The sequence below is a fragment of the Roseovarius autotrophicus genome (assembly GCF_018069895.1).
Taxonomy (GTDB): Bacteria; Pseudomonadota; Alphaproteobacteria; order Rhodobacterales; family Rhodobacteraceae; genus Roseovarius; species Roseovarius autotrophicus.
In genome coordinates this window covers 1-56400 of the sequence record NZ_JAGQDH010000001.1, presented here as the reverse complement: position 1 = coordinate 56400, position 56400 = coordinate 1, and the positions used below count along the sequence as shown (strand labels likewise).

Genomic DNA, 56400 nt, shown 5'->3' with positions numbered 1-56400 from the left:
CGGCCCCGGCAAGGCAAAGGGTCAGGATCACCTCGAACATGGCGCGCTCCGCTGTCGCACGGGCCTATCCTTGGCCTGCACGCAGAGTTGATCCATGCCAACTTTGGTCGGGCTTCTTGGAAAGGGCAATCCGTGCTATGAAGCACCCGCCATCACGAGGAGGCATCACCCATGTCCCGCAGCCTGATCTGCGCCACCGCCATTGCGCTCGCGCTCGGGCTTGCCGTTCAGGCCCAGGAGGCGCCCAATCCCCTGACCGAAAGCACCCAGTGGGAGATGCTGCGCGAGGATATCATCGGCACGGCGCCAATCGGTGACGGTGCGGACCTGCTCAGCCTTGATGCGCCCTATCGCGCCCATGACGCGGCTACGGTTCCGATCGTGCTGCGCCAGACCGATCCGAGCGCAGCGATCCGCAAGGCCACCGTGGTGATCGACGAGAACCCCGCCCCCGTCGCCGCCGAACTGGGCTTTGGCGCGGCGATGGCGCCGCTCGATTTCGAATTGCGTGTGCGGGTGAACCAGTATTCCAACGTCCGCGTGATCGCCGAGACCGATGCGGGCCTTTTCATGACCGGCCGTTTCGTCAAGGCGTCGGGTGGCTGTTCGGCCCCTGCCTCGCGCGCGCCTGAAGAGGCGCTGGCCAACATGGGGCAGATGAAGCTGCGCAGCTTCCTTGCCGGCGCAGCTGCGCCGCAGATCTCGCCCGCCCGCCGCGAAGCGCAGATCATGGTGCGCCACCCAAACTACTCGGGCCTGCAACGCGACCAGATCACCCATCTCTTCATCCCGGCCCATTTCATCGACCATCTGGAGGTATGGCAAGGCGAGGCGTTGCTCTTTACCATGGATGGCGGCATTTCGATCTCGGAAAACCCGGTGTTCCGGTTCTCGTATTCCGACAATGGCGCGCCCGCGCTGCGGGTTCTGGCGACCGATACCGAGGGCAACCGCTTCGAGCAGGTTCTGCCGAAGGGCGTGGGCAGTTAGGCGCTACTCCGCCGCCTTGGCCCCTGCCGCCTCGATCTCGGCGGCCCGGCGCTCGATCTGTTCGACGATGTGCTCGATCATGCGGTCGTTGTCCATCCGGTGGCTCTGCTTGCCGGCAAGGTAAACCATCCCGTTGCCCGCCCCGCCGCCGGTAAAGCCTACATCGGTCATCAGCGCCTCGCCGGGGCCGTTCACCACGCAACCGATGATCGAGAGACTCATCGGCGTCTTGATATGCGCAAGCCGTTCTTCGAGGCGCTCCACCGTCCGGATCACGTCGAACCCCTGCCGAGCGCAGCTTGGGCAGGAAATGATGTTCACCCCGCGATGCCTCAGCCCGAGCGCCTTGAGGATCTCATAGCCGACCTTCACCTCCTCGACCGGATCGGCCGAAAGGCTTACCCGGATCGTGTCGCCAATCCCGGACCAGAGCAGGTTGCCCAGCCCGATCGCGCTCTTGATCGTGCCAGTCCTCAGCCCACCCGCTTCGGTGATCCCGAGATGGATGGGGGCATCGGTCGCCTCGGCCAGTTGGCTGTAGGCGGCGGCGGCCATGAACACATCCGACGCCTTCACGCTGATCTTGAACGCGTGGAAATCGTTGTCCTGAAGAATGCGGATATGATCGAGGCCGGATTCCACCATCGCCTCGGGGCATGGCTCGCCGTATTTGTCCAGAAGATGCTTTTCGAGACTGCCAGCATTGACACCGATGCGCATGGAACAGCCGTGATCCCGCGCCGCCTGAATCACCTCGCGGACGCGCTCGGGGCTACCGATATTGCCGGGGTTGATGCGCAGGCAGGCCGCACCCGCCTCGGCGGCCTCGATTCCGCGCCGGTAATGGAAATGGATGTCCGCCACGATCGGCACCGGGCTTTCGCGCACGATCTCGCGCAGCGCCTTCGCGCTTGCCTCGTCGGGCACCGAGACGCGCACGATATCGGCCCCCGCCTCGGCGGCGGCCTGCACCTGCGCCACGGTCGCAGCCACGTCGGTGGTCAGCGTGTTGGTCATGGTCTGCACGGTGATCGGCGCGCCGCCCCCAACCGGGACCGGCCCCACCATGATCTGACGCGACTTGCGGCGCTCGATATTGCGCCAGGGACGGATGGTATTATGCGACATGGCGTTGCCCCGCTTGATTGGGATGCGATCGCCTACAGATAGACCGCAGCGGTGTGCGAGACAATCACGCTCAGTCGCGCGCGCCCTGCGAAAGTTCCGCGACATGGCGCTGAAGATCGCGGTCGGCTTCGGGATTGGCCAAGGCAAAACGCGCCGTGAGATCGTCCGCAGACAGCGCTACATTCGAGGTCACCGCCCCGCGTTGCCCCACAGGGCCGTAAAGCGCGCCGTTCAGCGCGAAATAGACCGCGCCAGATTCGCCCACACGCAGCACCGGCGGCTCTTCGGTGGCGGGCACGTCATAAGTCTGGCCCGCGTTCATGATGCCTTCGAAAATGACCGACCCATCGGCAGAGTTCACCCGAACCCAGGACGGACGCACCGCGACGACCTGCACATCGGCGCGGTCATTGGCGACGACCTGCGGTGAAAAAGGCGCCTCTGGCGTCATGTCAGGCGCGCCCTCCTGCGCCTCGCGCAGGGCAAGCGCGATGGCACTTTCGCGGTCGGCTTGCGGCGCGGCGGGGCTGAGCGTGCCCACCTCGCGCGGATCAAGCGTCGAGATCGGCGCATCGCGCGCCACCATCACCGGCACGTCAAGCGCCTTGGGACGGTAGAGACGGCTCAGCCGGTCCTCGCGCGGTGCCTGAAACACGCCCGCTCCTTCGATGCTGTCGCCCTTTCTCACCTGCGTCAGCGGGTCGAGATCCGCGAGCACCACCGGCGTGTTTTCGACCGGGGCCAGTTGCACCTGCTGCACCTGCCGCAACACGCTCCAGCCGCCATAGCCGATCGCCCCGATCAGCGCGACCAGAACAAGCGCGGATCCGACCGCTGCCGGTTCGATCCGCGCCAAATAGCTTTCGGTTGCCGGGACAAAGGGGGTGCCGTTGCCAAGAAGCGGGTCCTGGACGCGCGGGCGCGCGATCACGGTGCGATCCGCCGCGCGCCGGGACGAGGCCTCGTCTGACATGCCATGAGCGATGGAAAAGCCCGATTCGGCGCAAAAGGCGGCAAACGCATCGTCCGGGTCCATGCCGAGATAGCGGGCGTAGGACCGCACATATCCGGGGATGAAGCCGGGCGTGTCGAACACGGACGGATCGGCGTTTTCTATGGCGGCGACATAATTGGCGCGGATGCGCAATTCGCGCTCCACATCAAGAAGAGACTTGCCGAGCGTCGCCCGCTCGCCACGCATGATGTCACCCAGCCGAAGTTCGTAGGCGTCAAAGCCACGTCTATCAGCTTCCTCGGCTTCCGCCTTGCGCGTGCTACGCCGCCCGATCATGCGCCCTGTGCCTCTTCCGTGTCCCGTGGCTTGGGGCCGAGATGCTCGATTCGGCCCCTGCCCTGTTGTTCACACGAGATTAACACAACGCAATCACGATTGCATCAGCTCCGGCGTCACCCCGCCAATTCTGCGCGGTTGAGCGCGCAATGTGACCAAAGTTCATCCATCGCTCTGACCAGCCGGTCCATCTCCTCGGGTCCGTGCACCGGCGAGGGGGTAAAGCGCAGGCGCTCGGTGCCGCGCGGCACGGTCGGGAAATTGATCGGCTGCACATAGATGCCGTAGCCCTCCAGCAGCATGTCCGACAGCTTCTTGGTGTGCACCGGATCGCCCACGATCACCGGCACGATATGAGAGCCGTGATCGATGAGCGGCAGGCCCAGCCCCTTGAGCCGGGTCTTGAGGATCTTCGCCTGCGTCTGATGCCGCTCGCGCAGCTTTTGCCCTTCAGAGGTCTTGAGAAACGCGACCGAGGCCGTGGCCCCCGCCGCCAGCGTCGGCGCGAGAGAGGTCGAAAAGATGAAACCCGGCGCGTAACTGCGAACTGCATCGCACATTTTTGCGCTCGCCGCGATATAGCCACCCATCACGCCATAGGCCTTGGCCAGCGTGCCGTTGATGATGTCGATGCGGTGCATGAGCCGGTCGCGTTCGCAGATTCCCGCGCCGCGCGGGCCATACATGCCGACCGCGTGCACCTCGTCGATATAGGTCAGTGCGCCGAACTCGTCCGCCAGATCGCAGATCGCCTCGATCGGTCCGAAATCGCCATCCATAGAATAGATCGATTCAAAGGCGATAAGCTTGGGCGCGCCCGGCTCGTCGGCCGCGAGCAATTCGCGCAGATGCGCCACGTCATTGTGGCGGAAAATCCGCTTGGCCCCGCCATTGCGCCGCACGCCTTCGATCATCGAGGCATGGTTCAATTCGTCCGAATAGATGATCAGGCCGGGAAACAGCTTGGGCAGGGTCGAGAGCGTGGCGTCATTGGCGATATAGGCGGAGGTGAACAAAAGCGCCGCCTCCTTGCCATGCAGATCGGCCAGCTCCGCCTCCAGCCGTTTATGATAGACCGTGGTACCCGAGATGTTCCGCGTCCCACCCGAACCTGCGCCGGTGGCATCAATCGCCTCGTGCATCGCGCGCAGCACCTCTGTGTGCTGCCCCATGCCCAGATAATCGTTGCCGCACCAGACGGTTATGGGTTTTTCCGTCCCGTCAGGCCGCCGCCAGACCGCATGAGGGAAATTGCCATTCTTGCGCTCGATGTCGATAAAGGTGCGATAGCGCCCCTCTTCGTGCAGACGATTGATCGCTTGGTCGAGCCTGGCCGCGTAGTTCACTGGCGTCTTCCTTCCCTTTGAACCGGCTCCTGTCACCGGTCTCCTGCGTATTCGGCGTCACATATTCAACTTGTTGAACATATGTATACCGTTTCTCATTGATGACGCCAGATTACAAATTGCCGCTCCCGCCGCCTTGACCTCGGTCAAGCTCTGGACAGTGGCGCCGCGCCTGATACCCTTTCCCGAACCATACCCCAAGCGCAAAGGCCAGTCATGTCCCTTACCGCCACCCTTTCCCGCATCGACGACACCTTGCCCGAGGCGCTTGAGCGGCTCATGGGCCTCTTGCGAATCCCGTCGATTTCCACCGACCCGGCTTATGCCGCCGATTGCGACGCGGCCGCCGACTGGCTTGTGGCCGACCTGCAAAGCCTTGGCGCCAGGGCGGAAAAGCGGGCAACACCGGGCCGCCCGATGGTGGTGGGACATGTCGAGGGGAATGGGCCGCATCTTCTGTTCTATGGCCACTACGACGTGCAGCCCGTGGATCCGCTCGACCTGTGGCACACCGATCCCTTCGTGCCAGAACTTCAGGACACGCCTCACGCCAAGGTGATCCGCGCACGCGGCGCCTCAGATGACAAGGGCCAACTCATGACCTTCATCGAGGCTTGCCGCGCCTGGAAAGCGGTTCACGGCACCCTGCCCTGCGCCATCACGTTCTTCTTCGAGGGCGAAGAGGAATCCGGCTCGCCCTCGCTCATCCCCTTCATGCGCGCCAATGCCGCCGAGCTTTCCGCCGATCTTGCCCTCATCTGCGATACCTCCATGGTCGCCCCCGGCGTGCCCTCCATCGCCTCGCAACTGCGCGGCATGCTCAAGGACGAGTTTACCATCACCGGCCCGCGCATCGACCTGCATTCCGGCCATTACGGCGGCCCCGCGCTCAACCCCTTGCGCGAAATCTCCCGCCTCATCGCCTCTTTCCACGACGAGACGGGGCGCGTCGCGGTCGAGGGCTTCTATGAGGGCGTCCACGAGGTGCCCGCCGATCTTCTGCGCCAATGGGAAAACTGCGGCTTTGACGAGCACGACTACCTCTCCTCCGTGGGCATGACGCGGGCGCATGGCGAGGCGGGATATTCCACCCTTGTCCAGCAATGGGCGCGCCCCACGCTGGAAATCAACGGCCTGTGGGGCGGCTATCAGGGGGCCGGCACAAAAACGGTGATCCCGTCAGAGGCCCATTGCAAATTGACCTGCCGCCTTGTCGGCGACATGGACCCGGACGCATTGCGCCGGAGAATCCGCAACCATGTCGAGGATCGCCTCTCGCCCGATGCCAGGATCAGCTGGGACCAGAACCTTGACGGTTCCCCTGCTGCGGTGATGAACATCAACCGCCCTGAATTCGAGGCCGCGCGCCGTGCGCTCTCCGACGAATGGGGGCGCGAGGCGGTCTTTACCGGCATGGGCGGCTCCATCCCCATCGCGGGGTTCTTCAAGGAAATCCTCGGGCTGGATGCGATGCTCATCGGCTTTGCCCAAGAGGATGACGCCATCCACTCCCCCAATGAGAAATACAATGTCGAGAGCTTCCACAAGGGGATCCGAAGCTGGGCGCGCGTGCTTGACGCCCTGACAGAAGGGCATCCGGCGAAATGATCCCCGGCTTCACCAATCACCACACCGGCCCCCTCGCCTATAGCAGCGGCGGCGATGGCCCACCGCTGCTGCTGCTGCACGGCTTTCCGCAGAGCCGCGCCATGTGGGCGCATATCGCCCCCGCCTTGGCGCAGACACATACCGTGATCTGCCCCGACCTGCCCGGCTATGGCGCCTCGGCCAAGCCACGGGATCTCGCCGCCTACAGCTTTCGCGCCATGGCGCGCGCCATGACCACCCTCATGGACCAGCTCGGTCACACGACTTTTGCCCTCGTCGGCCACGACCGGGGTGCGCGGGTGGCGCATCGCCTGACGCTGGATGCGCCCGACCGGGTGCAGCACCTCGCGCTCATGGACATCATCCCCACCCACACGCTGCTCAGCGATCTGCCCTGGCCCGTGGCGCAGGCCTATTACCACTGGTTCTTCCTCGCCCAGCCTGAACCATTCCCCGACCGCATGATCGCCGCCGATCCAGACAGCTATTACGAGTCCTGCCTGCTCGGATGGGGCGGCGCGCAGCTGACGGATTTCGACAGCGCCCAACTGGCGCAGTATCGCGCCGCCTGGCACGACCCCGACACCATCCGCGGCATGTGCAACGATTACCGCGCCACGCTCGCCCTCGACATGGATCATGACAGCGCCGACGCGAACGCGCGCCTCGCATGCCCTACGCTTATCCTATACGGGGCGACGGGAGCCATGGCCAAACATTACGACGTGCCCGCCACATGGGCCCCGAAATGCGCGGACATCCGGGCCCGCGCCATTCCCGGCGGACATTTCTTCCCCGACACCGCACCCGACGAAACCGCCGCCGCGTTGCTCGATTTTTTCACCCCCTGAGCTTCACTGTTCCCCAAATACTCAAATCCCACCGCGCCACAGGTGCGCAGACACAGGATTGAAGATAAAGGAAAATGGCGCGGTTGACGGGGCTCGAACCCGCGACCCCCGGCGTGACAGGCCGGTACTCTAACCAACTGAGCTACAACCGCGCAATCGCGTCTCGGGATCATCTGGGCAGTGGTGGCGCGGTTGACGGGGCTCGAACCCGCGACCCCCGGCGTGACAGGCCGGTACTCTAACCAACTGAGCTACAACCGCTCACTGCCCGCCCGATCCCTCGGGCGTGTGGCGCTTCTAAGCGCAGCCCGCGCCCTCGTCAAGCGCCGCGCGCGCGTTTTGCGTATTTTCCATCAGGCCCCCGCCGCCGGACTCAGAGCGCACGAAAGCGCGCCTCCTGGCGCGCATTCCAGCGCACGGTCAGATCAAACCCGGCCTCGCCCTGGCGCTCTTCCTCGACCAGATCGCGCTCGAACAGCCAGGCACGCTTGCGCCCCTCGTCAAAGCGCAGATGCAGCACGCTCCGATGCGTGACCTCCGCCAGCGCCGCGCCCATTGCCACGACGAGCGCGCCGATCCCCTCGCCTGTCACCGCCGAGACCGGCAACACCCCGTCACTGCGCGCCGCCTGCGTCAGCACCATGGCGCGCGCCGCCTCGTCAAGCCGGTCGATCTTGTTCCAGACCTCAAGCCGGGGCGTTTCGTCCGCGACCCCGAGGCTTTCGAGAATCGCCGCCACGTCGCCTGCCTGCGCCTGCGTCTCGGGATGCGAGATGTCACGCACATGCACGATCAGATCGGCCGCAAGCACCTCCTCCAACGTGGCGCGAAAGGCCGCCACCAGTTCGGTCGGCAGATCGCTGATGAACCCCACCGTGTCGCTCAGGATCACCTCGGGGCCGCCATCGGGCAGCGCCACGCGCCGCATGGTCGGATCGAGCGTGGCAAAGAGCATGTCCTTGGCCATCACCTCGGCCCCGGTCAGCAGGTTGAACAGCGTCGATTTGCCTGCGTTCGTATAGCCTACCAGCGCCACGATCGGGAACGGCACCTTGGCGCGCGCGGCACGGTGAAGGGTGCGGGTCCTGACCACCTTTTCCAGTTGCCGCCGCAAGCGCACAAGCTGCTCGTCGATGGCGCGCCGGTCGGCCTCGATCTGCGTCTCGCCGGGGCCGCCGACGAATCCCAGCCCGCCGCGCTGCCGCTCAAGGTGGGTCCAGGCCCGCACCAGCCGCGTGCGCTGATACGACAGCGCCGCCATCTCCACCTGCAAGACGCCCTCGCGCGTGGCCGCCCGATCGCTGAATATCTCCAGGATAAGGCCCGTCCGGTCGAGGATCTTCACGTCCCAGAGCTTTTCAAGGTTTCGCTGCTGCACCGGGCTGAGGGGGCCATCGACCAGTACCAGTTCGACCTCCGCCGCCTCGATCGCGGCGTGCAACTCCTCGCGCTTGCCCTTGCCGAACAGCCTGCCAGCGTCGGGCTTGCGCAACCGGACGGCCATGGCGCCCACGACCTCCAGATCGGGCAGCGCGCGCGCCAGCGATACCGCCTCCTCCAGCGCAAGATCAGGGTCGCGAAGCCGCTCGGCCCCGACAATCTCTGGATGGATGACAAAGGCCCGTGTGATCGGGCGCGCGTGTTCCCTCAATTCTCGCCGTCGCCTTCATAGAGCGAAACAGGCTGCGACGGCATGATGGTCGAGACCGCGTGCTTGTAGACAAGCTGCGATTGTCCGTCGCGGCGCAGCAATATGCAGAAATTGTCGAACCAGGTAATGACGCCCTGCAATTTCACGCCGTTGATGAGAAAGATCGTGACCGGAATCTTGGTCTTGCGCACATGGTTGAGAAAAGCATCCTGCAAATTCTGTCGATCCGAAGCCATTACTTACCCCTGCCCTTTTTCTTGCGCGCGCCGCCTGCCGACGCGGAAATCCACCGCTGGTGATGCGAGTATGTCTTGCAACGGGCCGGGTTTCCAGCCCGAATTGCAATGCCCTGTCACTCGCGCCAGGCGGCTGGATTGAGAAGCGCGATGAGGGCCAGCGTCTCGACCCGCCCCAGCACCATCGCGCCGGCATAGATGATCTTGGCCCCCGGCCCTAGTTCCACAAGGCGGATGGGCACCTCGGCGGCGCTGTGAATCAACGGTCCGGTCGAGGACAGGCCCGACAGCGCGAGAATGAGCGCGGTCTCGAAATTCAGCCCCGCAAGCGACAGCGCCACCGTCATCCCGGTAAGCGACAACGCGAACAGCATGAAGAAGATCCACGCCACATAGGCCCCTCGTCGGCGGATCCGCCGCCCGGTATCCGAAGCGCGCCCGACCGAGGAGGGGTGCACCAGTCGCTCCATCTCGCGTTGCGCGTGCAGGTAAAGCGCATAGACGCGCAACAGCTTGACGCCGCCCGCTGTGGTGGCCACACCGCCCCCCACCATCGCCAGACCGATCAGGATCAGCCCCGGCGTGCCCAGCCCCGACCAGGCGCGCGCGGCCTGCCAGTCTGCACTTTCGAACCCTGCGGTCGAGAGGAAGGACAGCACCGTGAACACCGATCCCCAGAGCGCGCGCAGAGCCTCGGTGACGGTCGCGCGCTCGTCGATGTCGATCGCGCCGATCCAGTGGCGCAGGAACAGGATCAACGGCACCACCGCCACGATCAGCACGCCAAGCCGAAACTCGGGATCGTTCAACAGGCCCGGTCGCGCCGTCGGCACAGTATCCGACGAGAAGGTCAACCGAGACAGCGCGAAGACAAGAAAGAAAAACACGACAAGCTCGCCCCCAAACCCCGCCGCGCCATTCTGAAAGCCGCCGATGGGGGAAATCCCGCTTGTCGCCAGCGTGGACATGGCATGGATCAACGCCACAAAGGAGCGCTCTCCCGCCGCCATCAGCGCAATCCACAGAACCAGCGTCAGCCCGGCATAGATGGGCGCCAGGCTGCGGGCCGCCAGAGCCAGCCGCCGCGCCGGGCGTGCACGCTGAAACCGGCCCAGCACCGCGTCATCCTGCCCCGGCTCGGCGCGCACCGTCACCTCGAAGCCGCCAAGGCTCATGGGCGCGAGCACCGCGAAGGCGGAAATCCAGATCAGCAGCCCCCCGGCCCAGCCCACCAGCCCGCGCCACAGGTGCAGGCTCTCCTTGATCCGGCCCGGCGCGTCAAACATGCTTGCGCCCGTGGTGGTCAGGCTCGACACCATCTCCAGCCAGGCATTCAGAAAGGTGGTGTTGCGCACCCCCAGATAGAAGGGCAGAGCCAGATAGAGCGGCAGCAGCAAATAGGCCAGCAGCAGCGATGCGAGGTTCTGCACATCGGTGGGCTCGCGCGCGGCCACCCGGTTCGAGATCGCCAGCCCCAGACAGGTCACCGCCGCCAGCCCAAGTCCGCCGGAATAGAGAAACGCGCGGCCGACCTGCGAATTGCCCCGCATCGTCGCGTCGATGGCCGGCAGGAACATCAACAGCGCCGCCAGCCCCGCAAGGATCAGGATCAGGGGGAATCGGAGGATCCGCGCGGTCATGGCGTCAGAAATAATCGACCGAGACCTGCAACAGCCGCTCGACCGCCGCCACGTCCGCTGCCAGCGCGAAGATCACGACCACATCGCCCGCGTCGATCCTGAGCCCGCCCGAAGGCTTGTGGATCACCGCGCCCTTGCGCACGCCGCCCACCAGAACACCCTCTGGAAAGTCGATGTCGCGCAGCGCCGCGCCGGCGATCGACGAGGTCGAGAGCACTTCGGCCTCGAGCACCTCACCCTCGGCATCGCCGATGGAATAGACCCCGCGCACCCGCCCGTGCCGGATATGGCGCAGGATCGAACTGACGGTGGTGGCGCGCGGGTTGATATAGGCGTCGATCCCCAAGGGCTCCAGCAGCGGCACCAGCGTCGGGTCATTGATCAGCGAGATGGCAAAGGGGCAGCCCTCGGCCTTGGCGCGCACAGCGGCAAGCATGTTGGTCTTGTCGTCGTCGGTGACGGCGAGAACCGCGTCGGCGCGCGCGATCCCCGCCTCGGCAAGGATCGCGGCGTTCAGCCCGTCGCCGTTGAGAACGATGGTCTTCTCCAGTGCATCCGCCGCCCGCTCGGCGTGGGCGCGGTTCAGTTCGATCAGCTTGGCGCGGATGCGCCCGCCTTGCCGCTTCTCCAGCGATTGCGCCACCGACAGGCCAATATTTCCGCCGCCGATGATCACCACGCGCTCCTGTTTCTTCTGTGACTTGCCGAACACCTCGAGCGTGCGCGGCACATCCTCGATCGGCGCAAAAAGATAGACCTCGTCGCCCTCAAAGAGCTGATCCCCCGCCTCGGGTGCAAACAGCCGCCCTTCGCGGCGCACCGCCAGCACCACCACCCGCAAGGTCGAGAACAGATCGTTGAGCTGCTTCAGCGGCGTGTGGAGAACCGGGCAATCCTCCTCGAGCCGAAGCCCCATGAGCTGCGCCGCGCTGTCCATGAACAGTTCGGTGTCGAAGGCCGCCGGCACCGAAAGCCGCCGCAACGCCGCCTGCGCCACCTCACGCTCGGGGCTGATCATCACGTCGATGGGCATGTGATCGCGGCGGTAAAGATCGGAATAGGCCGGGTCGAGATAGGTCTGGCTTCGCAGCCGTGCGATCTTGCGCCTGATGCCGAAGACCGAATGCGCCACCTGACAGGTCACCATGTTGACTTCGTCGGAATAGGTGGCGGCGATGATCATTTCCGCGTCGCGCGCGCCCGCCTGATCCAACACGTCGGGATACGAGGCAAAGCCAATAATCCCGGCCACATCCAGCGTGTCGGTCGCGCGGCGCACCAGATCGGGGTTGCTGTCCACAACCGTCACATCGTTGTTTTCGCCCGAGAGGTGGCGCGCGATCTGCCAGCCCACTTGACCGGCCCCGCAGATGATGACCTTCATGCCATTTGCCCCATCCTGACTGAGGCCGTTCCATGACAGAAGGCACCAAACCGGTCAATCGCTTTGTCCCCGCCCACGCGGCCTGATAGGATGACTTCATGAAACGCGCCGCCCCCGTTCTGCTTCTGGCGGGCCTTGTCGCCTGTGCGCCACCGCCGCTCTATCACAAGGCGGGGGCCGATCCGGCGCAGCTTGAGGCCCTGCGCACGCGCTGCGAGGTGGCGGCGCTGCGGGACGTGCCGCGCGACATCCGCACCACCTATGTGCCGCCGCGCTATGTGCCGCGGGCCTATTACGGGCTGCACGGGCGCCATCACGGCGGGGTTGTCCTGATCGAACCGGGCCGCACCGAGTCATACGACGCCAATGCTGATCTGCGCGCCCGCGTGGTCGATCAATGCGTGGCCGAGGCGGGATTCCGACCCGTGCGACTGCCGGCCTGCGCCGATGGCACCCCCGCGCCCGAGGTGGGCAGCCCGATCCCGCCGCTGGAACGGACCAGCTGCGCGCGGCGCATGCCGGGGGGCGGCTGGCAAATTGTGACACCGGGCTGACCCCCTATCCGAAGGGGCAGGTGGTCCACGGAAGAAGACGAACGTAAACCTGAGTCTGAGAAGCGGGATAGTCCCTGCCGTATCTTTCCGGTATCATCTCCGAGGCCCTGCCGAGAGCGACGCTAGCTTGCCATCAACCCCCTTGATTTCGGCGCGCGCCCCCTCATCTGCGTGTGAATTTGCCTAACTGCCGCGCCCTGCGGCAAGGCACAACAAGAACCGAGAAGGAAGATCTTCGCCTTGTCCACCTCTCGCCCGAAAGTTTCTTACGCCCGTCTCTTCGACGATCTGCGGGTGACGCTCGCGGTGCATCGCTGCGGCTCGATGACCCGCGCGGCGGTCGAACTGGATACGACCACATCGACCGTGTCGCGTCAGATTTCCCGGTTGCGCGGGACGCTTGGCCTTTCGCCCTTCATCAAGTCCGAAGGCGACTGGCTGCTCAACCCGCGTATGGCAGCCCTGCTTAACGCGGTAGAACACGCCAATGGCATGATCGAGTCGGAACTTGGCCGTCTGATCGAGGCCGCCCCCGAAGAACCGCGCGAAATCCGCATCGGGGCGCTGCCCTCGGTCATTTCGCACATTCTCATTCCTGCGCTCGGCGAGTTGCGGACCGGTGCGCGCAATCTGCGCCCCATCTTCGAGAACCGCGTCCACGAGGTCGGCCTCGGCATGAGCGACGTGGCACTGGTCTTTTCGCTGCCAGAAGGCGGGCGGATCAAGGCGCGACGCTGTGGCGACCTTGCCTTCGCGCTTTATGCACCGCCCTGCTGGACACGGGGGCACGGCTGGGTCAGCCTGACCGATCGCTATGCCGCGCGCTATGCCGAGGCCCGGCGCGCGTGGTTCGGTTGCAATCCCACCCTCAAGGTCGACAGCTTTGCCCAGGCGGTCGCGGCGATGCGCGCACTTGGGCTGGCAGGAATCCTGCCCGTGGTTGTCGGCGGCCCCGAGCCCGACTTTGTCCACATTCCCGGCAGCGGGCTTGACCTGACGCGCGATCTGCATCTCATCTATCACGAGAGCCGCAGCGAGGATGCTGACCTGCGCTGCGTGATCGACTGGATCTGCCAGCAGATTTCCCGCACCCCCTCGGAATCACCGTTATCGTTGCGGAAATCGAAAAACCAGACTTGCGCAAGCAGCGGTTGACTGATCTCACGGATTACACCACTATGTCGACAGGCAAGGCCCAACTTGCGCTGGCACATGAGGCATTAGATGCAACAGGCTCTGATCCAGACCACCGGGCTCATCTGCCGGCTCTGGCTGGCAGCATTCTTCATGTTCCACGTCGCGGCATACATAGCCCCCGGTACGACGGCCGGCCTGTTCGGGCTGTCCAACCAAAAGATGACAAGCGGCACGGTTCTGCTTGACGCAGGGGTTATCGGCATTCTGGCGCTGATAGCGATCTGGCTCCTGTTCGGGATCTACAGTCGTGTCGTGGCGCTGGTCGGTATCGTGATCTGCACGGCCTCTGCGGCGCTTTATGCCGGATCGGTTTTCACACCCGAGCGTGGCGCGGCACTGGTGGCGGTTGCAATCCTCGCCTTTACCGGTGGTGGGCGGCTGCGCCTTCATCCCGGCGGCTGGCGGGTGCGCGACACGCTCTGAGTATCCGGGGGCGACGGATCATTCCGCCGCCTCGTTTTCCCGGGCGCTGCCCACCACTCCCAACGACTTGAGCTTGCGGTGCAGCGCGCTGCGCTCCATGCCGACGAATTCCGCAGTGCGGCTGATATTGCCGCCAAAACGGTTGATCTGCGTCATCAGGTATTCGCGCTCGAACGCCTCGCGTGCTTCGCGCAGCGGCAGCGCCGCGATCGTGCCCGAGATCACCACGCGACCCTGCTCGACCGGTGCGGAACTCTCGCCGGGAAGTTCCGATGCGGCAATCGGCCCGCCTCCCTCGCCAAGGATCAGCACCCGCTCGATCACGTTGCGCAACTGCCGCACGTTGCCAGGCCACGTCATCGTCTGCAAGAGCGCCGCCGCCTCGTCCGAAAGCGCGCGCTGCGGCAAGCCCTGCGTGGCGTGCAGCAGGGCGATGAAATACTCGGCCAGACGCGGAATGTCCTCGCGCCGCTCGTCCAGCCCCGGCACGCGCACCGGCACGACGTTGAGCCGATGATACAACTCGCGCCGGAAGCGGCCGACGGCAATCTCGGCCTCAAGATCGCGGCTTGTCGAAGAAATTACCCGCAGATCGACCTTGACCTTGGCGCTGCCCCCCAACCGCAGAAAGGTCTGATCGACCAGAACGCGCAAGAGTTTGGATTGCGTGCCCTCGGGCAGGTCGGCCACCTCGTCGAGATAGATCACCCCGCCATTGGCCTCTTCCATCAGACCGGGGGTTGGGCCCGCCTCAGGGCTTTCGCGCCCAAACAGAACCTCCTCCATTCGCTCCGGTGCCACCGAGGCGCAGGCGACGGTGACAAACGGGTTCTTGCCACGCGCCGAATTGGCGTGGATATAGCGTGCCGCAAGTTCCTTGCCCGATCCGGCCGGCCCGGTCAGCATCACCCGGCCATTCGATTTCGTGACCTTCTCCAACTGCCCCAGCAGCGCGCGAAAGGCGGGCGCCTCGCCCAGCATCTCCGAAGGGGTGGTCTCGCGCCGCCTGAGCGCCTGATTCTCGCGGCGCAGGCGGCTTGTCTCCATGCCGCGCCGAATCACCACCATCAACTGGTCGATGTTGAAGGGCTTTTCGATGAAGTCATAGGCGCCTTGCTTGATCGCCGCCACGGCGATCTCGACATTGCCATGGCCCGAGATGATCACCACCGGCACATCGGGGTAATCGCGCTTGACCGCCTTGAGGATGTCGATGCCGTCCATCTGGCTGTCCTTGAGCCAGATATCGAGAATGAGAAGGCCAGGCTGCTCGGCCCGAATGGCCGCCATCGCCTCGTCGGAATTGCCCGCCCGACGGGTGGCATAGCCCTCATCCTCCAGAATATCCGAAATCAGTTCGCGGATATCGCGCTCGTCATCGACAATCAGAATATCACTCATGCTTTCCCCTCACTCGGCCGCGCGGGCCTCATCAGTCGTTTCGTTTTCCGGAAGCAGCGGCAGCCGCACCACCGCGCGCGCGCCAGGATGCGCGCCCGCCGCGAAGGGCTCGGCATCCTCCAGTGTGAGCGTGCCGCCATGCTCCTCGATGATCTTCTTGACGATAGGCAGGCCAAGCCCGGTGCCCTTGTCTCGCGTCGTCACATACGGCTCGAAAAGCCGCGCGCGATCCTCGGGCAGGCCGATGCCATTGTCGGAAATGGCAATGACCGCATGGCCGTCCTCCTCGCCGCTTTCGACGCGGATCACGGGCGCGTGCCCCTCTGGTACGCCCTTTTCCTGAAGACTTTCAATGGCCTCACCCGCGTTCTTGATGAGGTTGGTCAACGCCTGTCCGATCATCGCCGCATCAATCCGCGCCGCAAGAACGCCTGCGTCAAGCGCCAGATCGAAACGCACCTCGGGCTGCCCTGCCTCCTGCAACAGAACCGCCTCGCGCAAAACCTTGCTCAGGCTCTCGGTGCGGGTCTGCGGCTCCGGCATCCGGGCAAACTTGGAGAATTCGTCGACGATCCGGCGCAGATCGTTGGTCTGGCGCACCACCACATCGGTCAACTCCTCGAGCTTTGCCGCCTCTTCCTCGGGCAGTTGGCGGGCGAACTTGCGCTTGATGCGCTCGGCGCTCAGCGAAATGGGGGTGAGCGGGTTCTTGATCTCATGCGCGATGCGGCGCGCCACGTCGCCCCAGGCGGCCATGCGCTGCGCGCTCACCAGATCGGTCACATCGTCAAAGGCCACAACATAGCCCTCTCGTTGTCCGCCCTCGGTGCGCCGCGTGGACATGCGCACCAGCAGGTTCTCCTGCCGCCGCCCTCGGGTGACGCGGATCTCCTCCTGAACAAAGCCGCCGGGGCTTTGCATCAGCCGGTCGAACAGCGCGCCGAACTCGGGCACCGCCATCGAGAGCGCCAGCGATTGCTGATCCTCCTGCCAGTCGAGCAGGCGCTCGGCCGCGCGGTTGACGAAGGTCACGCGCCCCTCGGCGTCAAGACCCACCACTCCCGATGAGACCGATCCCAGCACCGAATCGAACAGCCGCCGCCGCCGCTCTATCTGGCGCGTATTGGCCAGAAGCCGGTCGCGCTGCCCCTTCAACTGACGGGTCATCTGGTTGAAATAGCGGCTCAGTTGGGCGATCTCGTCGTCGCCCTCCTCCTCGCGCACCTGCGTGTCCAGATCACCCTCGCCCACCCGTTGCGCCGCAGAGGTCAGCCGCCCCACGGGCCGCGACAGCCGCTCTGCGAACCACATCCCCAGCCAGATAGCGGCGAGGATGAGAATCACGGCAAAGCCAAGGTAGACCACCCCGAACTCGAACAGGACGCGGCCCCGTTCGCTCTCGCGTTGCTTGTAGAAGGTCGCGGTTTCCTGCGTTTCATCCAGCAGGTTGAGGATCGCGCCATCCACCGTGCGGCTCACATAAAGCAACCGGTCGGGAAAGGCGTCGAGGGGCAGGAGTGCGCGAAACTCGTCATTGTCCCAGTCGCGGATCACGATGACACCCTCTTCGCGCGCCTGTGCGATCTGTTCGGGCGTCGGGCGCTCGTAATCGAAGAGATAGGAGCGTTCACCGCGCGCTCGGATTTCCCCCGTCCCGTCGATCACGAAGGCCTCCTTGAGGCCGCGCTGGATTTCGCGCTGCCCGGACGAAAGCACCTGCCGGATATCGCCATCGCCCATGAAGACCGTCACCCGCCGCGTGGCGTCGATCACGCGCGCCAGAACCTGAGCATCGGCCACCAGATCGCGGCGATGTTCTTCCTCATAGGCCTGCGCGGCGGCGACGGAACTATCGACCACGCGCCCTACCCGCTCGGAAAACCACGCCTCCAGCCCCATGTTGATCGACAGCATCGCGAAAACCGCGACCGAAACCGTCGGCAAAAGCGCCATGACCGCGAAGACACCCGTGAGCCGCAGATGCAGCCGCGAGCCCGCCGAGCGCGAACGTCGCGCCGCCACCATCCGCGCCACCCGTTGCAGAACAAGCCCCGCAACGACAAGAACATAGACCATGTCCGCCAGCAGGACGAGGCGCAGCACATCCGATCCGCTGCCCCGATCGAGCGGTCCCATCACCAGATAGGTGAGCACCGCCAGCACCGGGCCAAGCAGCACGAGGCCAAGTGCACCCCAGCCCCGGAGCCTGCGCAGCCGCACCGCTCCGAACCTGGCGCGGGCCGATCCGCCCAAATTTCGCGTCTGAGTTGCCACGCCCACCCCCCGTCAGGTTGTAGGCGACCGACGCCGCCCCGCAAGATGCAGACTCAAATGGCGCTTTTCGCTGATCACGCCACAGTGCTGTTGCAGTTTTACATCAACTTGCGGCGACGTGTCACGCGAATATCCAGATCGCTCATCTTCTTGCGCAGGGTATTGCGGTTGATCCCCAACAGATCGGCGCAGCGGATCTGGTTGCCACCCGTCGCCTCGAGCGCGATCTCGATCAGCGGGGTCTCCACCTCGCGCAGGATGCGGCCATGCAGACCAGGCGGCGGCAACTCTCCGCCATGCAGGTCGAAATAGCGCCGCAGATGGGCGGCCACCGACGTGCTCAGCGTCTCGCCCCGACCGGGCCGCATCACCGGCTCGGCCTTGGGCTGCGTGCCAAGGATGGCGGCGATCTCGGCCCGCCCGATCACCTCGCTCTGCGCGGTCAGCGCCAGCTGCCGCATGGCATTCTCAAGCTGGCGCACATTGCCCGGCCAGCTATAGGCGCGCACAAGCTCTACTGCCTCATCCGAAAGCCGCCGCTCGGGTGCGCCGGGCCGGTCCTCGCGCGCGAGGAAATGGGTGGCCAGCAGCGCGATATCCTCGATCCGCTCGCGCAGGGCGGGCACGTCAATCACCACGCCGCTGAGCCGGTAATAGAGGTCCTCACGCAAGGTCCCCTCCTCAAGCGCCACCGCCGGCGGCACCCGGCTTGTGGCCATGAAGCGTGGCGCGTTCTCGCCCGGTGCCTCCATCATCCGCACCACACGGCCTTGTATCTCGGGCGGCAGGTCGCTCACCTCGTCGAGCACCAGCGTGCCGCCGCGCACCCGCGCCATGACCTGCGCCGGTCCTTCCAGATCGTTCAGATCCGCCGCCGTCACGGTGACGAAAGGCAGGCTGCGCCGATCCGAATAATCGTGCACCGCGCGCGCCACCAGCGATTTGCCCGTACCCGATTCACCGCAGATCATCACCGGCAGATCGGCATGCATCACCTGCGCCACCACCTTGTAGAGCGCCTGCATCGCCGGGCTGCGCCCGATGAGCGGCAATTCCTCGGGCCGCTCGTCGGGCACTTCGCGCGTGCCCTTGCGCTCGCGCGCGGCCAGCGCGCGGGCGGTGCGCTTCATCAGGTCGGGCAGATCGAAAGGCTTGGGCAGATAGTCGAACGCCTCTGCCTCCGCCGCCTTGATCGCGGTCATGATCGTGTTCTGCGCCGAAATCACGATCACCGGCAGGCCCGGCCGGTCGAGCGCGATCTTGGGCAGCATCTCGAGCCCGTTGCCATCGGGCATCATAACATCCGAGATCACCACATCGCCGCGCCCCTCGGCCACCCATCGCATCAGCGTGGTCAGCGATGAGGTGGCATGAACCTTGCACCCCGCTCGCGTCAGCGCCTGCGTCAGAACCGTGCGAATCGTGCGGTCGTCATCGGCCACCAGAACCGTGCCATCCATGCGTCAGCCCTCCTTGCCTTGCGCATCCGCGCGTTGCAGTGAAATCCGGAACACCGTGCGCCCCGGCACCGACTCGACCGAGATCCAGCCGCCATGGTCCGAGATGATCTTGGCCGCCAGCGCCAGCCCCAGCCCGGTGCCATTCTCGCGCCCGGAAACGAACGGCTCGAACACGTCGGACGCGATGTCGGTCGGCAGGCCGGGCCCGTCGTCGATCACCTCAAGATGCAGCGGCAGCGACCGCGCGCCGCCCTCGCGCCGCACCCGCAATGCAGCATCGTAGAATGTGCGCAACCGGATCGTGCCCTGCCCGATCGACGCGGCTTCGGCGGCGTTTTTCAGAAGGTTGAGCACCACCTGCAAGAGCTGGTCCCCGTCGCCGAGCGCGGGCGGCAACGAGGGATCGTAATCCTCGACAAACCGCATTTCCCCGGCAAAACCCAGCATCGCCGAGCGCCGCGCCCGGTCGAGCACATCATGCAGGTTGACCGCGCGCAGCGCGGGCGCGCTCATGTTGCCGAACTGCTCGACCCGCTCGAGAAGCGCGACGATCCGGCGGCTCTCGCTCACGATGAGGTCGGTCAGTTCCCGATCCTCCGCCCCGAGCGTCATCGACAGAAGCTGCGCCGCCCCGGTGATCCCCGCGAGCGGGTTCTTGATCTCGTGCGCCAGCATCTCGGCCATGCCGATGGCCGAGCGCGCAGCGGCCTTGACGGTGCTGTTCTGTCCGACCCGCCCCGCCAGTTCGCGCGGCGCGATGAGCAGGAGCATGTGCCCCGGCGCACCCGCGAGCGGCGCCACCTGAAGGTTGCATATCACCGGTGGCCGCGTGCCCGTGCCCACGTCAACATCGTTGATGAACAGCGGAGCGCCGCTTGCTCTCGCACGGCCAAATGCCGCCTCAAGCGGCGCATCAATGGCGAGCCGGTCCCAGACCGGCTCTCCCACCAGCGTGCGTGCCGAGCCGAGCAGGAAGCCCTCTGCCGCAGGATTGAGCCGCGCGATGCGTTCCTCGGCGTCGATGACCAGCGCCGGAACCGGCAGCGAGGCCCAGAGCGGCTCGTCCGCGCTCATGCCGCGCACCTCAGCCCGAACGCCTCGGGCAAAAGCCGCGCCACCTGCGCCGGCGTGGCGGTCAGCACCAGACGGCGCAACTGCACCGGCGTCGCGGCCTCATCCATATACCAGCCCAGGTGCTTGCGCGCGACGCGCCCCCCCAGACCTGTTCCGTAAAAGGAAAGCATCGCCTCATGGTGCCCGGCCACCAGATCGGCCAGCGCCGCCCCTTGCGGCACCCGCGGCGCAGGCGTGCCCCAAATCGCCGCCGCCACCTGGGCCAACAACCAGGGCCGCCCCCGCGCGCCGCGCCCGATCATCACCCCGTCCGCGCCCGAAAGCGCAAGCGCACGCCGCGCCGAGGCCGCGTCCACGATGTCGCCATTGGCGATGACCGGCACGCGCACCGCTTCCTTCACCGCCCGAATCGCGGCCCAGTCGGCTCGCCCCTGGTAGAACTGGCAACGGGTGCGCCCGTGCACCGTGATCATCGCCACGCCCGCGCCCTCGGCGCGCGCGGCGATCTCGGGCGCATTCAGGCTTGTGTCATCCCATCCCAGCCGCATCTTGAGCGTGACGGGCACCGATACCGCCCCCGCCACCGCCTCGATCAGCCGCAATGCATGATCGGGCGCCCGCATCAGCGCCGAGCCCGACGCCCCCGCGCCGCGCGCCCGCGTCACCTTCTTCGCCGGGCAGCCCATGTTGATGTCGATGATCCGCGCCCCCTCGGCCTCGAGCCTGCGCGCCACCTCCGCCATCGGCCCCGCCTCGCAGCCCGCAATCTGCACCGAGGTATTCGCCCCCCCGAGGCCCAGTTCCGCCTTCTCGCGCACGCCGGGGCGCGCGCTCAGCATCTCGCGGCTGGCAATCATCTCGCTCACCACCAACCCCGCGCCGAAACCGCTCACCAGATCCCGGAACGGCAGATCGGTGATTCCGGCCATGGGGGCGAGCAGGACCGGCGGGATCAGGGGCCTTTGGGCCAATGTCAGCATGGTTTGCCTATTCCTTGTGCAACACCGCCGTTTTATCTGGCCCGCCTTGCGCGAACAACGCAATACGCACCATATTCACGCCCTCATCGATGAGGTTGCCTATTATTTGGGCATGTGCCCCGGCATTGCGCTCTTCCGCGTCGCGCCGTAATCAGGGGCCATGACAATCGCCGCCCTCATCGTCGCCGCAGGCCGGGGCACCCGCGCGGGCGGGGAGCAGCCGAAACAATGGCAGCCCCTCGCGGGCCGCCGCGTGATCGACTGGACGCTGGCCGCGCTTTCCCCCTTCGTCAGCCGCACCGTGCTCGTGCTCCACCCCGATGACATGGCCCTCGCCCCTGCGGGCATAGAGGTCACGACGGGTGGCGCGACACGGCGCGCCTCGGTGCTGAACGGGCTGGAACATCTCGCGCATACAGGCACGCCGCCGCGCTATGTGCTCATCCACGACGCCGCCCGCGCCACCCTGCCGCCCGCTGTGGTCAGGGACGTGCTCGACGCGCTGCACGCCGGTGCGCCCGCCGCCGCGCCCGCGCTGCCCGTCACCGACGCGCTCTGGACCGGCCATGAGGACTACGTCACCGGCACACAGGACCGCACCGGTCTTTTTGCCGCGCAGACCCCGCAGGGCTTTGATTTTGCATCAATCCTGACCGCGCACCGCGCCCATGAGGGCGACGCCGACGACGATGTCGCCATCGCCCGCGCCGCGCACCAGCCGGTCACGATCACCCAAGGGCACGCCGACAATCTCAAGATCACCCATCCCGGCGATATCGACCGGGCCAGCCGCATATTGGGGGGGCAGATGGATATTCGCACCGGCACCGGCTTTGACGTGCACCGCTTCGGGCCGGGCGATCACTGTATGCTTTGCGGTATAGCCGTGCCGCATGAGCGGGGCCTCCAAGGCCATTCCGATGCCGATGTGGGGCTGCACGCGCTCGCGGATGCGATCTATGGCGCGCTGGCAGAGGGCGATATCGGGCGGCATTTCCCGCCCTCCGACCTGCAATGGAAAGGCGCCGAAAGCCATGTCTTTCTGCGCCACGCGGTCAGGTTGGCGACAGAAAAAGGCTTTTCCATCAGCAATATGGATATCACTTTTCTCTGCGAACGCCCCAAGATCGGCCCGCAGGCGCAGGCCATGCGCGCGGCGCTCAGCGCCATCACCGGCGTGGCCCTGGACCGCATCTCGGTCAAGGCCACCACGACCGAGCGCCTCGGATTTACCGGCCGCGAAGAGGGCATCGCCGCGCAAGCCGTCGTGACGCTGGTGAAGCCATGCGCCTGACCCATCTCATCGCCACGTTCTTTCATGTCGGTCACCTGCGGCCCGCCCCCGGCACATGGGGCTCGCTTGCGGCCTTTCCCGTGGCCTGGGTGCTTCACGCGCTTGGCGGGCCGGGCCTTCTGGCGCTTGGCGTGGCCGTGGCGTTTGCCTCAGGATGGTGGGCCACCTATCTGGAAACGAAAGGAAAAGAGGATCATGATCCGTCCGAGATCGTGATTGACGAGGTGGCGGGGCAATGGCTCGCCTTCCTGCCGGTCTCGATCGGCGCGGCCCATGCAGGCGTGTCGCTCACCGCGCTCTGGCCGGGCTGGATCACCGCCTTTCTCGCCTTTCGCCTGTTCGACATCTGGAAGCCGGGGCCGATCGGTTGGGCCGACCGGCGCGGCGACGCGCTTGGCGTGATGCTCGACGACATCCTCGCCGGGATAGCAGCGGCGCTCTGCGTGATGCTGGGCGCGTTTCTCGCGCATGTGGTTTTCACATGAATATTGCATCGCAAATTCTTGATATTGCAATATCAAAAGAAATCATGATCGCCACCGCGGAAAGTTGCACCGGCGGCATGGTCGCGGTCGCGCTCACCGATGTGGCGGGTTCCTCTGCGGTGGTAGAGCGTGGCTTTGTCACCTATTCCAACGCCGCCAAGATCGAGATGCTGGGCGTCTCGCCCGCCACCCTCGCCACCCATGGCGCGGTGTCGGAGGCGGTCGCGCGCGAGATGGCCCAAGGCGCGCTCGCCCATAGCGCCGCGGCACTTGCGGTCTCGATCACGGGCATCGCCGGGCCGGGCGGGTCCGAGCACAAGCCCGAGGGGCGCGTCTGCTTCGGCCTCGCCATGGCGGGCCGCCCGACACACGCGGAAACGCAGGAGTTCGGCGCAGCAGGCCGCGCCGAGGTCCGCCGCCTCAGCCGCGATCATGCCTTGCGGCTTTTGCGTGACGCGCTCACCTCCTGACCCCCGTCATCCCCGCGAAGGCGGGGATCTCCCGGCGACCAGGGATCCTCGGGTCACGCCCGAGGATGACGGCGCGCGACAGGCCGGCCTCAACCATAAAGCGTCTGCGCCCGCGCCTCGAAGGCGCGCACGATCCGCTTCATCGCCTCGTGAAAGAACATCTCGGCCGCCGATTGCAACAGCCTGTTGCGAAACGCGAAATCCACGTCGAAGGCCACTTCGCAACCGCCCTCGACATCGCGGAACGCCCAGTTCGAGCGCATGTATTTGAACGGCCCGTCAAGATATTCCGTCTCGATCCGTTGCGCCTTTGGCCAGAGCACGACACGGCTGCCGAATCGCTCGCGAAACACCTTGAAGCTGATCACCAGATCGGCCTCTATCACCTCGGAACCGTCCTCATGCGGGGTGACGCTGCGCACCCGCGCCGCCGCCGTCCAGGGCAGGAACTCCGGATAGTGTGCCACATCGGCGACCAGCCCATACATCTGATCCGCCGTATAGGGCAGGATCCGCGTTTCGGCATGTGACGGCATGGTGCACCCGGATTTCTCGTGACAGTGACGCGGTTTTTCCTAGACTAACCCCGGATATGCAAGAGGAAGACATGACGCAGCGCAACTATGTCATCGACAAGCTCATTTCCGCCAAGAGCATCGCGGCGCGGGTCGAGGCGCTCTCGCACGAGATCGAGGCGGAATTCGCGGGCACGCATAAGCTCATCGTTGTGGGCCTCCTGCGCGGCTCCTTCATCTTCATCGCCGATCTCGTGCGCGAACTGGACCTGCCGGTGGAGGTCGATTTCGTTGAAACCTCCTCGTATGGCAATGCCATGGAAAGCAGTCGAGAAGTGCGGATTCTCAAGGACTTGCGCGGGGATATTGAAGGGCGTGACGTGCTTGTGGTCGAGGATATCGTCGATACCGGCCACACGCTTTTCCATGTCCTCCACCTTCTGGAAAGCCGCCGCCCCGCGCGGCTGCGGACCATCGCACTGCTCGACAAGCCCTCACGCCGCGAGGCCCCTATCCGCGCCGACTGGATCGGGTTCGAGATCCCCGATGAATTCGTCGTAGGCTATGGCATCGACTACGCGCAGCGCAACCGAAACCTGCCCTATATCGGCAAGGTTCGCTTTGTAGGCTCATGAATATAATACATCTTTTAAAGCTGTCCCGTTGGGCGCGGCGGCCTCCGGGGCCACGCACCGTGCGGCTCTGGCTGATCGTGATCGGCATTGCGCTGACGATTGCCGGAATCGAAGTCTTGCTCGGTTGGCCAGAGGCCCTCACGCTGGAGCCGCGTCGATCAATTCTTCGCCCTTGAAATCATAGGCTTGCCGCGCGTTTCCCATGTGGCGCAACGGCCTGCCAGACCGCCCCCACCTCGGCGCGGATGATCCGCGCGATCTGCGCGCAATCCTCAAGGCTGAAGGTCAGCGGCAGGCGCATGTCGAGGATGGCGCACAGAATCCGGTCGCTCTCGGGCATGGCCGGATGGGGCGCATAACGCCAGCTGTCATAGCGGCTGGTAAAGCCCTTCGGCTTGGCCCCGCCGAACCACTTGAGTTCCACCCCCCGCGCGGCACAGCGCGCCAGAACCTCCTCGATCCGGTCGCCAGCCCAGTCGAGCAGAAGAAACTGAATGGACGAACCGACAAAGCGCCCCGCCTCGGGACGCTCCACGATCCGCAGCCCCGGCGTGCCACGCAATCCGCGCTCGACCACCCGGTAGCGCGCATTCCAGTTCTCGCATTGCTGATCGAGCGCGCGCAGTTGCGGCCGCAAAATCGCCGCGCGCAGATGGTCCATCCGCCCCGAGACATTGGGCGTGTCGTATTTCACCCGCTCGAACACCTCGGCGGGCGGCACCGTGCCGTGTCGCGCATAGAGCATGTAGGAGCCGGACAGGATCACCGCACGCGCCATCACCTCGTCATCGTCGGTGACAAGAAACCCGCCCTCGCCCGAATTCATGTGCTTGTAGGTCTGCGTCGAATAGCAGCCCAGCTTGCCCCACCGCCCCGAAGGCACGCCACGCCAGGCCGCCCCCATCGTATGCGCGCAATCCTCGATCACGGTGACGCCCGCCGCATCACAGATTGCCATCAACTGCTCCATATCCGCCAGATGCCCGCGCATGTGGCTGAGCATCAGCACGCGCGCCTGCCCTTGCCCCGCCTTGGCCGCCAGATCATCAAGGTCGATGGTCAACCCCTCGGTCACGCCCACATAGACCGGCACCGCACCGACACTGGCAATCGCCCCCGGCACAGGGGCAAGCGTAAAGGCATTGGTCAGCACCGCCTCGCCCGGCGCCACCCCGAGCGCGCGCAGCGCCGTGGCCATGGCATAGCCGCCCGAGGTGACGGCAAGCGCGTGGCGCGCGCCGGTATAGGCGGCGAATTCGCGTTCAAGCAACGCCACCTCGCCCACCTCGTCCCCGACAAGATTGTAGCGATGCAGCCTGCCCGAGCGCAGCACGTCCAGCGCCGCCGCTATCCCCTCCTCGGGGATCGGTTCCTGCTGCGTGAATGAGCCCTTGAACACCTCGGTCATAGGTCAGTTTTGGCGCGGGCACGGCGGCGCGTCAATGGGCAGCGCCCCGCTTTCACGCCCGGCACTCTGGGCCAGCCGTGCGTGCCGTGCTAAGGGGACGGCACGTCGTTGAAAGTCCCCCATGTCCGGCTCTCCCGCCCTGCCCCTCAGACCCGCCGAATTCATCGCCCTCATGGCGATGATGGCCGCGACCGTGGCTTTTTCCATCGACGCCATGCTGCCCGGCCTGCCGCATATCGCCGATGCGCTCAGCCCCGAGGCCCCGAACCGCGCACAGCTTATCATCACCGCCTTTCTGGCGGGGCTGGGCGTGGGCACCTTCCTTGCCGGGCCCCTTTCGGACAGTTTCGGGCGGCGCAGGGTGATCCTCTGGGGGGCGGCGATCTACATGGGCGGCGCGGCACTGGCCATGGCGGCACACTCGCTCGAGGCGCTTCTGGTCGCGCGCGCGGTGCAGGGGTTGGGCGCGGCGGCATTCCGCATCGTCTCCATCGCCATCATCCGCGACATGACCTCGGGGCGCGAGATGGCGCGGCTCATGTCCTTCGTGATGATGGTCTTTGCGCTCACGCCTGCCTTCGCGCCGCTTATCGGCGCGGGGCTGATCGCGCTGGCGGGCTGGCGCGCGGTCTTTGCCGCTTTCGTGCTCTTCGCGCTTGTCCTCTCCACATGGATGATGCTGCGCCTGCCCGAGCCGCTGCCGTCCGAGCGCCGCCGCCCCTTCCGCCTGCGGCCCCTCGCGCGCGCCGCGCGCGAGGTGGTGGCCCATCCCGTCACCCGCCGCGCGATCATCGTACAAATGCTGGCGATGACCACGCTTTTCACATCACTATCCATGGTGCAGCCGGTGTTTGACGAAACGTTCGGGCGCGGCGTGGAGTTTCCGTTCTGGTTCTTCGGCATGGCGCTCATCGCAGGCTGTGGCAGCTTTGTGAACAGTCGCCTCGTGATGCGGCTGGGCATGGTGCGGATGGTGCACGCGGCGCTTCTGGCGCAGGTGGTGCTTTCGGTGCTGGCCATCCTCGCCTGGCGGGTCGGTCTGCCGCCCGGCGCGCAATTCGCCGTCTTTCTGATCTGGCAAACGGGCGTGTTCATGCAGGCGGGCTTTACGCTTGGAAATCTCAACGCACTGGCCATGGCGCCCATGGGGGCGATCGCGGGCATGGCCGCAAGCGTCACCGGCGCGGTGGCCACCGTGGGCAGCGTGGCGCTGGCCATTCCCATCGGGCAGGCCTTCGCCGGCACGCCGATGCCCGCTCATCTGGGCGTACTGGGCGCGGTTCTGGCGGGGCTTGTGGTCCTGCACCCGCTGCGCGCCGCTCTGGCCGAGACCGCATGAGTGGAATAATTATGTATACCGTCGCATACTATCTTTTCCCGGCGTTGGTTTTGGTCTATGAGGCGGGCGAATGAACGAGTCTCGCACCCGCGACCGGATCGACAAAAGGAGCCCCCAATGGCCAATACCCCCGACATCATCTATACCAAGGTCGATGAAGCGCCCGAACTTGCCTCGGCCTCTCTCCTGCCGATCATCCGCCGCTTTGCCGCCGCGGCCGGTGTGTCGGTCGAGACGCGCGACATCTCGCTTGCCGGGCGCATCCTCGCCGCCTTCCCCGAATATCTGAGCGCGGATCAGCGCGTCAGTGACGACCTCGCCGCACTTGGCGAACTGGTCAAGACACCAGAGGCCAATGTCATCAAGCTGCCCAACATCTCGGCCTCGGTGCCGCAGCTTGTCGCCGCGATCAAGGAGTTGCAGGCAAAAGGCTTCACCATCCCCGACTACCCCGAGACGCCCACCACCGAGGCTGAAAAGGACGCCCGCGCGCGCTATGACGCGATCAAGGGCTCAGCCGTGAACCCGGTCCTGCGCGAGGGCAATTCCGACCGCCGCGCCGCGAGCGCCGTCAAGAACTACGCACAAGCCAACCCCCATTCCATGGGCGAGTGGACCGCAGCGAGCCAGACCCGTGTCGCCGCCATGGCGGGGGGCGATTTCTTCTCGAACGAGCGTTCCGCCACCCTCGCCAAGGCCGCGACCGCGAAGATCGTGTTGGAAACGGCGGATGGCGAGACCGTGCTCAAGGACGCGGTGAGCTATCCCGCAGGCACCGTGGTCGATGCCACCTACATGAGCGCCGAAGCACTTGACGCCTTTTTCATGCAGGAGATCGAGCGCACCAGATCCGAAGGCACGCTGTTTTCGCTCCACCTCAAGGCCACGATGATGAAGGTCTCCGACCCCATCATCTTCGGCCATGCGGTCCGCACCTTCCTGGCGCCCGTATTCGAGCAATTCGGGGGTGACATGGCCGCGCTCGGCGTCAATCCCAATTTCGGGCTGGGCGACCTGCTGGCGCGCGTCAAGGACCGCGCCGACATCAGATCGGCCATCGACTCCTGCCTGGCCGAGCGTCCGCCACTCTATATGGTCGATTCGGACAAGGGCATCACCAACCTGCATGTGCCCTCGGATGTGATCGTCGATGCCTCCATGCCCGCCCTCATCCGCGCGGGCGGCAAGGGCTGGGGCCCGGACGGCAAGGAGCATGATTGCGTTTGCGTCATCCCCGACAATTCCTATGCCCCGGTCTATGACGAGACGATCCGCTTCTTCAAGGCCAATGGCAAGCTCAACCCGGCCACCGCCGGCACGGTGCAGAATATCGGCCTGATGGCGCAAAAGGCCGAGGAATACGGCAGCCACCCCACCACCTTCGAGATCCCGGAAGACGGCACCGTGCGCATGATTCTCGACGACGGCACCGTGCTGCATTCGCATGAGGTGAAAAAGGGCGACATCTGGCGCTCGGCCTCGGCGCGCAAGGCACCCGTAGAGGATTGGGTGAACCTTGCCATCGAACGGCAGAAGGCCACGGGCTTTCGCGCGATCTTCTGGCTCGACGCCGCCCGCGCCCATGACGCCGAACTGATCGCCTATGTTAAGCCGATCCTCGAAGCCGGGGGGGTTGCCGACAGGTTCGAGATCATGGCCCCGCGCGAGGCCACCCGCGCCAGCCTTGAGACCATCACCAAGGGCGAGAACACGATTGCCATCACCGGCAACGTGCTGCGCGACTACCTCACCGATCTGTTCCCGATCCTGGAGCTTGCCACCTCGGCCAAGATGCTGTCGATCGTCAAGCTGATGAATGGCGGCGGCATGTTCGAGACCGGCGCAGGCGGCTCGGCGCCCAAGCATGTGCAGCAACTCGTGGCCGAAAACCACCTGCGCTGGGACAGCCTGGGCGAGTTCTGCGCATTGGGCGAAAGCCTGAAGTTCCTCGCCGACACCAGGGACAACAGCCGCGCGCGTATCCTCGGCGAAGCGGTCGAGGCGGCGACGCAAGGCATCCTCGATCACAACCACTCGCCCTCGCGCAAGGTGGGCCAGCCCGACAACCGCGACAGCCATTACTGGTTCGCCCGCTACTGGGCCGAGGCGCTCGCGGCACAGACCGAGGACGCTGCGCTGGCCGCCGAATTCGCGCCGCTCGCCAAGGCACTGGCCGATAACGAGGCGGCCATCGTGGCAGAACTGGCCGCGGCACAGGGCGCGCCTGCCGATATCGGCGGCTACTACCACGCCGATGCGGAAAAACTCGCCGCCGTGATGCGGCCCTCGGCGACGTTGAACGGGATCATCGGCTGATCCCGGCAGAGGCAAGAACGCGAAAGGCCGGGCGATCAGCCCGGCCTTTTGGTTCCGACATCGGGTATCGCCCCGGACAAGGCCGCCCGCAGGTGTGGCAAGCGAAACCTCCGTTCAGCCCAGTTCGATCGTGTAGCTTTCGATCACCGTGTTGGCGAGCAGCTTCTCGCACATTTCGGTCACACTGGCGCGGGCCTTGTCGGCATCGGTCTCGGTCAGATCAAGGTCGATCACCTTGCCCTGACGCACCCCCGACACCCCGTCAAATCCGAGCGATCCAAGCGCGTGACGCACCGCCTCTCCCTGCGGGTCGAGCACGCCATTCTTGAGCATCACATGCACGCGGGCCTTCATCGGCGGTCTCCTTCAGTTGATCAGCGTCGGGCGCGCCATGGGCGTAGCACCCTTGGGCATCACGCCAAGGCGCGTGGCCACTTCGGTATAGGCGTCGGTGAGGCTGCCCAGATCGCGGCGGAACACGTCCTTGTCAAGCTTCTGCCCGGTCTTGATGTCCCACAGGCGGCAACTGTCGGGGCTGATTTCGTCGGCCACGATCAGGCGCTGGAAATCGCCCTCGTAGACGCGGCCCACCTCGATCTTGAAATCGACGAGCTTGATGCCCACGCCATACATGACCCCGGCCATGAAATCATTCACCCGCAGCGCGAGGCTGAGGATATCGTCCATGTCCTGCTGGCTGGCCCAGCCGAAAGCAGCGATATGTTCCTCGGTCACCAGCGGATCGCCCAGCTTGTCGTCCTTGAGGCAATATTCCACGATCGGGCGCGGCAGTTGCGTGCCCTCGTCCATCCCCAGACGCTTGGCCATGCTCCCCGCGGCATAGTTGCGCACGATCACCTCAAGCGGGATGATCTCGCAGGCGCGCACAAGCTGTTCACGCATGTTCACCCGGCGTAAGAAATGCGTGGGCACGCCGATATTGTTGAGCCCGGTCATGAAATATTCCGAGAGCATGTTATTGAGCACGCCCTTGCCTTCGATCACGGCCTTCTTCTCGGCATTGAAGGCGGTGGCGTCATCCTTGAAATACTGGATGATCGTGCCCGGCTCGGGGCCTTCATAGAGAACCTTGGCCTTGCCTTCGTAGATTTTCTTGCGCCGTGCCATGGAAACTCCGTCGCTGGGGGTGGGGGGCGTCTCGCTGCGCGCCGATGCGTTCTCATAGTGCAAGGCCCGGTCCGTCGCAAGGTGTCGCAACCGCGCCCGCCCCCTTGCCCTCGGAGCGCGCAGACGGCATATCGGAGGCAACACCAACAAGTGCAAGGGAACCGGCCCGATGACCACCTTTGACGAGCGCGAAAGCGCGTTTGAGAACAAGTTCGCCCATGACGAGGAAATGAAGTTCCGCGCCGTGGCGCGCCGCAACAAGCTGCTGGGGCTCTGGGCCGCAGAATTGCTGGGCAAGTCCGGCGAGGACGCCAACACCTACGCACTCGAGGTGGTCAAGGCCGATTTCGAGGAACCCGGCCATGAGGACGTGGTGCGCAAGGTGGCGGCGGATCTGGGCGATATTGCCGATGCCGACACGATCCGCGCCAAGATGGACGAACTGCTGCTTGTCGCCAAGGCGCAACTGGTCAAGGAAGTCTGAGGCGGTCGCGGCGCAATTCGTTCAAACGCGCCTCACCATTTACATGAAGATTTCGCATTTGCCTTTGCCCGCGCGCGCGGGCAAGGGTGCAGGTCTGTTAAAGACAGGGAACCCCCGTTATGACCGACGCGCTCACCAAGATGCTCGCCACCCGCGACTGGATTCTCGCCGATGGCGCGACGGGCACCAACCTGTTCAACATGGGGCTGCAATCGGGCGACGCGCCCGAGATGTGGAACGACGAGCACCCCGACCGCATCCGCGCGCTTTACAAGAGCGCGGTCGATGCAGGCAGCGATCTGTTCCTGACCAATTCCTTTGGCGGCAACGCCGCGCGGCTGAAGCTGCACGGCGCACAGAAGCGCGCGCGCGAGTTGTCGCGCATCTCAGCCGAGATCGGGCGTGAGGTGGCCGATACCTGTGAGCGTGCGGTGATCGTGGCCGGTTCCGTCGGCCCGACCGGAGAGATCATGGCCCCGATGGGCGCGCTCACGCATGAACTGGCGGTGGAGATTTTCCACGAGCAGGCCGAGGGGCTGAAAGAGGGCGGCGCCGATGTGCTCTGGCTCGAGACGATCAGTGCGCCCGAGGAATACCGCGCCGCCGCCGAGGCGTTCGCGCTGGCCGAAATGCCGTGGTGCGGCACGATGAGTTTCGACACGGCGGGGCGCACGATGATGGGCGTAACCTCCGAGGACTTGGCGAAACTGGTGGAAAAACTGGCCAACCCGCCGCTGGCCTTCGGGGCCAATTGCGGCGTGGGCGCGTCGGACCTGTTGCGCACGGTGCTGGGTTTTGCCGCGCAGGGCACCGAGCGGCCCGTAATCGCCAAGGGCAATGCGGGCATCCCGAAATACCATGACGGGCATATCCACTATGACGGCACGCCGGAGCTGATGGCCGAATATGCCGTGCTGGCGCGCGACGCGGGCGCGACGATCATCGGCGGCTGCTGCGGGACCATGCCCGAGCACCTCTCGAAAATGCGCGCGGCGCTGGAAGAGCGGCGTCACGGCCCGCGCCCGACGCTCGAACAGATCACGGATGTGCTCGGCCCCTTCTCCTCGGCCACCGATGGCACCGGAGACGATACCGCGCCGACGCGACGGGCACGGCGACGGCGGGCCTAGAGCGCGCGTGTCGCAAAGCCACGTCATCCCGGACTTGATCCGGGATCTCCTGCCCGACCGCGCAATCCAGCGGCACGCGATCACAACGCGCGCAGCACCTTTGGCAGTTCCTCTGGCAGGTCCTCGGCAATCAGGCCCGGCCCGAAGGCGCGCGCGCATTCCACATGGCAATACGCGGCGGTCTCGGCGGCCTGCATCGGCGGCAGCCCCCGCGCCAGAAGCCCGGTGATGAACCCCGCCAGCACATCGCCCGCGCCAGCTGTGGCGAGCCAGGGGGCAGCGCGCTCATATTGCGCCGAATGGATGGTGCACCGGCCATCGGGCGCAGCGATCACCGTGTCAGGGCCCTTGAGCAGCACAACGCAGCCCGCCCGTCTCGCCGCTTCGCGCGTGGCATCCACCCTGGAAAAGGCCGGGCCGTTCGTGGCGGCCGTGGTCAGTTTTTCGGCGATATCGGGGAACAGGCGCGCAAACTCTCCGCCATGGGGCGTCAGGACGCATCGCTCGTGCAGCATCCCGAACAACGCCTTATCATGCGCAATCACCGTCAGCGCGTCCGCGTCCAACACCAGCGAGCGGCCCTCGTAGGGTGGGTGAAACCCACCGACATCCAACGCCGCCGCGATCAACGCCTTTGCTCTCTCCCCGGTGCCCATCCCCGGACCCAGACAGAGCACATTGATCCGCCTGTCCTTGAGGGCTTGGGTCAGGGCGTCACCGTCCTCGATCCGGGTCAGCATCAACGCGGTGATATGCCCCGCCACCTCCTGCTGCGCCGATCCAGGCACGCCAAGCGAGACCACCCCCGCCCCGATCCGCAAGCTGCCCCGCGCCGCCAGCCGCGCCGCGCCGGTCTTGCCAGCGCCGCCCGTCAGGATAAGGGCGTGGCCGTGGTCGTATTTGTGCCCGGCGCATTTGGCGAGGCATGCGGCCTTGGGTGGCGCGATGAGACGCACGGCATCCGGGCCGGGAACAAGGCCGATATCGGCCAGCGCAAGATGACCGCAATGCGCGGGCCCATCGGACAGGTGATGTCCCAGCTTGGCGGCATGGAACGTCACGGTGAGATCCGCGCGCATGGCGCCCTCACCCAAGATCCGCCCGCTATCGCTGCACAGGCCCGAGGGCAGATCGACCGCCACCACCTTGCCTGCCCGCGAGGCCAGCGCGACGCGCGCCGCCCCGCCGAGCGGGCGCGCAAGACCGGTGCCGAAAAGCGCATCGACCAGAAGCGCGGCACCCTCGTCTTTCACCGCTCCGGCAAGGCGCGCCACCGTCCCCATTTCGCACCACCTGTCATGATTGATCTTGGCATCCGGCGGCAAACTGGCAGCCTCGCCATAGAGAAAAACCTCCACCTCCCAGCCCCACCCCTTCAGCAACCGCGCCACAACGAACCCGTCGCCGCCATTGTTGCCCGGCCCACAGAGCACGACCACCTTGTGAGGCGCTTGGGAAAGCGCGGGCCATTCCTCGAACACAGCCTCCACCACGCCGCGCCCGGCGCGTTCCATCAATTCCAACCCGGTCACGGCACCCGACTCAATCGCGGCCCGTTCGATGGCGCGCATTTGGGCGGCGGTCAGCAATTCGGTCATGTCCCCATCCCTGCGATTCATTTTTGACTAATCTACAGGCATATTGCTCAATTTTTGAACAACAGCTCCCAACCCGGCCGAAACCATGCCCGAAAATCAGCCTAGCCGATTGTCGCCCCGCGCGGGAAGTGGTCTCAAACGGTCAAGACATGGCGCAGGAGGCCCGGACGATGAAAAAGATCGAGGCGATCATCAAGCCCTTCAAGCTCGACGAGGTCAAGGAAGCCCTTCAGGAGGCCGGAATTCAGGGCCTCTCGGTTATCGAGGTCAAGGGCTTTGGCCGCCAGAAGGGCCATACCGAGCTTTATCGCGGGGCCGAATACGTCGTGGACTTCCTGCCCAAGGTCAAGATCGACGTGGTGGTTGACGACGATCAGGTGGAAGGCGCGATCGAGGCGATCATCGACGCGGCGCGCACCGACAAGATCGGGGACGGCAAGATTTTTGTCAGCCCGGTCGAACAGGCCATTCGCATCCGCACCGGCGAGTCCGGTCCGGACGCGCTCTGACACACCCAAAGGAAGAAAGGGATTTTTCCATGAGCACAGACGCGCTCCTCAAGCAGATCAAGGACGAGGAGATCGACTATGTCGACATCCGCTTCACCGACCCGCGTGGCAAACTGCAACACGTGACGGTGGTGGCCGACCTGGTGGACGAGGATTTCCTTGAAGAAGGGTTCATGTTCGACGGCTCCTCCATCGCCGGATGGAAAAGCATTGAAGCCAGCGACATGAAGCTCATGCCCGACACCGAAAGCGCCTATGTCGATCCGTTCTATGCCGAGAAAACCTTGTGCATTCACTGCTCGGTGGTGGAACCGGACACGGGCGAGCCCTATGAGCGCGACCCGCGCGGTACCGCCGAAAAGGCCGAGGCCTATCTCAAGGCGTCGGGTGTGGGCGATGTGTCCTATTTCGGCCCCGAGGCGGAATTCTTCCTCTTCGACGACGTGCGGTTCTCCAACACCATCAACAAGGTGTCCTACGAGGTCGATGCCGTTGACGGATCGTGGAATACCGACGCCGAGTTCGAGACCGGCAATACCGGTCACCGGCCCGGCCTCAAGGGCGGCTATTTCCCGGTGAACCCGGTCGATGACGCGCAGGACCTGCGCGCCGAGATGCTCTCGACCATGAAGCGCATGGGCATGAAGGTGGACAAGCACCATCACGAGGTGGCGTCCTGCCAGCACGAGCTTGGACTCATCTTCGGAACGCTCGTGAAACAGGCCGACGAGATCCAGAAATACAAATACGTCATCCACAACGTGGCCCATGCCTATGGCAAGTCGGCCACCTTCATGCCCAAGCCGATCTATGGCGACAATGGCAGCGGCATGCATGTCAACATGTCGATCTGGAAGGACGGCAAGCCGCTTTTCGCGGGCGACAAATATGCCGATCTGAGCCAGGAGGCGCTGTGGTTCATCGGCGGCATCCTCAAGCACGCCAAGACGCTCAACGCCTTCACCAACCCCACCACCAACAGCTACAAGCGGCTGGTGCCGGGCTTCGAGGCACCGGTGCTGCGGGCCTATTCGGCGCGCAACCGCTCGGGCTGTATCCGTATCCCGTGGACCGAAAGCCCCAAGGCCAAGCGCGTCGAGGCCCGATTCCCCGATCCGGCGGCCAACCCCTATCTGGCCTTCGCCGCATTGCTGATGGCGGGGCTTGACGGGATAAAGTCGCGGATCGATCCGGGCGAGGCGATGGACAAGAACCTCTACGACCTGCCGGCCGAGGAGTTGAAGGACATCCCGACCGTCTGCGGCAGCCTGCGAGAGGCGCTTGACGCGCTGGCGCGCGATCACGACTTCCTGCTTGCAGGCGACGTGTTCACCAAGGCCCAGATCGAGGGCTATATCGCCCTCAAGATGGACGAGGTGCACAAGTTCGAGCACACCCCGCACCCGGTCGAGTTCGGGATGTATTACAGCTGCTGAGGCAGCCATCCTGCCACAATCAGGCCACATCACACAATCATAAGGCGTCCCGTGCCGGGGCGCCTTTTCCTTTCTGGGCGATACCGTTGCCACTTCGGAACCAAAATCAGGGAAATGCGCTGATTGCCCAAATGTAATCAAATTTGAAACAAACTGACTCCCTGATTGCAGATCAAGGTTAACTCCGAAGACGATCGAGCAACGAGAAACGGAAACCACCATGACCACCACATCTCACAAGGTTACGGCTGGGCTGATCTTCCTGGGTAACAGGCCGTTCGACATGGCGGCGATGGTCTGCCGTGTGGGCGATACACTGGAGCGTCTGGACGCGCGCGTACGTGAACGGCGCTGCCTCTCTGAAGAACTTGCGGTCATCCGCACCGGCGATCTCGATTGCCGCCTGCGGATCGCCGGGGCGTGCCATGTAGCGCGCGTCGACAAGACGGCGGCGCAGCGCCTCATGGTAACGCTGATGTGCGAGGGGCCGCAACCGTCGGATCAGAGGCGAATGCAGGCGATGATCGCGCATCTTCTGGCCGATCTTCAGGGCGTGCTTGCGCCCGATTTCGTGCAATGGACCGATCCCGACGCGGTGCTGACCCGCGCCGAGTTCTGCGCCGCGGTGACCGGCACGGCCGCCCTGCCCACCCCGCCCCGGATGGCCTCGAACATCAAACGGAAACGCAAGCAACTGCCCGATGTCGAGAGCGCCTATGCCGCGCTGTGCGAGCACATGCCGGAAAATACAATCCCAGGCGATGACCAGTCGCGTCTCGATGCCTTGCGCGCCGCGTTTCGCGAGCCCGATCCGGCACCGGAACCGCACGAGGAAACCGCGTCGGTGCGCGAACCGACTGCGCCGCTGCGCCTTGCCGTCTGGATGATGACGATCACACTGGGGCTCTTTGCCCTTCCCGCCGCCGCGGCGCTTGTGGTGTTCAACCTGCTGCGTGGCGAGAATCTGCGCCTGACGTCACAGGTTTCGGCGCTCACGGGATTCTTCATGGTGCTGAGCACCACCGGTCAGATCGCGCAGGCGGCAGAGCTGGTGCAAAGCCTCGTGCCATGATCGCCCGCCCCGCATCTGCCTACCGCTTATGGCGGGCAACGGGCCTTGCCCGACAGTCGTGGGGCGTTAGACTGAGCGCATTGCCTTACATGTCAGCAGGAGAGCGATGATGTCTGGGGTGTGCGGCGGCCGGATCGCCGGTTTTGGGGTCGCGATCCTGCTGATGGCGGGAACAGCCCAAGCCGCCCCATGCGGCGACACCGCCCAGGGATTCGAGGCGTGGAAGGCCGGTTTCGCCCGCGAAGCGGCAGCCTCGGGCGTCGGGCAGCGCGGGCTTGCGGCCCTCGGGGCGGCGCAATACACACATCGTACCATCGCGGCGGACCGTAACCAGAAAAGCTTTCGCTACAGCCTGGAAAGGTTCATGGAATTGCGCGGGTCTTCCACCATCGTCGCGCAGGGACGCAAGCGGCGCGCCCGCGACGCGGCCTTTTATGACGCGCTGGAGCGGCATTATGGCGTGCCTGCCGGGGTGCTTATTGCCATTCACGGGATGGAAACGGGCTTTGGCGGGTTCATGGGCGATACCTCGGTGGTCTCGGCCATCGTGACGCTGACCTATGATTGCCGCCGCTCGGATTTCTTCCGCCCCCACGCCATCGGCGCGCTCAAGCTGGTGGATCAGGGCGCGATCACCGGCGCGACCCTTGGCGCGCGCCACGGCGAGTTGGGTCATACCCAGTTCCTGCCCGGCAATGCGTTGCGCTACGGGGTCGATGCCGATGGCGACGGGCGGGTGGATTTCTACAACCTCGCCGATGCCATGGCCTCGACCGCGAATTTCCTGCGCCAGAAGGGCTGGCAACCTGGCCAGGGCTATCAGGAAGGCGAACCGAATTTCGCGGTGATCCAGCAATGGAATGCCGCCGGTGTCTATCAGAAGGCAATCGCCATTATGGCGGCACAAATCGACCGGCGCTAGCGGCACCGGACGTGACGGGTTGGAAGCATCAGTTTGGCAAGCGGTTAAACGAATTCCCATAATGACGATCATGCATGAGCCAAGGGGCCGCAGATGAACAGGCAGAATTTCGGCGAGATCGCTGCTCTGGAATACCATGCACCCCCGCAGATGGGCTTTCCCGACATTGTCGAGGAATTCGACATCGCGTCGCTGGCATTGGCGACCCAGGTGCGTCGGCTGACATGGGATGGCGATGACATCGCGCTCATCGACCGCGAGCGCGTGCGCTTCGCGCTTGGCTGGCTGCCGCCCGCCCACGAGGATAACCCGCATTACCTTGTCATCGCGGTCGGGGCGCCCGCACGCAAGCGCCGCGCGGCCTTTGACCCCTCAGCCTATTCCGAGCTGCTGAACCGCGCCATCGAGCGGGTGCAGGGCTATCTGCCGTTTGACGCGATCCTGCGTGGCCCGGCGGCAGAACCTGTGGGCAGCGCGCTGATCGACCGCAGCTTTGACCTGCTGTCCGCGACCGCACCCAGGCTCTCGGCCGAGATCCTGGCCGAGGCGCGCAACAGGCGCACCATGGCGGTCACGGATAGCTGGGCCAGCGGCGCGCTCGAACCGGGCAACCTGCCCGCCATCCCCTCGGTGCCGTTGCGGCTGACCATCGTGACGCTGGGGCTGACCCTGTTTCTGCATGTGCCCCCGATCGGCGCCGCGCTTCTGACCTATACCGTTCTGCGCGAAGCGCAGCCGCTGTTCGCTTCCTGAGGGCGTGAGGCAGGTCCGCCGAGCGAGAGCCAGAGAAGCGGCGGCAACCGCAGCGATTGCGCGCGCGGCACCATGCTGGTAAGGCGATCTTACCAATTTCCGGAGTGCCGCCCATGCCCGTCATCACCTGCATCGACGATCTCAAGCAGATCTACCGTCGCCGCGTCCCCAAGATGTTTTACGATTACGCGGAATCGGGCAGTTGGACCGAACAGACATTCCGCGAGAACACCACCGATTTCGAAAAGCTGCACCTCAGGCAGCGCGTTGCCATCGACATGACGGGCCGCAATCTGGCGACGACGATGATCGGCCAGAAGGTGGCGATGCCGGTGGGCCTGGCCCCTGTCGGGCTGACGGGGATGCAATGCGCCGATGGCGAGATCAAGGCGGCCCGCGCCGCAGAGAAGTTCGGTGTGCCGTTCACCCTCTCGACCATGTCGATCTGCTCCATCGAGGACGTGGCCGAGCACACCGAAAAACCGTTCTGGTTTCAGGTCTACACCCTCAAGGACGATGATTTCATGCAACGCCTGTTCGACCGCGCGAAGGCGGCGAACTGCTCGGCGGCGATGATCACGGTGGACCTGCAAATGCTTGGGCAGCGCCACAAGGATCTGAAAAACGGGCTTTCCGCCCCGCCCAAGCTCACCATGAAATCCGTCGCCAACATGATGACCAAGGTGCACTGGGGCCTTGGGATGCTGGGCACCAAGCGGCGGTTTTTCGGCAATATCGTCGGCCATGCCAAGGGGGTGACGGACCCCTCCTCGTTGAGCGCATGGACGGCTGAAGCGTTCGATCAGGCACTCGACTGGGACCGTATCCGGGTGTTTCGCAAAATGTGGGACGGCCCGCTCATCATCAAGGGGATCATGGATGTGCGCGATGCGCGCGAGGCGCTCAATGTGGGCGCCGACGCCATCATCGTGTCGAACCATGGCGGGCGGCAGCTTGACGGCGCGCTTTCGTCCATCCGCGCCCTGCCCGAGATTGTCGAGGCGGTCGGCGACAGAATCGAGGTGCATCTCGACAGCGGCATCCGCTCGGGTCAGGACGTGCTCAAGGCGCTCGCCCTTGGCGCCAGAGCCACCTATGTCGGACGCAGCTTCGTCTACGGGCTGGGCGCCTTGGGCGAGGCGGGAGTGACACGCGCACTCGAGCTGATCCGCGACGAACTCGACAAATCGATGGGGCTGTGCGGCCGGCGCGACGTGCACGATCTGGATCGGGACATGCTGCTGATCCCGAAGGGCTTTACCGGCGAGTGGGCATGACATCGGCCCGCGTCGCGACGTGACCATTCAGGAAGGGTGACACCGGGGCGCGCCCGCCGCCTTGATCGCATGGGCGCAAACCCCCATAACCGCGCCACGCGACAAGGGAATGTGACCAATGAATGCGAGCGACACCCTTCTTGACCTGACCTTCTGGATCACCGTGGCCTCGATCTTCGGGCTGCTGGTGCTGTCCGGGTTCTTCTCGGGAAGCGAGACGGCGTTGACGGCGGCCTCTCGCGCCAAGCTGCGCGCGCAGGCCGAGAAAGGCTCGGCCGGGGCCGACACGGCGCTGCGCATCACCGAGGACAACGAGCGGCTCATCGGCTCGGTGCTTCTGGGCAACAACCTTGTCAACATCCTCGCCGCCTCTCTGGCAACCGCGCTTTTCACCCGGCTTTTCGGGGAAAGCGGCGTCGTCGTGGCGACGCTCGTGATGACGCTGCTGGTGCTGATCTTTGCCGAGGTTCTGCCCAAGACCTATGCCATCACCAATGCCGAGACCGCCGCGGCGCGCACCGCGCCGCTGATCGTCTGGGTGATCCGCGTCTTTGATCCGGTCGTGGGGGCCGTGCGCTGGCTGGTGCGGCTGATCCTGAGCGGTTTCGGTGTGCAGGCCGATCCCGACAGCCATATCCTTGCCGTGCGCGAGGAAATCGCCGGCGCGCTCTATCTGGGCCATTCCGAGGGCGTGGTCGAGAAGGAGGACCGCGACCGCATTCTTGGGGCGCTCGATCTCGACGAGCGTGCGGTTGAAGAGATCATGCTCCACCGCTCGCGCATCGAGATGATCGACGCCGAGGCCGATCCGCAGGCAATCCTCGATCAATGCCTGAAAAGCAACCACACCCGCTTGCCGCTCTATCTGGGCGATCCCGACAACATCATCGGCGTGGTTCATGCGCGCGACGTGCTGCGCGCCATCCACGGCCTTGTGACAAGCAGCGACAAGGGCGCCGCCGCGCTCGATGATTTCGACGTGCGCGCGATCGCGCGCAAACCCTATTTCGTGCCCGAAACCACCACGCTGGACGACCAGATGCGCCAGTTCCTGCGGATGCGCAGCCATTTTGCGCTGGTGGTGGACGAATACGGCTCGCTTCAGGGGTTGATCACGCTCGAAGATATCCTCGAAGAGATCGTCGGCGAGATCGCCGACGAATTCGACATCGAGGCCGACCATATCCTGCGGCGCACCCCCGAGGGGGATTATCTGGTGGAAGGGGCGATGACGATTCGCGACCTCAACCGCGCGAATGACTGGTCGCTGCCCGACGACGCGGCCAATACCGTCGCCGGACTGGTCATCCACGAGGCACAGATGATCCCGGCAGTCGATCAGGTGTTCATCTTCCACGGCTTCCGGTTTCAGGTGCTGGCGCGCAAGGACAACCGCATCACCCGGCTGAAGATCCGCAAGCTCTGAGCGCGGCGCCGCGGCTCAGTTGGTGCGGATCTCGTCTGCGATGGCCTGCATCTGCGCCTGCGGCAGGTAACCGCGCAGCATGTGCTCGCCCATGACGAAAGAGGGGGTGCCGCTGATGCGCAGGCGCTGTGCGAGGGCGTGGTTCGCGGCGATCACCGCAGTCACAGCATCGTTGTCCATCTCTGCCACAATCGCGCTGGCATCAAGCCCGAGCGCATCGGCCAGCCGGGTAAAGCCCGCCGTGTTCATCGAGCCGGTATAGCTCATGAGCGCGTCATGCACGGATTTGTAGGCGTCATCGCCGGCGACGATCTTCGTGGCGATGGCAAAGCGCGACGCGGCGACGGACTCCTCGCCGAGGATCGGGAATTCCTTTAGGATGAGGCGGATATTGCCATCCGTGGCAAGCAGCCCCTCGACTTCGGGCACGGCGCGGCGGCAGAAGCTGCACCGGTAATCCATGAACTCAACGAGCGTGATGTCGCCGTCGGGGTTGCCTCCCACCCAGTCGCCAGGCGAATTGAACAGCGCGTCCGCATTGGCGCGCACCAGATCCACATCGGCTGCGGCCTGACCGGCGGCCTCTCGCTCTTCGAGCACGGCAACCGCCTCCATGATCACCTCAGGGTTTTCAAGCAGGTAGGCACGGATTTCGGCGCGCAGCGCGGCGCGCCCGCTTTCGTCGAGATTCTCGATCTCAAGCGCCTGCGCGGGCAGCGCGACGATCATGGCAAGAAGGGCGGCGGTGAGGCTGAGGCGGTAGGGCACTATCTCTTGCTCCGTTTTTCTGCTGTCTGAGCAGCATGTAGCACATCCTGCGCGCGACGCCACCCGGGAGACCCCTGTGGCAGCATCCCCGAAGCACGTTCGGCGTGGATGCGCGCATCCTTGAGACGGCCCGCCATGGCATACCGCTCGGCGGTCAGAACCGAGGCCATGCCCTGATTGCCAAGCTGCGCCTCGGCCTGCGCCAGATCGCGCAGCACGCGGAAATCGCGTCCGTCGCGCGCGCGCGCGCTTTCCAGGAATTTCGCTGCCTCGCGCACCTGCCCGTCAGCCAGCAGCGCGCGCCCGTATGACCCGAGGATCAGTGCGTTGCGGGGGGCCAGATTGGCCGCGCGCGCGTAAGCGGCGACAGCGGCCTTGATCTGGCGGCTTTCCATCAGGATCTGGCCGCGCAACTCGTGAAGATAGGCGTCGTCCGGGCGGCGCGCGATGGCCGCATCGATCGCCGGAAGCGCACGGCCCAGATCGGCCTGGCGGTGAAACGCAACCGCCTGTCGCATCAGTTTCACATCCTCGAATCCCGACTCGCCGGCACGGGTGAGCGTCCATTTCGGATCACGCTGAAACGCCGAGAGTTTGCCCTTGGCGCGTGCGAACCAGTAATCAGCTTGCGGGTCGGGGGCGGCCTGCGCACCTTGTGCCTCGGCCAGGGCCCGGATGCGGCGCATGCGGTCACGCGACAGCGGATGCGTGCGTGCATAGGCGTCCTGCCGGGTCAGCGCGAGGGATTCCTGCCCGGTAAACAGGTCCATCACCTGCACGGCGCCACTGAGGTCGATGCCCGCACGATGCAGAAAGCGCATCCCGCTTTCGTCGGCGGCATTCTCCTCGGCGCGGGTATGGGCAAAGAAACTGCGGATCGCTGCCCCCTGAAGACCAACCGCCGCCCCCGCGCCAAGCTCGGCGCTGCCGGTCGCCGCCCCGGCAATCCCGGCCAGGATCATGCCAAGAGCGGCAGCATTGCGCGCATCGCGCAGGTGGATCGGGCGGCGCATCAGGTGACCGTTGGCGATATGGGCGGCCTCGTGCGCGATCACCGATTGCAGCATGGCTGGGGTCTCCATCCGCTGGATCAGGCCCGAATGCAGGAAGATGTTATCGGCATCGACCACGAAAGCGTTGAGGCTGGGCGCATCGAGGATGAGAATGTTCACCCGCTCGGGGCTCAGACCGGCGGCACGCAGAACGGGCGCGGCCAGAGTGCGCAGAGCATGCTCTATATCGGGATCGCGCAGAAGCGTGATGGCGCGGGCGGGTGCCGCGAATGTCAGGCTCAAGAGCATCAAGGCCGCGAATATGCGCAGGCTGTGCATTGACCTTGGCCGCCTTTCCCGTTGAAACGGGGCCGAAACCCCTGCATCGAGGAGGAATGTAATGCGCCCTGCCCGCCGATCCAAGGTCGACCCGTTCATTGTCATGGACGTGATGGAGGCGGCGCGCCGCGCCGAAGAGGCCGGCCAGCACATCATCCATATGGAGGTGGGCCAGCCAGGCACGCCCGCGCCCGAAGGCGCGCGCGCGGCGCTGGCGCAGGCGATGGAAGACGACGCACTCGGTTATACGGTGGCGCTCGGCCTGCCCGCGCTGCGCGCGCGCATCGCGCGCCATTACAAGGATTGGTATGGCGTCGATCTCGATCCCGCGCGCGTGGTGATCACGCCGGGATCATCGGGGGCCTTCATCCTTGCCTTCACCGCGCTTTTCGACGCCGGCGACCGGGTCGGCATCGGCGCACCGGGATATCCCAGCTATCGCCAGATCCTGCGCGCTCTCGATCTGGTGGCGGTGGACATCGAAACCTCGGCGGAAAACCGCCTGCAGCCGGCGCCCGAAGATCTGAGAGGCCGCGATCTGGCCGGGCTGCTGGTGGCGAGCCCCGCGAATCCGAGCGGCACGATGCTGAACGCAACGGCCCTGGCGGCGCTTGTCGGTGCGGCGCAGGAGGCGGGCGCGTCTTTTGTCAGCGACGAGATCTATCACGGCATCACCTATGAGGGGCGCGCCACAAGCGCGCTCGAGATCACCGACGACTGTTACGTGATCAATTCCTTCTCCAAGTACTTCTCGATGACCGGCTGGCGCATCGGCTGGATGGTGGTGCCCGAGGACCATGTCCGCACCATCGAGCGACTGGCGCAGAACCTGTTCATCTGCCCGTCCCATGCCAGCCAGATCGCTGCCCTGGCGGCGATGGACTGCACCGCGGAGCTGGAGGCCAACATGGCGGTTTACGCCCGCAACCGGGCGCTGATGCTGGAGGGGTTGCCAAAGGCCGGGTTCGACCGGATCGCGCCGCCTGATGGCGCCTTCTATGTCTATGCCGATGTGCGCCACCTGACCGATGACAGCCGCGCTCTGGCCGCCGAGATCCTCGAACATGCCGGTGTGGCCGTGACGCCGGGGCTTGATTTCGATCCTGCGCGCGGGGCGGGCACGCTGCGGTTTTCCTATGCGCAGGCCACGGGCGATATCGAGGAAGGGCTGGCGCGGCTGGGGGCGTTCATGGTGTCGCGGGGCCGAGGAAACGCCCCATTATTGCCATAGTCCCTACCAAAATCCGCCACGAGGCAAAGGCAGTGTCCTTTCCGTATGACCCGGAAGCGGAAATCCGGGCCCGAAAGGAGTGAACCATGCGACAGATCAAGGACGGCTATCGCGGGGCGTCAGTGCTCTTGGGGCTCAATGCCGATCTTCTGCTTTTTCTCGCCGCACTGGCGGTGGCGCTGATAGCGGCAAGCTATCTGAGCGGGTTCTGAGACGACGGATTCGCGTTTTGACAAGCCTTGGCAGACGGGGTAGTGACTTCGGTCAATGGGATGTCTGACTGGGTTTGATCGATGAGCGGATTTTTTGCGGCGCGCCTCAGGGCCGCTGGTTTCAAGCGCCTGATTGCTGCCGTTGTCCTTGCGCTGTCGATGGCCCTGCCGGGTGTCTGGAGTGCCGCAAACGCGCAAGACTACCGCTTCTCGGATGTGGCGATCGAGGGCAATCAACGGATCGAAGGGGCGACGATCCTGTCCTTTGCCGGCATTACGCGCGGCGAGTCGCTCAGCCAGGGGCAACTCAACGACGCCTATCAACGCATTCTTGCATCGGGACTTTTCGAGACGGTCGAGCTTGAGCCGCGCGGCAACACGCTGCTCATCCGCGTGACAGAGTTCCCGACGATCAACCGGATCGCCTTCGAGGGCAACAACCGCATCAAGGACGACGCGCTTGGCGGGTTCATCCAGAGCCGGGCGCGTCAGGTATTCAGCCCCACGCAGGCCGAGCGCGACGCGGCCACGATTGCCGAAGCCTATGCCCAGAACGGCCGCGTGGCGGCGCGCGTGACCCCCAAGGTGATCCGCCGCAGCGATAACCGCGTCGATCTCGTGTTCGAGATATTCGAGGGGCGTGGCATCGAGGTGCAGCGGATCGGCTTTTCGGGCAACCGCGCCTTCTCGGACCGCCGCCTGCGCCGCGTGATCCAGAGCAAGCAGACGGGCCTCCTGCGCGCCCTGATCCAGCGCGACAGCTTTGTCGAGGACCGGGTGAATTTCGACCGGCAAGTGCTGACCGATTTCTACAACTCGCGCGGCTATGTCGATTTTCGCGTGACCGGCGTCAATGCCGAGTTGGCACGCGAACGGGACGCCTATTTCATCACCTTCACCGTGCAGGAAGGCCAGCAGTTCCGCTTTGGCGAGATCACCACGGTCAGCGAGTTTCCCGGCGTCGATGCCGCCGAATATCACGACACGCTCAAGATCCGCCCCGGCGTAATCTATTCGCCGACGCTGGTGGAAAACTCCATAGCGCGGATGGAACGGCTTGCGGTCAGTAACGGCGTCGATTTCCTGCGCATCGAGCCGCGCGTCACCCGCAATGAGCGCGACCTGACGCTCGATCTGGAATTCGTGTTGCTCCGCGGCCCCCGCGTCTTTGTCGAGCGCATCGACATAGAAGGCAACACCACCACGCTTGACCGCGTGATCCGGCGCCAGTTCGACACCGCAGAAGGCGATCCGTTCAACCCGCGCGCCATCCGGCAGGCGGCCGAACGCATCCGCGCGCTGCGATTCTTCGCAAATGTCGATGTAAACGCCCGCGAGGGCTCGCGCCCCGATCAGGTGATCATCAAGGCCGATGTCGAGGAAACCACGACCGGGTCGGTCTCGGTGGGTGCCAGCTTCTCGACAGATAGCGGCCTTGGCCTTCAGTTCGGCTTTTCCGAGCGCAATTTCCTTGGCCGCGGCCAGCAGTTGACCTTCAATATTCTCGGCACGGCAGACAACATCAACTACAATATCGGTTTTGTCGAACCGGCCTTTCTGGGCCGCGATGTCGCCCTTGGTCTGGATTTCGCATTCCGCGAAACCGAACGCGACAACAGCCTGTTCGACACGGCGATCGGCGTGTTCCGCCCCAGCCTGACCTTCCCGACCGGCGAAAACACACGCTTTGGCGTGTTCTACAACGTCGGCTACAGCGAAATGTCCAACTACAAGGGAACGTCGGGTATCCTTCAGAACGATATCGCCCGAGGCGGCCTCTGGACAAGTTCCGCAGGCTACGAGTTCATCTATGACACCCGCCGCAAGGGCCTCAATCCCAAGGCGGGCGTTCTGTTGTCCTTCGGGCAGGAATTCGCCGGGATCGGCGGCGACAACGAGTTCATCAAGACCACCGCGCGCGCTGTCGCGGAAACCGACGTGTTCCGCGAAGAGGTGACGCTGCGCGCCATATTCGAGGCCGGGGCGATCCAGTTCAACAGCGGGCAGAACAGTCGCTTTCTGGACCGCTTTGCCACATCGGTCATGCGGGGCTTTGACAGCAACGGCATGGGGCCGGTCGAGGGCGACGAGCATCTTGGCGGCGACTATTTCGCCGCGCTCAAGTTCGAGGCAGAATTCCCGATCGGCTTGCCGGAAGAATTCGGCATCACGGGCGGGGCATTCTACGATATCGGCTCGATCTGGGGAATCGGCGACAAGGGGTCGGCAGTTCTGCCACTTGATTCCACCAGCTTTGAACCGCGCCACGTGATCGGGTTGTCGCTGTTCTGGAATTCGCCGTTCGGGCCGATCCGAATGGATTTTTCCAATGTCCTCAAATCCGAACCGGGGGACCGCGAGCAAAGTTTCAACCTGACGGCACGCACCAATTTCTGACATGCGCACCTGGTTGATCCTGTTGCTGCTGACCGGGATCATCACCGGAACACATGCGCGCGCCCAGGCTCTGGGAGTCGTGCAGAGCGATATTCTGGTGATCGACATCGACCGGCTTCTGAACGAGACCGTTTATGGCAAGCGCCTGCAGTCCGAACTCGATGCCGCGCGCGAGCGACTCATCGCGCGCAACGACCGTATCGCCGCCGAACTTGAGGCCGAGGAAGGCGCGCTCACCGCACAGCGCGCCCTCACCACGCCCGAGGCGTTCCGCGATCTCGCCGACAACTTCGACGCCAAGGTGACCGAATTGCGCCGCGAGAGCGAGCGGCTCTCGCGCGAGCTTGAGCGGCGGCGCGATCTCGGGCCGATCCAGTTCATGCGCGTTGCGCAGCCGGTTCTGGCCGAGCTTGTGCAAGAGGCGGACGCGGTGGTGCTCATGGACGTGCGCAGCGTCATCCTGCGGGCCGACGTGGCCGATGTGACCGATCTTGCCATCGCGCGGATCGACGCGCGGATCGGGGCCGGCCCGACCGGTCTTCCGCCGCTGACCGAAAGCGAGGACAATCTTGCCCCTGCCCCCGCCGAGTAGCACGCTTGCCGTGAGGCGGCGCGCTTGATAGCAAAGCTCATCTAACGCCGAAAGGATCTGCCATGAGCGCGCCGTTGAAGACCGCGGATATCCATCTCATCCAACGGATCATCCCGCACCGCTATCCGTTCCTTCTGGTGGATCGCGTGGTGGATATCGACGGCTATCAAAGCGCGCGCGGCATCAAGAACGTCACCATGAACGAACCGCATTTCCAGGGTCATTTTCCAGGCAAGCCGATCATGCCAGGCGTGACCATAATCGAGGCCATGGCCCAGACCGCGGCAATCCTGGTGGGCGTGGGGCTTGATCTCGCGGATCGCAACATGCTGGTCTATTTCATGGCCATCGAGGCGGCCAAGTTCCGCCGCATGGTGGTGCCGGGCGATGTGCTCGAGATGGAGCTTGAGACACGGCGTGGCAAGCCCGGCGGGAAGGTCTGGAAATTCTCTGGGCGGGCGCTCGTCGCGGGCGAACTGGCCGCCGAGGCCGAATTCACCGCGATGATGGACATGCCCGCCACCTGACCGCTGCGCAGCTTGCAACCCATCGGGCGGCTTGATATCGGAACGAAAACCCGACGAAATCGCTCGGATCATGGAAGAGGCCCCGGTGCAGACCCCGCTCCCCCGGCTAGAAATCAGGAACCTTGTGCGCCGCTATGACGGGCGCGCGGTGGTCAATGATGTCTCGCTCAAGGTGATGCCCGGTCAGGTGACCTGCCTGCTTGGCCCCTCGGGCTGCGGAAAATCGACGACGTTGCGGATCATCGCGGGCGTCGAGATGCAGGATTCTGGCGAGATCCATGTCGATGGCAAGCTGATCTGCGATACGGTGTTCCGCGTGCCGCCTGAACGGCGGCAGATCGGCCTCATGTTTCAGGATTTCGCGCTGTTCCCGCATCTGAGCGTGGCCGAGAACGTGGCTTTCGGCCTGCGCACGTCGCGCCCCGAGAAACGCGCGCGGGTGCGCGAGCTGCTCGAACGGGTGCACCTTCTGCACCATATCGACGCCTTCCCGCACGAACTGTCAGGCGGCGAGCAACAGCGCGTGGCGCTGGCGCGCGCGCTGGCGCCGCGTCCGCGCATCATGCTCATGGACGAGCCGTTTTCCGGGCTCGACAACCGCTTGCGCGACGGCATCCGCGACGAGACCCTCGACATCCTGCGCGAAGAGGACACCGCCGTTCTTCTGGTCACGCATGAACCCGAAGAGGCGATGCGCATGGCCGATCAGATCGCGCTGATGCGCGACGGGCGGATCGTTCAGCAAGGTGCGCCCTACAATGTCTACAACGCGCCTGTGGATCGCAGCGCGATGGCGTTCTTCTCCGAGATCAACGTCATTCGCGGCACGGTGCGCAACGCGCTTACTGACACTCCCTTTGGCCAGTTCCTCGTGCCGGGCGCGCCCGACGGGCTGGAGGTAGAGATCGTCATCCGCCCGCAACACATCAAGATCGACTTCGACCGTGGCGGGCGTGGCCCCAACCCCACCCCGCAAGACGGCACGCCCGCGCGCGGCGTGGTCGAGCGGGCGCGCTTCATGGGTGCCGAAAGCCTGCTGGAATTCCGCATGGATCACGACGGCTCGCGGCTCAAGGCCAGCGTGCCGAATGTGTTTCTGCCCAAGGCGGGCACCGTGCTCTGGCTGATGATCCGGCGCGACCGCTGCTTCGTTTTCCCGGTCAAGGGATGAAGAGGCAAGCCCGTCTGGCAGGCTGTCTGGCCGTGCTCATGGCCACGGCCCCGCCACTCGGGGCGGGGCCGATACAATCGCGCTCGCCGCTTGGCGAGGCGATTCGCGAAACGCTCATCGCCATGCCGGCGCTTCTCGCGCCTCTGACCACACCCGCGCCGCTTGATCTCTACGCCGACGAGGTCGCCCGCGATCTCGCGCTCCTGTCGCGCGCGGCGCCCGATCTTTTTTCCCCCGACCTGCCCGGCTTTGGTCCCAAGGATGCCGACACGCGCCTCGCCTTCTTCACCGCGCCCGATTGCCCCGATTGCGCGCAGGCCGAGGCCGAGTTGCGTGTGCTGGCCCGCCACCTGAACCTTCGCGTTAGCGTGCTCGACATGGCGGAGCATAGCGATCTCGCGGCCCGTCTCGGCCTCGATCTGGCCCCGTCCTACGTCCTGCCCGACCGCTTGCTGCGCGGGGCCATACCCGCCTTTGTGCTCGAACGCTATCTCGCGCCCTGAGCGCCCCCCTTCCCCCTGCCGCGGCCTTGCTTTAAAGACGCGCGCATCAAGCCCCCTTCAGGAGCGCACCCATGCAAGAGCCCGCCATTACCCCCGATCTCATTGCCGCCCATGGCCTCAAGCCCGAGGAATACGCGCGCATCCTCGAGATCATCGGGCGGGAGCCGTCCTTCACCGAACTCGGCATCTTCTCGGCCATGTGGAACGAGCATTGTTCCTACAAATCGTCGAAGAAATGGCTGCGCACCCTGCCCACCTCAGGCCCGCAGGTCATCTGCGGGCCGGGCGAGAACGCGGGCGTCGTCGATATCGGCGACGAACAGGCGGTGGTCTTCAAGATGGAAAGCCACAACCACCCCTCCTATATCGAGCCTTATCAGGGGGCCGCCACCGGCGTCGGCGGCATCCTGCGCGATGTCTTTACCATGGGCGCGCGCCCCATAGCGGCGATGAACGCGCTCAGCTTCGGCGAAGTGGCGCACCCCAAGACGCGCCAGCTTGTGCATGGCGTGGTCGAGGGCGTGGGCGGCTACGGAAACTGCTTCGGCGTTCCATGTGTGGGCGGCGAGGTGCGGTTTGACCCGGCCTATAACGGCAACTGCCTTGTCAACGCCTTCGCCGCCGGTCTCGCGGATGCCGATGCGATTTTCTACTCGGCGGCAAGCGGTGTGGGCATGCCCGTGGTCTATCTCGGGGCCAGGACGGGCCGCGACGGCGTTGGCGGCGCCACCATGGCCAGCGCCGAATTCGACGACAGCATCGAGGAAAAGCGCCCCACCGTGCAGGTGGGCGACCCCTTCACCGAAAAACGCCTGATGGAGGCCTGTCTTGAACTGATGCAGACCGGCGCGGTGATCTCGATTCAGGACATGGGGGCGGCAGGCCTGACCTGTTCGGCGGTCGAGATGGGCGACAAGGGCGGGCTTGGCATCAAGCTCACGCTCGACGCGGTGCCGCAGCGCGAAGAGGGCATGAGTGCCTATGAGATGATGCTGTCCGAAAGCCAGGAGCGGATGCTCATGGTGCTGCGCCCCGAGAAAGAGGCCGAGGCGCGGGCGGTGTTCGAGAAATGGGATCTCGATTTCGCCATCGTGGGCGAGACCATCCCCGAGGACCGTTTCCTGATCCTGCACGGCAATGCGGTGAAGGCCGACCTGCCGCTGTCGAAACTGTCTTCCTCCGCCCCCGAATACGACCGGCCCTTCGTCGAGACCACACCGCCCCCGCCGCTTGACGCGACCACCGTGCCCGCCATCGCCCCCATTGACGGGCTCAAGGCGTTGATCGGCTCGGTCAATTACTGCTCGCGCGAATGGGTCTATCAGCAATACGACACGATGGTGATGGCCGACACGGTGCGCACCCCCGGCCTTGGCGCGGGCGTGATCCGGGTGCACGACACCGGCAAGATGCTGGCCTTCACCTCCGATGTCACCCCGCGCTATGTGCGCGCAAACCCGGTCGAGGGCGGCAAGCAGGCGGTAGCCGAGGCGTATCGCAACCTGACCGCCACCGGCGCCCTGCCGCTTGCCACCACCGACAACCTCAATTTCGGGAACCCGGAAAAGCCCGAGATCATGGGCCAGTTCGTCGGGGCCATTCAGGGCATCGGTGCCGCCTGCACAGCACTCGACATGCCGATCGTGTCAGGCAATGTCTCGCTCTATAACGAAACCGACGGCACCGCGATCCTGCCCACCCCGACCATCGGCGCGGTCGGGATCATCCGCGACCCCGAGACCGCCATTCTCGGTCAGGCGCGCGAGGGGCATGTGGCGCTGCTTCTGGGCGAGACGCGTGGTCATCTGGGTCAATCGGCGTTGCTGGCGGAGGTATTCAACCGCACGGAAGGCGACGCGCCCCCAGTTGATCTCGACACAGAGCGCCGCCACGGCGAATTCATCCGCGCCAATCACGCGCTCATCCGCGCCTGCACCGATCTTTCCGACGGCGGGCTGGCGCTGGCCGCCTTCGAGATGGCCGAAGCCGCGGGTGTGGGCGTGACGCTTGAAAGCGACGACATGGCCACGCTCTTCGGCGAGGATCAGGGGCGTTATCTGATCGCCTGCAACTTTGATCAGGCCGAGGCTCTGATGATCGCTGCGGGCAGGGCTGGCGTGCCGCTTGCGACCGTGGGCCGCTTCAACGGAGACACGGTGCGGTTTGGCCGTAGCGAGGCCCCTCTCTCGGAGCTTTCGGCGCTTTATCGCGGCACGTTCGGAGCGGTCTTCGGGTAAGACGCGCGCCCTTCCCCCGGCGCAGCAGAGTGCTAGCTTTCGCTGCATGAACACCCTGCCCGCCCCCATCGCACACTGGCTTGCTGCCCGTGGTTGGCAACTGCACCCACATCAGGCGCAGATGCTGACGCGGGCGCAGTCGCCTGCGACACTGCTCATCGCGCCCACGGGGGGCGGCAAGACGCTGGCGGGGTTTCTCCCGACGCTTGCGGATCTATGCAAGCGGCCCCGCACCGGCCTTCACACGCTTTATATCTCGCCGCTGAAGGCGCTCGCCGCCGACATCAGGCGCAACCTGACCGGGCCGATTGCCGAGATGGGCCTTGATATCCGCGTCGAGGACCGCACCGGCGACACCTCTTCGCATGTCAAACGCCGACAGCGCGCCGACCCGCCCCATATCCTTCTGACCACGCCCGAGAGCCTTGCGCTGCTTCTCTCCCGCGAGGACGCGCGGCGCATCTTTGGCGGCCTCACCCGTGTGATCGTCGATGAAATCCACGCACTCGCCGAATCGAAGCGCGGCGATCAGTTGATGCTGGCGTTGTCGCGGCTTCAGGCGCTCTGCCCCGGTCTGCGCCGGGTGGGGCTTTCGGCGACGGTCGAGGACCCGCCCGCGCTCGCCCGGTTCCTTGCCCATGGGCACACGCCCTGCGACATCCTCCGCGCCGATCCCGGCCCCGAGCCGGATATCACCATGCTCGATGTGGGCGCGCCACCGCCCTGGGCCGGGGGGGGTGCTGCCCATGCGATCCCGGCCGTGCTGGACGCCATTCGCGCGCACCGCACCACGCTGGTCTTTCACAACACCCGCGCGCAGGCCGAGATCTTCTTTCACAAGCTGTGGCTGGCCAATGACGACGCGCTTCCCATCGCGATCCATCACGGCAGCCTTGACCGTGATCAGCGGGCAAAGGTAGAGGCCGCAATGGCGGCAGGCGCCCTGCGCGCCGTGGTCTGCACCGGCAGCCTCGATCTGGGACTCGACTGGGGTGATGTGGACCTTGTGATCCAGATCGGCGCGCCCAAGAACGTCAAGCGGCTGGTGCAGCGCATCGGGCGCGCCAATCACCGCTACAACGCGCCGTCCAAGGCGCGGCTGGTGCCCGCCAACCGCTTCGAGGTGCTGGAATGCCTGACCGCGCTCGAGGCGGTCCGTGCGCATGATCTCGATGGCGCGCCGCGCGGCCCCGGACCGCTTGATGTGCTCTGCCAGCATATCCTCATCCGCGCCTGTGCGGGGGCATTTGACGCGGGCGCGCTTTTCGAGGAGGTGCGCGCCGCCGGGCCCTATGCCACGCTCACACAGGACGATTTCGACACCTGCCTCGAGTTCTGCGCCACGGGGGGCTATGCGCTCAGGGCCTATGACCGCTGGCAGCGCCTGCAAAGGCGGCCCGACGGACGCTGGCAGTTGCGCGACCCCCGCACCGCGCGGCTGATCCGCATGAATATCGGCACGATCCAGGATACCGACACGCTCAAGGTGCGGATGAAGCGCGCGCGCGGCGGCGCGCCTCTGGGCGAGATAGAGGAGGGATTCGCTGCCACGCTCAGCCCCGGCGACACGTTTCTCATCGGCGGACAGGTCGTGCGGTTCGAGGGCCTGCGCGAGATGGTGGTGGAGGTGAGCCGCGATCCGGGGCGCACCCCGAGGATCGCCACCTATACGGGCACGAAATTCGCCACCTCGACGCAGCTTTCCGACCGTATCCTCGCACTTCTGGCGCGGCCCGACTGGCCCGACCTGCCCGCGCCGGTGCGCGACTGGCTGCACCTTCAGCGCGCGCTGTCGCAGATGCCTGCCCGTGACCGGCTGCTGATCGAAAGCTTCCCCCATGAGGGGCGCGAACATGCCTGCATCTACGGCTTTGCAGGCCGCAACGCGCAGCAGACGCTGGGGCTTTTGCTGACCAAGGAGATGGAGGCCGAGGGGCTGGCGCCCATGGGCTTTGTCGCCACCGATTACGCCACGCTGATCTGGGGCCTGGAGCCGCTGATCGAGGCCGCGCCGCTTTTTGCACCCGATCGCTTGCGCGCAGGGCTGGAAAACTGGCTCATGGGCAACGCGGTGATGAAACGCACCTTTCGCGCATCAGCCACCATCGCGGGCCTCATCCAGCGCAACAGTCCGGGCGCGCGCAAGAGCGGGCGGCAGGCGACGGTATCCTCGGATATCCTCTATGACACGCTGGTGAAATACGACCCCGATCACCTGCTTTTGCGGATCACGCGGGCCGAGGCAATGCGCGGGCTTGTCGATTTCGGCCGCATCGAGGAGATGCTGGCGCGCATCGGCACGCACATCTCGCTGCGCCGCCTGCCACGCGTGTCCCCCCTCGCCGCCCCCGTCTTCCTCGAGGCAGGGCGCGTACCCGTCGCTGGTGCCGCACAGGAGCGCCTTCTGGCCGAAGAAGCCGCCCGCCTTCTGGCGCCGGTGGACATCAGCCAGACCCAAGCCTGACAGTCGGACAAAAACTGCGGTGGGTGATGGAGCGGGTGAAGGGAATCGAACCCTCGTCGTCAGCTTGGGAAGCTGCTGCTCTACCATTGAGCTACACCCGCGACAGGCATCTGATTACTGTTTCGACACCCCCGCCGCAAGCCGGAATTCGCACGGCACGGACGGAAAACGCCTCGACCCGCCACAGGCTCCGACGCGCCGCGACAACCATATGTGACACCGTGTTGTCGGTAAATGGCGGACCTGACGAGAGAGGAATCGAACCTCCTTTTCAGGGTTCTTGAAGATTGGGGACACCATCTCGCGCAACTAGACCTTGATGGTCGGGAGCGTGAAGATGAAGAATTTTCATATTTATTTCAATAACTTGCAAACAAGAAAGTCGAAAGTAAGCCGATACCGTTCTCGCTGCGGCTCAGCTTGGATGAGCGGGGCATCCTGGAGCACGATGCTGCGGGACAGGCGTTAGGGGCATACATCCGCGAACGCCTGTTCGGCAATGATGTGACCCCGCGCACGACACGAAGCAAGTTTCCCGTGAAGGATCACGCCGCCCTTGGGCGTGTGCTTGGCACGCTCGGCACATCGCGCCTGTCGGCCAACCCGAACCAACTCGCCAAGGCAGTGAACACGGGCTCGCTACCCGTCACACCCGAAACCGAAGAGGATTTGCGGCAAGCTTGCAAGGATGTGCAGGCGATGCGCCGCGATCTCCTGATCGCGCTCGGGCTGCATCAAGCAGGATCAGGCTCCAAAACCGGACCGGATTTGAAGCCGTGATTATCAAGGCCAAAGAACGTGGCGGCGGGGCGCAATTGGCGCGATACCTGCTGACCATGCGGGACAACGATCATGTCGAGCTGCATGAGCTGCGCGGCTTTGTCAGTGATGATCTGCGCAGCGCACTCCTTGAGGCGGACGCGGTTGCGGCTGGCACGCGCTGCACGAACCATCTGTTTTCTATCAGTCTGAACCCGCCGCAAGATGCGAGCGTCAGCGCCGAAGAATTCGAGGCGGCGGCGAACGCGGTCGAGCGCAGGCTCGGCCTTGAAGGTCAGGCGCTCGCGCGGGCGCGACAAAGGCCGCGACTTCGGGTTTGAACGATAGCAAAGAAAGGAGAAACGAGCATGAAGGAAGCGGATTGGATCACCTATGTAGTTCATCCTGAACAACGGCCTCAGGTGGCGATTTGCAGTGCTTGAGGGCTGCCAGCACCCCGCGTGAACCCTCGGAGCAGTGCGATCCGCCAGATGAACTGGCGCAAAAAGACCCTCAGATGGCG

At 65.0% G+C, this 56400-nt stretch carries 52 protein-coding genes and 3 tRNA genes (1 of these 55 only partly in view); 32 read left to right on the top strand and 23 right to left on the bottom strand.

The features are described from left to right. On the bottom strand, positions 1 to 40 hold the 5' portion of the coding sequence (locus KAK09_RS00270; RefSeq protein WP_210876835.1) for a quinoprotein relay system zinc metallohydrolase 2. 980 nt of this gene lie to the left of the window's left edge; 40 of the gene's 1020 nt are visible here — the first part of the coding sequence; its start codon is at positions 38 to 40; its stop codon lies beyond the left edge, outside the window. 131 nt (positions 41 to 171) lie between these two features. Between KAK09_RS00270 and KAK09_RS00265 the strand changes: the two genes are divergently transcribed. Continuing rightward, the gene (locus KAK09_RS00265; protein WP_210876834.1) at positions 172 to 990 is read left to right on the top strand and encodes a quinoprotein dehydrogenase-associated SoxYZ-like carrier; all 819 of its coding nucleotides are present in this window, start codon (positions 172 to 174) and stop codon (positions 988 to 990) included. 3 nt (positions 991 to 993) lie between these two features. Here KAK09_RS00265 and ispG read toward each other — a convergent pair whose 3' ends face one another. The 3 genes from ispG to hemA form a co-directional block, all read right to left on the bottom strand. Beyond that, on the bottom strand, positions 994 to 2118 hold the full coding sequence (gene ispG, locus KAK09_RS00260; protein ID WP_210876833.1) for a flavodoxin-dependent (E)-4-hydroxy-3-methylbut-2-enyl-diphosphate synthase: 1125 nt from the start codon (positions 2116 to 2118) through the stop codon (positions 994 to 996). 70 nt (positions 2119 to 2188) lie between these two features. Continuing rightward, on the bottom strand, positions 2189 to 3409 hold the full coding sequence (locus tag KAK09_RS00255) for a helix-turn-helix domain-containing protein (protein ID WP_210876832.1): 1221 nt from the start codon (positions 3407 to 3409) through the stop codon (positions 2189 to 2191). Between the two features lie 116 nt (positions 3410 to 3525). After that, a complete protein-coding gene (gene hemA / locus KAK09_RS00250; RefSeq protein ID WP_210876831.1) occupies positions 3526 to 4755 on the bottom strand; it encodes a 5-aminolevulinate synthase in 1230 nt (409 codons plus the stop codon). Positions 4756 to 4971: 216 nt separating this feature from the next. Here hemA and KAK09_RS00245 point away from each other — a divergent pair, with 216 nt between their 5' ends. Together KAK09_RS00245 and KAK09_RS00240 are read left to right on the top strand one after the other, a co-directional pair. Next, positions 4972 to 6363 carry a M20/M25/M40 family metallo-hydrolase gene (locus tag KAK09_RS00245; RefSeq protein WP_210876830.1) on the top strand — a complete coding sequence of 464 codons (1392 nt, stop codon included), beginning with the start codon at positions 4972 to 4974 and terminating at the stop codon, positions 6361 to 6363. After that, on the top strand, positions 6360 to 7214 hold the full coding sequence (locus KAK09_RS00240; RefSeq protein WP_210876829.1) for an alpha/beta fold hydrolase: 855 nt from the start codon (positions 6360 to 6362) through the stop codon (positions 7212 to 7214). Before KAK09_RS00245 ends, KAK09_RS00240 begins: the two co-directional genes overlap by 4 nt. 75 nt (positions 7215 to 7289) lie before the next feature. On the opposite strand, the gene KAK09_RS00235 is transcribed toward KAK09_RS00240, so the two are convergent. The 6 genes from KAK09_RS00235 to trkA form a co-directional block, all read right to left on the bottom strand. Next, a tRNA-Asp gene (locus tag KAK09_RS00235) sits at positions 7290 to 7366 on the bottom strand. Between the two features lie 32 nt (positions 7367 to 7398). Beyond that, positions 7399 to 7475, bottom strand: a tRNA-Asp gene (locus KAK09_RS00230). Between the two features lie 112 nt (positions 7476 to 7587). Next, positions 7588 to 8865, bottom strand: a complete 1278-nt coding sequence (hflX, locus tag KAK09_RS00225) for a GTPase HflX (protein WP_210876828.1) — start codon at positions 8863 to 8865, stop codon at positions 7588 to 7590. Continuing rightward, a complete protein-coding gene (gene hfq, locus KAK09_RS00220; protein WP_210876827.1) occupies positions 8862 to 9101 on the bottom strand; it encodes an RNA chaperone Hfq in 240 nt (79 codons plus the stop codon). Before hfq ends, hflX begins: the two co-directional genes overlap by 4 nt. Positions 9102 to 9217: 116 nt before the next feature. Next, entirely contained in the window at positions 9218 to 10741 is a 1524-nt protein-coding gene (locus KAK09_RS00215) for a TrkH family potassium uptake protein (RefSeq protein WP_210876826.1), read from the bottom strand. A 4-nt stretch (positions 10742 to 10745) separates the two neighbouring features. Beyond that, positions 10746 to 12125: a Trk system potassium transporter TrkA gene (gene trkA, locus KAK09_RS00210; RefSeq protein WP_210876825.1), complete on the bottom strand. Its 1380-nt coding sequence runs from the start codon at positions 12123 to 12125 to the stop codon at positions 10746 to 10748. 98 nt (positions 12126 to 12223) lie between these two features. On the opposite strand from trkA, the gene KAK09_RS00205 reads away from it, so the two are divergent. From KAK09_RS00205 to KAK09_RS00195, 3 genes are all read left to right on the top strand, one after another. After that, positions 12224 to 12679, top strand: a complete 456-nt coding sequence (locus KAK09_RS00205; RefSeq protein ID WP_210876824.1) for a hypothetical protein — start codon at positions 12224 to 12226, stop codon at positions 12677 to 12679. Positions 12680 to 12919: 240 nt separating this feature from the next. Then, on the top strand, positions 12920 to 13834 hold the full coding sequence (locus KAK09_RS00200) for a LysR family transcriptional regulator (protein ID WP_210876823.1): 915 nt from the start codon (positions 12920 to 12922) through the stop codon (positions 13832 to 13834). A gap of 69 nt (positions 13835 to 13903) precedes the next feature. After that, entirely contained in the window at positions 13904 to 14299 is a 396-nt protein-coding gene (locus KAK09_RS00195) for a hypothetical protein (RefSeq protein ID WP_210876822.1), read from the top strand. A gap of 18 nt (positions 14300 to 14317) precedes the next feature. Here KAK09_RS00195 and ntrX read toward each other — a convergent pair whose 3' ends face one another. The 5 genes from ntrX to dusB all read right to left on the bottom strand — a co-directional run bounded on the left by ntrX (position 14318) and on the right by dusB (position 21488). Beyond that, positions 14318 to 15700, bottom strand: a complete 1383-nt coding sequence (gene ntrX / locus KAK09_RS00190; protein ID WP_210876821.1) for a nitrogen assimilation response regulator NtrX — start codon at positions 15698 to 15700, stop codon at positions 14318 to 14320. Between the two features lie 9 nt (positions 15701 to 15709). Next, a complete protein-coding gene (locus KAK09_RS00185; protein ID WP_336244399.1) occupies positions 15710 to 17974 on the bottom strand; it encodes a sensor histidine kinase NtrY-like in 2265 nt (754 codons plus the stop codon). 98 nt (positions 17975 to 18072) lie between these two features. Continuing rightward, a complete protein-coding gene (locus tag KAK09_RS00180) occupies positions 18073 to 19434 on the bottom strand; it encodes a response regulator (protein ID WP_210876820.1) in 1362 nt (453 codons plus the stop codon). A gap of 3 nt (positions 19435 to 19437) precedes the next feature. Then, a complete protein-coding gene (locus KAK09_RS00175) occupies positions 19438 to 20508 on the bottom strand; it encodes a two-component system sensor histidine kinase NtrB (protein ID WP_210876819.1) in 1071 nt (356 codons plus the stop codon). Beyond that, positions 20505 to 21488, bottom strand: coding sequence for a tRNA dihydrouridine synthase DusB (gene dusB / locus KAK09_RS00170; protein WP_210876818.1), 984 nt, complete (start codon positions 21486 to 21488; stop codon positions 20505 to 20507). The genes KAK09_RS00175 and dusB overlap by 4 nt, the downstream gene beginning before the upstream one ends. A gap of 160 nt (positions 21489 to 21648) precedes the next feature. Here dusB and ispF point away from each other — a divergent pair, with 160 nt between their 5' ends. Genes ispF through KAK09_RS00155 form a run of 3 tightly spaced genes read left to right on the top strand, consistent with a single transcriptional unit; the run spans position 21649 to position 23737 of the window. After that, positions 21649 to 22782, top strand: a complete 1134-nt coding sequence (gene ispF / locus KAK09_RS00165) for a 2-C-methyl-D-erythritol 2,4-cyclodiphosphate synthase (RefSeq protein WP_210876817.1) — start codon at positions 21649 to 21651, stop codon at positions 22780 to 22782. Then, positions 22773 to 23267 carry a phosphatidylglycerophosphatase A family protein gene (locus tag KAK09_RS00160; RefSeq protein ID WP_210876816.1) on the top strand — a complete coding sequence of 165 codons (495 nt, stop codon included), beginning with the start codon at positions 22773 to 22775 and terminating at the stop codon, positions 23265 to 23267. The genes ispF and KAK09_RS00160 overlap by 10 nt, the downstream gene beginning before the upstream one ends. Then, positions 23264 to 23737, top strand: coding sequence for a CinA family protein (locus KAK09_RS00155; RefSeq protein WP_210876815.1), 474 nt, complete (start codon positions 23264 to 23266; stop codon positions 23735 to 23737). Before KAK09_RS00160 ends, KAK09_RS00155 begins: the two co-directional genes overlap by 4 nt. 89 nt (positions 23738 to 23826) lie before the next feature. Here KAK09_RS00155 and KAK09_RS00150 read toward each other — a convergent pair whose 3' ends face one another. Further along, positions 23827 to 24273, bottom strand: coding sequence for a type II toxin-antitoxin system RatA family toxin (locus KAK09_RS00150; protein ID WP_210876814.1), 447 nt, complete (start codon positions 24271 to 24273; stop codon positions 23827 to 23829). Positions 24274 to 24344: 71 nt separating this feature from the next. On the opposite strand from KAK09_RS00150, the gene hpt reads away from it, so the two are divergent. After that, a complete protein-coding gene (gene hpt, locus KAK09_RS00145; protein ID WP_210876813.1) occupies positions 24345 to 24887 on the top strand; it encodes a hypoxanthine phosphoribosyltransferase in 543 nt (180 codons plus the stop codon). 178 nt (positions 24888 to 25065) lie between these two features. Here hpt and KAK09_RS00140 read toward each other — a convergent pair whose 3' ends face one another. Next, positions 25066 to 26295, bottom strand: coding sequence for a DegT/DnrJ/EryC1/StrS family aminotransferase (locus tag KAK09_RS00140; RefSeq protein ID WP_210876812.1), 1230 nt, complete (start codon positions 26293 to 26295; stop codon positions 25066 to 25068). A gap of 121 nt (positions 26296 to 26416) precedes the next feature. On the opposite strand from KAK09_RS00140, the gene KAK09_RS00135 reads away from it, so the two are divergent. After that, a complete protein-coding gene (locus KAK09_RS00135) occupies positions 26417 to 27634 on the top strand; it encodes an MFS transporter (protein ID WP_210876811.1) in 1218 nt (405 codons plus the stop codon). A 117-nt stretch (positions 27635 to 27751) separates the two neighbouring features. Continuing rightward, positions 27752 to 29950 (top strand): NADP-dependent isocitrate dehydrogenase, encoded by a 2199-nt coding sequence (locus tag KAK09_RS00130; RefSeq protein ID WP_210876810.1) that lies wholly within the window; start codon positions 27752 to 27754, stop codon positions 29948 to 29950. Positions 29951 to 30064: 114 nt separating this feature from the next. Here the strand turns inward: KAK09_RS00130 and purS are convergent, their stop codons facing one another. Both purS and purC read right to left on the bottom strand, forming a co-directional pair. After that, entirely contained in the window at positions 30065 to 30304 is a 240-nt protein-coding gene (gene purS, locus KAK09_RS00125; RefSeq protein ID WP_210876809.1) for a phosphoribosylformylglycinamidine synthase subunit PurS, read from the bottom strand. A 12-nt stretch (positions 30305 to 30316) separates the two neighbouring features. Further along, complete coding sequence (gene purC / locus KAK09_RS00120) at positions 30317 to 31078, bottom strand: phosphoribosylaminoimidazolesuccinocarboxamide synthase (protein WP_210876808.1); 762 nt, start codon at positions 31076 to 31078, stop codon at positions 30317 to 30319. Positions 31079 to 31247: 169 nt separating this feature from the next. On the opposite strand from purC, the gene KAK09_RS00115 reads away from it, so the two are divergent. Both KAK09_RS00115 and bmt read left to right on the top strand, forming a co-directional pair. Then, complete coding sequence (locus KAK09_RS00115) at positions 31248 to 31562, top strand: DUF1476 domain-containing protein (protein WP_210876807.1); 315 nt, start codon at positions 31248 to 31250, stop codon at positions 31560 to 31562. A 119-nt stretch (positions 31563 to 31681) separates the two neighbouring features. After that, entirely contained in the window at positions 31682 to 32692 is a 1011-nt protein-coding gene (gene bmt / locus KAK09_RS00110; RefSeq protein WP_210876806.1) for a betaine--homocysteine S-methyltransferase, read from the top strand. 80 nt (positions 32693 to 32772) lie between these two features. Here bmt and KAK09_RS00105 read toward each other — a convergent pair whose 3' ends face one another. Beyond that, complete coding sequence (locus KAK09_RS00105) at positions 32773 to 34290, bottom strand: NAD(P)H-hydrate dehydratase (RefSeq protein ID WP_210876805.1); 1518 nt, start codon at positions 34288 to 34290, stop codon at positions 32773 to 32775. A gap of 170 nt (positions 34291 to 34460) precedes the next feature. On the opposite strand from KAK09_RS00105, the gene KAK09_RS00100 reads away from it, so the two are divergent. From KAK09_RS00100 to KAK09_RS00070, 7 genes are all read left to right on the top strand, one after another. Next, positions 34461 to 34799, top strand: a complete 339-nt coding sequence (locus tag KAK09_RS00100) for a P-II family nitrogen regulator (protein ID WP_210876804.1) — start codon at positions 34461 to 34463, stop codon at positions 34797 to 34799. Positions 34800 to 34828: 29 nt separating this feature from the next. Beyond that, positions 34829 to 36235 (top strand): type I glutamate--ammonia ligase, encoded by a 1407-nt coding sequence (glnA, locus tag KAK09_RS00095; protein WP_210876803.1) that lies wholly within the window; start codon positions 34829 to 34831, stop codon positions 36233 to 36235. A 220-nt stretch (positions 36236 to 36455) separates the two neighbouring features. Next, on the top strand, positions 36456 to 37307 hold the full coding sequence (locus KAK09_RS00090) for a hypothetical protein (RefSeq protein ID WP_210876802.1): 852 nt from the start codon (positions 36456 to 36458) through the stop codon (positions 37305 to 37307). Between the two features lie 163 nt (positions 37308 to 37470). Beyond that, positions 37471 to 38229 (top strand): lytic murein transglycosylase, encoded by a 759-nt coding sequence (locus KAK09_RS00085; protein ID WP_247651009.1) that lies wholly within the window; start codon positions 37471 to 37473, stop codon positions 38227 to 38229. Positions 38230 to 38322: 93 nt separating this feature from the next. Further along, on the top strand, positions 38323 to 38982 hold the full coding sequence (locus KAK09_RS00080) for a hypothetical protein (RefSeq protein WP_210876800.1): 660 nt from the start codon (positions 38323 to 38325) through the stop codon (positions 38980 to 38982). A gap of 113 nt (positions 38983 to 39095) precedes the next feature. Continuing rightward, positions 39096 to 40259 (top strand): alpha-hydroxy acid oxidase, encoded by a 1164-nt coding sequence (locus KAK09_RS00075; RefSeq protein ID WP_210876799.1) that lies wholly within the window; start codon positions 39096 to 39098, stop codon positions 40257 to 40259. Positions 40260 to 40377: 118 nt separating this feature from the next. Continuing rightward, positions 40378 to 41685 (top strand): HlyC/CorC family transporter, encoded by a 1308-nt coding sequence (locus tag KAK09_RS00070; protein WP_210876798.1) that lies wholly within the window; start codon positions 40378 to 40380, stop codon positions 41683 to 41685. A gap of 15 nt (positions 41686 to 41700) precedes the next feature. Here KAK09_RS00070 and KAK09_RS00065 read toward each other — a convergent pair whose 3' ends face one another. Continuing rightward, entirely contained in the window at positions 41701 to 42414 is a 714-nt protein-coding gene (locus KAK09_RS00065; protein WP_210877335.1) for a DsbA family protein, read from the bottom strand. A gap of 38 nt (positions 42415 to 42452) precedes the next feature. Then, on the bottom strand, positions 42453 to 43784 hold the full coding sequence (locus tag KAK09_RS00060; RefSeq protein WP_210876797.1) for a M48 family metalloprotease: 1332 nt from the start codon (positions 43782 to 43784) through the stop codon (positions 42453 to 42455). A 61-nt stretch (positions 43785 to 43845) separates the two neighbouring features. Here KAK09_RS00060 and KAK09_RS00055 point away from each other — a divergent pair, with 61 nt between their 5' ends. The 9 genes from KAK09_RS00055 (at position 43846) to KAK09_RS00020 (ending at position 55118) form a co-directional block, all read left to right on the top strand. Continuing rightward, a complete protein-coding gene (locus KAK09_RS00055) occupies positions 43846 to 45015 on the top strand; it encodes a pyridoxal phosphate-dependent aminotransferase (protein ID WP_210876796.1) in 1170 nt (389 codons plus the stop codon). An 86-nt stretch (positions 45016 to 45101) separates the two neighbouring features. Beyond that, on the top strand, positions 45102 to 45227 hold the full coding sequence (locus tag KAK09_RS18965) for a hypothetical protein (protein ID WP_272491234.1): 126 nt from the start codon (positions 45102 to 45104) through the stop codon (positions 45225 to 45227). 81 nt (positions 45228 to 45308) lie between these two features. Continuing rightward, positions 45309 to 47624, top strand: a complete 2316-nt coding sequence (gene bamA, locus KAK09_RS00050; protein ID WP_210876795.1) for an outer membrane protein assembly factor BamA — start codon at positions 45309 to 45311, stop codon at positions 47622 to 47624. Between the two features lies 1 nt (position 47625). Further along, the gene (locus KAK09_RS00045) at positions 47626 to 48216 is read left to right on the top strand and encodes an OmpH family outer membrane protein (RefSeq protein ID WP_210876794.1); all 591 of its coding nucleotides are present in this window, start codon (positions 47626 to 47628) and stop codon (positions 48214 to 48216) included. Between the two features lie 62 nt (positions 48217 to 48278). After that, positions 48279 to 48743: a 3-hydroxyacyl-ACP dehydratase FabZ gene (fabZ, locus tag KAK09_RS00040; RefSeq protein ID WP_210876793.1), complete on the top strand. Its 465-nt coding sequence runs from the start codon at positions 48279 to 48281 to the stop codon at positions 48741 to 48743. A gap of 70 nt (positions 48744 to 48813) precedes the next feature. Further along, entirely contained in the window at positions 48814 to 49914 is a 1101-nt protein-coding gene (locus tag KAK09_RS00035; protein WP_247650980.1) for an ABC transporter ATP-binding protein, read from the top strand. Next, entirely contained in the window at positions 49911 to 50417 is a 507-nt protein-coding gene (locus KAK09_RS00030; protein ID WP_210876791.1) for a thioredoxin domain-containing protein, read from the top strand. The genes KAK09_RS00035 and KAK09_RS00030 overlap by 4 nt, the downstream gene beginning before the upstream one ends. A 71-nt stretch (positions 50418 to 50488) precedes the next feature. Continuing rightward, positions 50489 to 52654, top strand: a complete 2166-nt coding sequence (gene purL, locus KAK09_RS00025) for a phosphoribosylformylglycinamidine synthase subunit PurL (RefSeq protein WP_210876790.1) — start codon at positions 50489 to 50491, stop codon at positions 52652 to 52654. Between the two features lie 46 nt (positions 52655 to 52700). Beyond that, positions 52701 to 55118, top strand: a complete 2418-nt coding sequence (locus KAK09_RS00020; RefSeq protein WP_210876789.1) for a ligase-associated DNA damage response DEXH box helicase — start codon at positions 52701 to 52703, stop codon at positions 55116 to 55118. Positions 55119 to 55145: 27 nt separating this feature from the next. On the opposite strand, the gene KAK09_RS00015 is transcribed toward KAK09_RS00020, so the two are convergent. Beyond that, a tRNA-Gly gene (locus KAK09_RS00015) sits at positions 55146 to 55219 on the bottom strand. Between the two features lie 319 nt (positions 55220 to 55538). Between KAK09_RS00015 and KAK09_RS00010 the strand changes: the two genes are divergently transcribed. Together KAK09_RS00010 and KAK09_RS00005 are read left to right on the top strand one after the other, a co-directional pair. After that, complete coding sequence (locus tag KAK09_RS00010) at positions 55539 to 55898, top strand: hypothetical protein (RefSeq protein ID WP_247650979.1); 360 nt, start codon at positions 55539 to 55541, stop codon at positions 55896 to 55898. Further along, positions 55895 to 56218: a hypothetical protein gene (locus KAK09_RS00005; RefSeq protein WP_210876788.1), complete on the top strand. Its 324-nt coding sequence runs from the start codon at positions 55895 to 55897 to the stop codon at positions 56216 to 56218. The genes KAK09_RS00010 and KAK09_RS00005 overlap by 4 nt, the downstream gene beginning before the upstream one ends. Positions 56219 to 56400 lie beyond the last annotated feature (182 nt).

What these genes read in the sequence shown, in the direction of transcription:
- KAK09_RS00265 (WP_210876834.1), top strand. Translation starts at nt 172, where the DNA reads ATGTCCCGCAGCCTGATCTGCGCCACCGCCATTGCGCTCGCGCTCGGG.
- ispG (WP_210876833.1), bottom strand. Translation starts at nt 2,118, where the DNA reads ATGTCGCATAATACCATCCGTCCCTGGCGCAATATCGAGCGCCGCAAG.
- KAK09_RS00255 (WP_210876832.1), bottom strand. Translation starts at nt 3,409, where the DNA reads ATGATCGGGCGGCGTAGCACGCGCAAGGCGGAAGCCGAGGAAGCTGAT.
- KAK09_RS00245 (WP_210876830.1), top strand. Translation starts at nt 4,972, where the DNA reads ATGTCCCTTACCGCCACCCTTTCCCGCATCGACGACACCTTGCCCGAG.
- KAK09_RS00240 (WP_210876829.1), top strand. Translation starts at nt 6,360, where the DNA reads ATGATCCCCGGCTTCACCAATCACCACACCGGCCCCCTCGCCTATAGC.
- hfq (WP_210876827.1), bottom strand. Translation starts at nt 9,101, where the DNA reads ATGGCTTCGGATCGACAGAATTTGCAGGATGCTTTTCTCAACCATGTG.
- KAK09_RS00215 (WP_210876826.1), bottom strand. Translation starts at nt 10,741, where the DNA reads ATGACCGCGCGGATCCTCCGATTCCCCCTGATCCTGATCCTTGCGGGG.
- trkA (WP_210876825.1), bottom strand. Translation starts at nt 12,125, where the DNA reads ATGAAGGTCATCATCTGCGGGGCCGGTCAAGTGGGCTGGCAGATCGCG.
- KAK09_RS00205 (WP_210876824.1), top strand. Translation starts at nt 12,224, where the DNA reads ATGAAACGCGCCGCCCCCGTTCTGCTTCTGGCGGGCCTTGTCGCCTGT.
- KAK09_RS00195 (WP_210876822.1), top strand. Translation starts at nt 13,904, where the DNA reads ATGCAACAGGCTCTGATCCAGACCACCGGGCTCATCTGCCGGCTCTGG.
- ntrX (WP_210876821.1), bottom strand. Translation starts at nt 15,700, where the DNA reads ATGAGTGATATTCTGATTGTCGATGACGAGCGCGATATCCGCGAACTG.
- KAK09_RS00180 (WP_210876820.1), bottom strand. Translation starts at nt 19,434, where the DNA reads ATGGATGGCACGGTTCTGGTGGCCGATGACGACCGCACGATTCGCACG.
- KAK09_RS00175 (WP_210876819.1), bottom strand. Translation starts at nt 20,508, where the DNA reads ATGAGCGCGGACGAGCCGCTCTGGGCCTCGCTGCCGGTTCCGGCGCTG.
- dusB (WP_210876818.1), bottom strand. Translation starts at nt 21,488, where the DNA reads ATGCTGACATTGGCCCAAAGGCCCCTGATCCCGCCGGTCCTGCTCGCC.
- ispF (WP_210876817.1), top strand. Translation starts at nt 21,649, where the DNA reads ATGACAATCGCCGCCCTCATCGTCGCCGCAGGCCGGGGCACCCGCGCG.
- KAK09_RS00160 (WP_210876816.1), top strand. Translation starts at nt 22,773, where the DNA reads ATGCGCCTGACCCATCTCATCGCCACGTTCTTTCATGTCGGTCACCTG.
- KAK09_RS00155 (WP_210876815.1), top strand. Translation starts at nt 23,264, where the DNA reads ATGAATATTGCATCGCAAATTCTTGATATTGCAATATCAAAAGAAATC.
- KAK09_RS00150 (WP_210876814.1), bottom strand. Translation starts at nt 24,273, where the DNA reads ATGCCGTCACATGCCGAAACGCGGATCCTGCCCTATACGGCGGATCAG.
- hpt (WP_210876813.1), top strand. Translation starts at nt 24,345, where the DNA reads ATGACGCAGCGCAACTATGTCATCGACAAGCTCATTTCCGCCAAGAGC.
- KAK09_RS00140 (WP_210876812.1), bottom strand. Translation starts at nt 26,295, where the DNA reads ATGACCGAGGTGTTCAAGGGCTCATTCACGCAGCAGGAACCGATCCCC.
- KAK09_RS00135 (WP_210876811.1), top strand. Translation starts at nt 26,417, where the DNA reads ATGTCCGGCTCTCCCGCCCTGCCCCTCAGACCCGCCGAATTCATCGCC.
- KAK09_RS00130 (WP_210876810.1), top strand. Translation starts at nt 27,752, where the DNA reads ATGGCCAATACCCCCGACATCATCTATACCAAGGTCGATGAAGCGCCC.
- purS (WP_210876809.1), bottom strand. Translation starts at nt 30,304, where the DNA reads ATGAAGGCCCGCGTGCATGTGATGCTCAAGAATGGCGTGCTCGACCCG.
- purC (WP_210876808.1), bottom strand. Translation starts at nt 31,078, where the DNA reads ATGGCACGGCGCAAGAAAATCTACGAAGGCAAGGCCAAGGTTCTCTAT.
- KAK09_RS00115 (WP_210876807.1), top strand. Translation starts at nt 31,248, where the DNA reads ATGACCACCTTTGACGAGCGCGAAAGCGCGTTTGAGAACAAGTTCGCC.
- bmt (WP_210876806.1), top strand. Translation starts at nt 31,682, where the DNA reads ATGACCGACGCGCTCACCAAGATGCTCGCCACCCGCGACTGGATTCTC.
- KAK09_RS00105 (WP_210876805.1), bottom strand. Translation starts at nt 34,290, where the DNA reads ATGACCGAATTGCTGACCGCCGCCCAAATGCGCGCCATCGAACGGGCC.
- KAK09_RS00100 (WP_210876804.1), top strand. Translation starts at nt 34,461, where the DNA reads ATGAAAAAGATCGAGGCGATCATCAAGCCCTTCAAGCTCGACGAGGTC.
- glnA (WP_210876803.1), top strand. Translation starts at nt 34,829, where the DNA reads ATGAGCACAGACGCGCTCCTCAAGCAGATCAAGGACGAGGAGATCGAC.
- KAK09_RS00090 (WP_210876802.1), top strand. Translation starts at nt 36,456, where the DNA reads ATGACCACCACATCTCACAAGGTTACGGCTGGGCTGATCTTCCTGGGT.
- KAK09_RS00085 (WP_247651009.1), top strand. Translation starts at nt 37,471, where the DNA reads ATGGCGGGAACAGCCCAAGCCGCCCCATGCGGCGACACCGCCCAGGGA.
- KAK09_RS00080 (WP_210876800.1), top strand. Translation starts at nt 38,323, where the DNA reads ATGAACAGGCAGAATTTCGGCGAGATCGCTGCTCTGGAATACCATGCA.
- KAK09_RS00075 (WP_210876799.1), top strand. Translation starts at nt 39,096, where the DNA reads ATGCCCGTCATCACCTGCATCGACGATCTCAAGCAGATCTACCGTCGC.
- KAK09_RS00070 (WP_210876798.1), top strand. Translation starts at nt 40,378, where the DNA reads ATGAATGCGAGCGACACCCTTCTTGACCTGACCTTCTGGATCACCGTG.
- KAK09_RS00065 (WP_210877335.1), bottom strand. Translation starts at nt 42,414, where the DNA reads ATGATCGTCGCGCTGCCCGCGCAGGCGCTTGAGATCGAGAATCTCGAC.
- KAK09_RS00060 (WP_210876797.1), bottom strand. Translation starts at nt 43,784, where the DNA reads ATGCACAGCCTGCGCATATTCGCGGCCTTGATGCTCTTGAGCCTGACA.
- KAK09_RS00055 (WP_210876796.1), top strand. Translation starts at nt 43,846, where the DNA reads ATGCGCCCTGCCCGCCGATCCAAGGTCGACCCGTTCATTGTCATGGAC.
- KAK09_RS18965 (WP_272491234.1), top strand. Translation starts at nt 45,102, where the DNA reads ATGCGACAGATCAAGGACGGCTATCGCGGGGCGTCAGTGCTCTTGGGG.
- bamA (WP_210876795.1), top strand. Translation starts at nt 45,309, where the DNA reads ATGAGCGGATTTTTTGCGGCGCGCCTCAGGGCCGCTGGTTTCAAGCGC.
- KAK09_RS00045 (WP_210876794.1), top strand. Translation starts at nt 47,626, where the DNA reads ATGCGCACCTGGTTGATCCTGTTGCTGCTGACCGGGATCATCACCGGA.
- fabZ (WP_210876793.1), top strand. Translation starts at nt 48,279, where the DNA reads ATGAGCGCGCCGTTGAAGACCGCGGATATCCATCTCATCCAACGGATC.
- KAK09_RS00035 (WP_247650980.1), top strand. Translation starts at nt 48,814, where the DNA reads ATGGAAGAGGCCCCGGTGCAGACCCCGCTCCCCCGGCTAGAAATCAGG.
- KAK09_RS00030 (WP_210876791.1), top strand. Translation starts at nt 49,911, where the DNA reads ATGAAGAGGCAAGCCCGTCTGGCAGGCTGTCTGGCCGTGCTCATGGCC.
- purL (WP_210876790.1), top strand. Translation starts at nt 50,489, where the DNA reads ATGCAAGAGCCCGCCATTACCCCCGATCTCATTGCCGCCCATGGCCTC.
- KAK09_RS00020 (WP_210876789.1), top strand. Translation starts at nt 52,701, where the DNA reads ATGAACACCCTGCCCGCCCCCATCGCACACTGGCTTGCTGCCCGTGGT.